This is a genomic window from Pseudomonas sp. UBA7500 (assembly GCF_002478435.1).
GTDB classification, from domain to species: Bacteria; Pseudomonadota; Gammaproteobacteria; order Pseudomonadales; family Pseudomonadaceae; genus Aquipseudomonas; species Aquipseudomonas palmensis.
In genome coordinates this window covers 320-57483 of record NZ_DLNW01000052.1, presented here as the reverse complement: position 1 = coordinate 57483, position 57164 = coordinate 320, and the positions used below count along the sequence as shown (strand labels likewise).

Below are 57164 nucleotides of genomic sequence, written 5' to 3'. Positions count from 1 at the left end.
TAGAAGCGAGCTCCATCGCCAGGTGCTGAGTCAGGGAATGCAGGCCGGCCTTAGCCATGGAGTAGGCAGAGGACGGAGTGGCGGCGATCGCTTGCTTGGCCCACATCGAGCCGATGTTCACGATGGCGCCTGGACGGTTTTGCTCAACCAGATTGGCAGCAATCTTTTGGGTGATGAAGAAGAACGCCTTGTTCAGCTTCATGTACTGATCGTAGTCCGCATCCTGGTGCTCCAGGAAAGGTTTAGGGAAGAACACACCGGCAGCGTTCACCAGCATGTCGATATCAGAGTGCTGCTCGCCAATGGTCTTGATCAGTTTGGCCAGGCCTTCGTCGCTGGTCAGATCTGCAGTAAGAGCAGCCACGTTGCCCAGAGCCAAGAGGTCTTTACGAGCCTCGTCGGTTTTTTCCGGACGGTTACCGACGATGACTACGCTGCCACCTTCGGAGAGAAACTGGCGTGCAGCTTCCAGACCCATCCCACTGGTGCCACCGACGACCAGCAGTTTCTTACCGTTGAATTGATTGCTCATTGGAAACCTCTTTGCACCTGCCCACGGCAGGAACCTTGCTAACGGGATGGGGCGAGCCACTTGTCGAAGACGCCGTCTCCGGCAGGCAGCTCGTGCCCTCTATGAGCCAGTGCAGCGTTGGGCATCTGGAAGCTGAGGATCAGGAAGAAAAACTTTCCATCTCAGCTAAACTCCAAAAACTTTCCGCTGAAGTTGGGTGGCTAAACCGCAGCACCCTTGGCCTTGGAGAGAATCTTCCTCGCTTCCAAATCCGCCAACAAACGAGATAAAGTATCTCGACACTAAAGAAATTCTTTATCGACATGAAGGCTCCAGTACATCTCAACGCGCTACGCGCATTCGAAGCCAGTGCCCGACATCACAGTTTTTCTGCAGCAGCAGCCGAGCTTAATGTCACGCCGGCAGCGGTTGGCCAGCTCGTGCGCACACTCGAGGATTGGCTCGGCACCCCTCTGTTTGTCCGCAGTACCAGCGGCAAAGCGCGGCTTATAGCAACGGAGGCAGCCGAACGTGCTTTGCCGGATATCCGAGCAGGCTTCGACAGACTGACCCTGGGAATGGAGCGGCTTCAGGAGGGATCGATCAGTGGGGTGCTTACCGTGGCTGTGAGCCCGGCTTTCGCTGCGAAGTGGCTGCTGCCACGCATCGACCGCTTCCAAGTGATCTGCCCTGATACGGATGTGCGGCTAGATACCAACCTCAAGCCGGTGGATTTCGTTGCTCAGCAAGTCGACATCGGCGTGCGCTATGGCACAGGCAAGTGGCCAGGGCTAGCCGCCGAGAAGATGATGGATGAAGAGATTTACCCTGTGTGCTCGCCGCAATTGCTGCGAGAGCACTGGCGTTTACAGAGGCCCAGCGACCTGATCCAAGAGATGTTGATCCACGATCTCTCAATGGATAACCACTCGGGCTTCCCGACCTGGGAGACCTGGATGCAAAAAGTTGGCGTGACGGATACGACCACCCTTCGCGGCATGAAAATCAACAACTCTGCCGCTGTATTGCAGGCTGCTGCCGAAGGGCACGGGGTCGCTCTTGCACGGAGTGTCATGGCGCGTGATGACTTGGCGAGCGGCCGCCTGGTTCGGCTGTTCCCAGAGATCAGTGTTACATCAGAGCTGGCTTACTACGTCGTCTACCGACCGGAGTGCGCCAGCTTGCCAAGGCTGACGACCTTCCGAGATTGGCTGCTGGCAGAGGCAGCGCAAAACTAGATCCTCACCGTCCGCTTATGGCCGATAGCTGCCACTCACAAACGACCGCTTTCGGCCAAAAGGAGCCAGCCGAAGGGCTCTAGGCTCTGTACAAAATCCCGAGAACCCAATAGACGCGCCTCATCTGCTGAGGTTTTGTAGAGCCCCCGCCACTCACGGAGACCCTGCCGCCTGCGCCTGCAACCACGCCACCGAAGCGGGCGATGCTTGGCTCAACGCAATCGAGCCCTGGTGCACCGAGCCGTCCCAGCCCTCCATCGTCACCCACAGCAGGGTATCCACCGGTGTTTTCGGGGATATCGGAATCGAGGTGCCCATGCTGTGCGGCGAACCAAAGAAGATCCCGCCCGCCGCGCGCAGGCTGCGGGGTTTTCCCACGCGCAGATAGGTCGCTTTCACTTCGCCGATGCAGGCCTCGCACAAGGCCGCGCTGAAACTCTTGATATACCCCGCCGGCCCTTCGTTGCGCGGCGGCTGGGCGCGAAACTCCGCCAGGCGCAGGCTCCACGGCCCGACCGTAACCTCACCGATCTCTCGCTCGCCGAGCCCCGCCTCACCCTTGAACAACGCCTGATCAGCGAAGTACCTGGGCAAAAATACCAGGGGCACCACCACCAGCACCACGTTCAGATGAAACCGCCATTTCAGCCAGTAGCGCCGCAGCGGCGAGCCACTCACCTCGATTGCCTTGCCTCGCTTGAGCGCAGCCGCAGTGGCCTGCAGCGTGCGCTTGCTCCAGATCAGCAGGCCGCTGAGCACCATCACGCTCAGTAGCAGGCCGAAGACAAACCACACCAGCTTCAGCCACAGCCCACCAAAGTCACCGGCATGCAGCGGGCGCATGGATTCGGTGACGAACTCCAGCGCGCGCCGATCCGACAGTGTGTAGGAGGTGATGACGCTGCCGTCGTACGGGTTCAGGTTCGCACTCTGCTGCATCAGCGGATAGGCGCCACGCCCGCGCACCTGCAGGGTGTCATAGGCATTGCCCGGCAGCTTGATGAAGCTCGCCTTGAAGCCGGGCACCTGCGCCGAGAAATTCGCGATGGCCTGTTCCACGCTGATGCGCGCGGGTTGCTCGCCAGGTGCGGCCAGGGGCACCGTCTCCCTCGCGACAAGGCCAATGGCAGGCCGGCTGGAAATGGAGATGTGGTTGTCGGCTAGCACCGCCTGGATCAGAAACCAGAGGCCCGTGACCGAAATGATCGCGATGAACCAGATCGACCACACACCGCTCAGGCGATGGAAGTCGCCCCAGAAAATCCGCGCACCCTGGTTCAAGCGCAGGGTCGGTTTGAAAAAGGCCTTCCAGAAACGCTTGTAGACCACCAGCCCGGTCACCAGCGAGGCCAGCATCGGCAAGGCGAGCAATGACACCAGGTACCAGCCCCAGGGGTAGCCATTACCGAAGGGCACCAGCCACCAGCCGTGCAGCGCACGGGTGAAGCCGCGCACGTCGAACGCCGGGCTCACCCCCTGGATCTTGCCGGTGTAGGGGTTCACATAGAGGTTGCGGGTGCTGTGGTCCGGTTGTACCACCTGGACCTGCAGGGCGAACGAGTCCTGGTCGGGACGCAGGACGTACTGCACGTCCAGGTCGGGGCGGTCGCGATGAATGGCCGCGAGGATCTGGTCGTAGTCGAGCCGGCGGGCGTCTTGCGTCGGCGGGTTGGCACGCATTTGCGGCTTTGCCAGCCATACCAGCTCCTGGCTGACGACTGCCAGGGTACCGGTGACGCAGACGAGCAGGGCAAAGCACCAGATCGGCAATGCCAGCCAGCTGTGGATCAGGAACCATAACTTGGAGCGCGATTTCTTGGACATGACTCAGCCGTCGTCAGGGGAGTGCAAGAAGGACGACGGGCCCCTGGCATGAACACCCATGCCAGGGGCCCGAAACCTGCTCAGAACTGCGGTGTGTACTTGACGGTGAACATGACGTTGCGCGGGTCGCCGTAGTAGTTGTTGGACGCCACTGCGGTATAGGACGGAATGTAGTAGACCTTGTCGAAGAGGTTGTTGAAGTTCACCGCCAGGCCGATCTCATCGCTGACCTTGTAGCCGATGCGTGCATTCCAGATCGTGAACCCTGGCGTCTCGAATTTGCGGTCGTAGGCGACGGCGCTGCTCTGGCTGTTCAAGCCACCGCCGACGCTGAAGCGGTTGAAGTCGCCTGGCAATGTGTAGTCGGACCAGATGCGCACCGTGTGCTTGGGGGTCCAGGTGGAGAAGATCTTGCCTTCGTAGGTGTTGTCCTCGATAAACCTGGTGGTGTTGTAGACATAGCTGGCAGACGCTTGCAGGCCAGGCAGCACTTCACCGTTGATTTCAGCCTCCAGCCCCTGGCTGCGCACCTTGCCGGATGCCTCGGAGCAGTTCGAGCCCCCGCACTGGGACTCGGTGTTGAGCATTGTGACGGCGCGGTTCTGGTGGTCGTAACGGAACAGGGCAAGCGAGGTGTTGAGCCGCCCGTCGTTGAGCTCGCCCTTGAGGCCGACTTCATAGTTGCTGCCGGTAATCGGCTCGATCGTGGAGCCGCCCACCCCGATGGCGCTCTGCGGAATGAACACGTCCGCATAGCTGGCGTAGGCCGACCACTCGGGCGTCAGCGCATAGACCAGCCCGGCGTAGGGCGTGACCACGCCATTGTTGGCCTTGTCACTGTCGCTGGGGTAGCTGAAGGCATTGCGATCGTAGATCTGCGAGTCGTACTCGTAGGAGTACCAGCTGGTGCGCCCGCCCAGGATCAGTGTCAGGGGGTCGGTGAGCTTGACGCGCCAGGTGCCGTAAATGCCTTTTTGCACGATCTTGTACTGGCTGTCGGTGCGCGTGCCGCGCGCCGCCAGGCTGTCGTAGTTTTCGTACGGCAGGTGGTTGTCCAGGTCGAAGATGTTGGCGCCTACGCTGCGTACTACGGCCATGGTGTTGTCGCTGGTGTAGCGCGAGTAGTTGCCCCCGAGCACGACTTCCTGATCGAAACCCAGGCCATTGAAGTCGCCGTCCACGAACAGGTCCAGGCCGCGGCTGTGCGAATTGAAGTCTGTGGCATAGCGCCAGTTGGCGACGCCGCTGCCATCGTTCGCCACACCGGTGGGTGTCACGATGTAGGCATAGGTCATTTCGTTGCGTTCGTTGATCGCGACCGCTGCTGTCTTGAACTTCCAGTGGTCGTTGAATCGGTGCTCCAGGTCGACGTAAAGGGCCAACTGTTCGGTCAGCCCGCGGTTCCAGTCGGAGCCGGTGTACGTCGAGCGGGACAGGCCGATGTCACGTCCGTCGCTGTAGCGTGGCAGGCCGGCGACCATGGGCGTGAAGCGGGTCTTGCGATCACTGATGCCAACGCCCAGGGTGGTGTTTTCCGACAGGTCGAAGTCCAGGGCGCCGTAGACCTTCTGCTCCCATCCGCCAACGTGGTCGATGAACGAGTCGCGGGTGTCGTAGTCGACCACGGCGCGACCGCGCACGGTGCCCGCGTCATTCAACGGGCCGCCGACATCCGCCTGGGTAGCGTAGTGGTCCCAGCTTCCGGCCTGTGCGGTCAGGGTCACGGTGGGCTTGGCCTGGCCGCGCTTGCGCACCAGGTTCACCGCGCCGCCCGGGCTGTTGGCGCCTTGCAGCAAGGCCGCGCCGCCACGCAGCAGTTCCACTCGGTCGTAGAAGGCCGTGGATTCGGTGAGGTAGCTGCCCAGCGCATAGATGCCGCGGGTCATGGGCACGCCGTCGTACTGCAGCGATTCGATCTCGAACCCGCGCGAGGTGATGAAGCCACCGGTACCGGGGCTCTTGGCAAAGGTCATGCCCGGTGCGTTGGCGAACAGCTCAGGCAGGTTGGTGATGTTCTGGTCGTCCATGCGCTGGCGGGTCATGACCGTGACGCTTTGCGGGATGTCCTTGAGCTTGTGCTCACTCTTGCCGATGGTGACGGTGCCCGTGGTGTAGGAGCCGGTACCTTCGGTGGTGCTGCCCAGCGTCTGGCCGCTGACGTTGATCGCGCTCAGTTCGAGCGAGCCGTTGCCGGGGTTGGACGCGATCAGCAGGTACACGCCATTGGCCTGGCGTGCCACCTGCAGGCCGCTGCCCGCCAGCAGGGTGGCGAAGCCGCCTGCGACGCTGTAGTCGCCCTGGAGGGCGGGGGCGCGGCGGCCCTGGGTGCTCGCGGCATCGAACGACAACACCACCCCGGCGGCGCTGGCAAAGCGGCCCAGGCTTTCGGTCAGCGTGCCGGGCGCGATGTCATAGGCACGGGTTTGCTCGCTGGACGCATGCGCGGCCAGGCCGGCGAGCGGCCAGGCGGCAACGCTGCCCAGGGCGAGGTGGGCCGCCAGGGCCAGTGCGGTGTGTGATCGTTGCATGACGCTCATGTTTCCTTCCCCAGAACACTCAGTTGAACTTGTGGGAGGGAAGGCCGGATGAGCGTCGATGAAAGTGCAAGTAAGTGAAAATTATTTTCATTCGTGGTGCCGGCTGGCTCAGGTGCGCGCCACAACCGTCACCCAGTAGCGCGTGCGGCGCTGTACGGTCAGCGGGAATGCGCTTTGCAGCGCCGTCAGGGCCAGTTCGGTATCGGTGATGGGGAACGCGCCGGAAATCTTCATCTGCGCCACCGCCGGGTCACAGTTCAGTACGCCGGGGCGATAGCGCGCGAGTTGCGCCAGCAGGGTCTGCAGCGGGGTATCGACCGCGATCACGCTGCCTTGCTCCCACGCCGCCACAGCGGCGTCGTTGCTGCGCAGGCTGCCGATCCCGGCCGGGCCGAACGCCACCCGCTGACCGGCATGCAGGCGCAGGCGCTCGATCGGCTGCACCGACACCTCCACGGCCTTTTCCAGCACCGCGACTTCGCTGCCATGGTCGTCGACGCTGACGGTGAAGCGGGTGCCCAGGGCCAGGACGCTGCCGTGGCGGGTATCGACCCTGAAAGGCCGGGCGGCATCGTCGCGGGCGGTGGTGATCAGCACCTGGCCGCGGTGCAGTAGCACACGCCGCTGCTGCATATCGAAATCCACGTCCACGGCGCTGTCGGTGTCCAGCAGCATCTGGCTGCCATCCGCCAGGCGCACGGCACGGCGTTCGCCGACGCCACTGCGGTAGTCGGCGTACCATTGGCGACGGGTGTCGCTGCGCCAGCCCAGCGTCCCGAGGACCCCACCGCCCAGCAGCATGGCCAGGCCGTACAGCACCTGGCGGCGGCTGTTGCCGCTGCCCAGCAAGGTGGAGGCGGCGATACGCCCCGGCAGCCCGGCAAAGCTGTGGCTGACCGCCTGCATGCGTTGCCAGGCCTGGCGGTGCAGCGGGTCGCTGTCGTGCCAGCGTTGCCACGAGGCCTGATCCTCGGCACTGACGGTGCCGGATGACAGTTGTGCGTACCAGCGCGCGGCCTCACGCACCGCCTCGCGTTGGGCGGCGGAGGGGGAGCGGTTCATTCGACGCTTTCCCACTGCATCAGGCAGACATGTTCCATGGCCTTGGCCATGTGGTTGTTGACCGAGCGCAGGGAAATATCCAGGCGCGTGGCGATCTGCGCGTAGGGCAGGCCCTCGAGCTGGGACAGGATGAACACCTCACGCACCTTGGCGCCCAGGCCGGCGAGCATGCGGTCCAGCTCCACCAGCGTTTCGAACATGATTGCCTGCGCTTCGGCGCTGGGGATGTCGGCAAGCGCAATGCTGGCCAGGGTTTCCATGTAGGCCTGTTCGAGCGAGCGACGGCGGAACAGGTCGATCATCAGGCCTTTGGCCACCGTCGACAGGTACTGGCGGGGTGCACGGATTTCCAGTGATGTGCGGGTCTTGAGGAGCTTGACGAACGTGTCCTGCACCAGGTCCGCCGCATCGCAGTGGCTGCCCATGCGCTTGCGCAGCCAGCCGTGCAGCCATGAGCTGTGCTGCGCATACAGCGCGCCGACAGCAGCAGGTAGGGCAGGTGACTCGACCGGCATGATGGCATCTCAAATGGGAATTGGTTGCATTATTATTCGGATCACGAGGAGGTGGCAATATCGGCAGGTGCCAGTGCGACGTGGCAGCGGGAGCGCTGACTCGCCACGAAAGGGTGCTTGCCAGGCGTTCGCCGAGTCATCCGGGATGGCAGCTGAAGGATTTCGCAGGGCGCGAGCAGGGGCGGGGGTGTACGCAACGGTGTGTCGATCGAAAGGCAGGGCGTGCGTGGCGCACTGCGTACAGACAACAACACGGCGCATCCCTGCGCCACTTCACATCAGAAACTGTACTTGGCCGTGAGCATCATGTTGCGCGGTGTGCCGTAGGTGTCGCTGCCATAGCTGGTCGAGTTGGAGATGGACGAGTAGTACTTGCGGTCGAACACGTTGTTGGCGTTGAGCTGCAGGTCCAGGTTGCGGGTCAGCCGGTAGCCGGCCATCAGGTCGGTGACGGCGTAGCCACCCTGTTCCAGGCGATAGCTGCCACCGTTGGCCAGCGCCACGTCGTTGTACAGGCGGCTCTGCCACGACACGTTGCCGCCCACGCGCAGTTTCTCCAGCGGGCCCTGGAAGCGGTAGGTGGTGGTCAGCTTGAACAGGTGCTCGGGCGTGTCGGTGTCAAAGCGCTGGTTGACGTTCTGCGGGTTGGCGGCGTCCTTTAGGGTGTGCACGCGGGCATAGGTGTAGCCACCGCCCACCTGCCAGTTCTCGGTCAGCGCACCCTGCAGCTCGAAGTCGATGCCCTGGCTGCGGATCTCGCCCGAGGCCTCGTAGCATTCGGTCTGCGGGCAGTTCGGCACGAACACCTGCACCGCGCGGTTTTCCTGGTCGATGCGAAACAGCGCCAGGCTGGCGTTGAGCGCACCCTCGAAGTACTCGCCCTTGATGCCCACCTCGTAGTTCTTGCCCACGATCGGCTTGACCGGGGTGCCGGAGGTGCCCTTGCTGCTCTGCGGGGTGAAGATGTCGCTGTAGCTGACGTAGACCGAGTGATGCTCGTCCAGGTCGTAGATCAGCCCGGCATAGCGGGTGACGTTGCGGGTGACCTTGTAGTCGCCGTCGCCATCGCGGTTGTCGTAGTCATACCAGTCCAGGCGCCCGCCCAGGATCAGCTTGAGCGGGTCGGCCAGGCTCAGGCGGGTGGTCAGGTACACGCCATCCTGGGTGGTCACTTCGCGGCTGTTGCCGGTGTGGGTGAAGTTCGGCTTGCCGGCATTGATCGGCCAGTTGGGGTCGTAGGGGGCATAGTTGTGGGTGGTCATGTCGTAGATGCGCTTGCTGGCACCCACCACCAGTTCATGGGTGCGCCCCAGCGCCTCGAAGGGCCCGCTGACAAAGGCATCCACGCCGGCCTGGTTTTCATCGTGGGCCGACTGGTACACGGTGCGTGCCAGCGTGTTGTTGACCCAGCGCGACTGGTACGAGCCGGAGAACAGCGCGTTCTGCTCGGAATAGTTGGCGTTGACCTGCAGCTTCCAGTCGTTGGCCAGGCGCTGGCGTACCTCGGCAAAGACGGTGTTGATCTCCTGGTCCTTGTTCTCCCAGGGGGTACCCGGGTTGTACGAGCGCGGCAGGTTCAGGTGATGGCCGTCCAGGCCGATCATCGAGGCGCCCCAGAAGTAGTTGGTCTTGTCCTTCTGGTTGGAGAAGCCGAGGGTCAGGGTGGTGTCGTCGCTCAGGTCCGCCTCGGTGATGGCGTAGAACAGGCCGTGGGTCTCGTCCACGCCATCGACGAAGCTGTTGCTGTCGCGGTAGGACGTCACCACCCGACCGCGCAGCGTGCCGCTGTCATTCAGGGGGCTGGAGGCATCGACCTCGCCGCGGTAGTCGTCCCAGCTGCCGGCCGCACCGGTGAGGGTGACCTTCTGTTCGGCCAGCGGGCGCTTGCGCACCAGGTTGATGGCAGCCGAAGGGTTGCCCGCACCGGTCACCAGCCCGGTGGCGCCGCGCACCACCTCCACCCGGTCGAACATCGCCAGGTTCGGCTGGGCGCCCACGGTCCAGCCCTGGTAGCCACTGGGGATGCCGTCGTACATAAGGTTGTCGATATCGAAACCGCGCGCCGAATACGTCTGCCGACCAGGGCCGCTGGAGAAGTCGAGGAACAGCCCCGGGGTGGCCTTTACCACGTCGTTGATGCTGGTCATGGCCTGGTCGTCCATGCGCTGGCGGGTAATCACGGTAACGGCCTGGGGCGTTTCGCGCAGGGTCAGCGGCAGCTTGGTCGCCGTCGACATGGCGCCGGTGGTGTATGACTGGGTGCCTTCGGTGGTGCTGCCCAGTTGAGTGTTGACGATTTCGGTGGCGCCCAGCTCCAGGGTCGCAGCCTTGGCAGGCTGCGGTGTCGCAGAGCTGTCATCGGCCAGGGCGGGGGTCAGGGTGGCCATGCAGATGGCCATGGCCAACAGATTGCGGGGCAGGCCGGAGCAATGCGGCGGGGTAGGGCGCGACATGAAGGGTTCCAGTGGTAGTGATAAATATAATACATATGAGAATCGTTACCAAATGATGTGTCAAGGTGTGTCGCAATAAATAGCGGCGTTCTGGCCGATGCCGCGTCCTCTGCTAGGTTTCTAACCACCACCTTTTGTCACCCCACCCCCAGGCATACAGGCAAGGAAGCACCCGATGAACAAGACACCCCTGTTTTTCAGTGGATTGCTCGCTACCGCGGTACTGTTCGGTAGCGCAGCGGCCCAGGCACATACCCAGCCGGTAGTGCAGGTTTCCGGGCCCGAAGCGGATGTGAAGGTCACGGAAACCTACGTGCGGATGATGGCCAGGGAGGCGTACTTCTGGGGTTGGCCCATGGCCAACATCTTCAACCGCCGGCAGAAGTTCAAGGACCTGCCCGAGGCGGGGTTGATGGGCGGCATCGTGCCTGTGGCGCCGATCAACCACCTGTCGATGCTCACCGACTACATCTCGCCCGGGGAACGGCTCGTGGCCTGCCCCAACCAGGATGTGGTGTATGGCGCAGGCAGCATCGCCCTGGACATCGAACCCGTGGTGATCCAGGTACCGGACTTCGGCGACCGTTTCTGGGTGTACCAGATGGTGGACCTGCGCTCCGACAGCTTTGCCGAGCTGGGCAAGATGTACGGCACCAAGCCCGGCTTCTACCTGCTGGTGGGCCCGGACTGGAACGGCAAGGTGCCGCAGGGCATCACCCAGGTGTTCCGCGCCAGCACCAACACCGGGTTCGTGATTCCACGGGTGTTCCAGGACGATACCGACGAGGATCGCAAGGCCATCCAGCACTATCTGTCGGGCATCGACATGTACCCCTTGTCCAAGTACGACGGCAAGCCCAAGCAGCGTGACTGGAGCCAGTCGCCGAAATTCCCGGCCGAGGCGGCGGGTGACGAGGAAACCCGCTGGGTGTTCCCGGAAACCTTCTTCGACGAGCTGCCGGCGATTCTCAAGGATGCCAGGCCGCTGCCCGGCGAAGAGGCGCGCTATGCGCAACTGACGGTGCTGGCGCAGATAGCCCAGCGCGATCCCGAGCTGAAGAAAGCCATGATCGACGAGGCGCAGAAGGCTGACAGCGAGGTGGTCAAGCCGTTGCTGCAATTTCGCAACTACGGCCAGCAGTTGCCCCACCACTGGAGCACCATCAGCAACGGCGCGGCGTTCGGCACCGATTATTTCCTGCGCACCGCGGTGGCCCGTTCGAACATCTTCGTCAACAAGCAGATCGAGACCAAGTACTTCTACCAGGACCTGGATGCCTCCGGCACCCGGCTCAACGGTGGCCAGCGCTACAGCGTGACCTTCCCCAAGGGCGCGCTGCCGCCGGTCAAGGGGTTCTGGTCGTTGACGCTGTACAACCAGCAGCACTTCTTCGCCGAAAACCCCTTGGGGCGCTACTCCCTGGGTACCAAGAACACGTCGCTCAAGACCAACCCCGATGGCTCGCTGACGCTCTACGTACAAAGCGATTCGCCCGGCGCGGACAAGGAGAGCAACTGGCTGCCCGCGCCCAAGGGGGCCGACTTCTCGCTCTACGTGCGGGCCTACTGGCCACAGGCGGCGGCGATGAACGGCCAGTGGACGCCGCCGGCAGTGGTCAAGGTCAACTGAACGGATTACCCCATCGCGCCACGAGGACACCTCATGAACCGCTTGAGCAGCACCGTGACGGCCCTGGCCGTAGCCATTTCCCTGAGCAGCGTGGCCAATGCCGCCACCCGGTACGAAGAACTGGCCAACCAGCCCTTCGAAAAGGGCTTCCCGACCGAAGCAACCGCACGCAGCCTCATCGACGAGCTGGTGTTCCAGCGCGCCGTGCAGTCGTACCTGTGGGCGTTGCCGGCGATCAACATCTGGTCGATGAAGGAGGCCTCCGAGAAGCACTTCGGCGCCGGCTACAACATCCTGCCCACCTGGAAGAAACGCATCAACGCCAAGACACTGGTGACCACGCCCAACTCCGACCTGGTCTACGCCATGAGCTACCTGGACCTGGCCAAGTACGGCCCGCTGGTGGTCGAAGCCCCGCCTGGGGTGCAGGGCATGTTCGACGACTTCTTCCAGCGCCCCATCGTCGGCCCGACCATCGACGGCAAGACCTGGCGCGGCGACGTGGGCCTGGCCGGCCCTGACAAGGGCAAGGGTGGCACCTACGTGCTGTTGCCGCCGGGCTACAATGGCCCGGAGCCGACCGAGGGTTACGTCTATCGCTCGCGCACCAACAACGTGTTCCTGTTCTGGCGCACCTTCTTCAAGGACCCCAACGACCTCAGCGTGCCGGTGGCCGAGGTCGAGCGCACCAGGATCTATCCGCTGGGCAAGAAGGACTCGGCACTGGCGATGCAGTTTCCCGATGCCACCGGCGCACCGATCAACATGCTGTTCCCCGAGGACGGTCGCTACTTCGACATGCTGTCGCGCTTCATCGACGCCGAAGCGGTGGACCCGGCCGACATGGACATGCGCGGGTTCCTGCACACCCTGGGCATCGAGAAGGGCAAGCCCTTCGCCCCGGATGCCGAACGGCGCAAGTTGCTCGATGAAGCGGCGCGCACCGCGTTCAAGATGAGCAAGGTGGTCACCAGCCACCTGCTGCCCAAAGAGCCTGGCGGCCTGTACTACAAGGATCGCCAGTTCGTGAACACCTTTGCCGGGGAGAACACCGAGTTCCAGGCCAGTGGCACCTTCACCAACCTGGAGCAGCGCGTGGCGTTCTTCACCTCGGCCTATTCGGACAGCCCGGGCATGGTGATGAACCTGGTCGGCGCCGGTGCCAAATACCCGGCCACCACCCGCGATGCCGAGGGCAAGTTCCTCGACGGTGCCCACACCTACAAGCTCAACCTGCCGGCGAACGTGCCGGCGGCCTTGTTCTGGTCGGTTACCGCCTACGACAACCTCACGGCATCGGGCCTGGACAACGGCCAGCCGTTCCCGTCGCTCAACCAGATGGACAAGCCGACGCCCAACAGCGACGGCTCCACCGACATCTACTTCGGCCCCACCTCGCCGGGCGAGGGCAAGAACTGGATCAAGACCCTGCCGGACAAGGGCTTTCTGGTGATCGTGCGGTTGTATGGGCCCAAACAGGCGTTCTTCGACCAGAGCTGGAAGCCGAGCGACCTGGTCAAGCAGTGAGGGTAGTCCAGGCGGCCTGGAACAACTAGTACCCAGGGCTCTTCTTCTGAAGAGCCCTAGGTCGATTTCAAATACCGATACAACGTCTGGCGACTGATATCGAAATCACGCGCCAGCCGGGATTTACTTTCTCCCGCGCGGGCGCGCTCAATTAAACTTACAACCTGATTGTCGGACAGTTTCTTCTTTCGACCTCGGTAGGAACCCCGATTTCTTGCAGTTGCAATACCGGCGGCCTGTTTTTCGCGCAGTGCCGCGCGCTCGAACTCTGCAAGCAACTCCATGGCCGCGACGATGGGGCCCGCAACTTCACGGCCGTCATCTCGGAATGTCAGGTTTTCATCCACAAACTTGAGCGTGACCTGTTTTTCGATCAAGCGGCGAATGAAGTTGCACAACTGCTCGGTATTGGCCGAAAGCGAGGCCATGCTGTCCACGATCACGGTATCCCCGCATTGCAGGTAACGCAGCAGCTTTTCAAAGCCTGCGCGGTGGGTGGCCGTGTCTGCAGGGGCATCGTAAAACACCGCGTCGAAGGCATCGGGGCTGGCTGGGCTGGGTACGCTGGCATCGGGTTTCGGTGAGGCGAGCCGGCAATATCTGATGCGATGCAATCTCATGGTGCCTCCTTGGCAATACTTGTACAGCGTCGTTTTATATTTGTACAACCTGTAACTAAATTAAATATCCTTACACGTAACTGTCACGCTGAACCCACCCAAAATACACAGTTGCAAAGACTTTTACTTGCCTTATCATTTTGAAGCTTGAAATGATTTTAACAAGCTTCACGCAAACAGTCGATTTGCGTTTATATAATGCGCGCATGCATTCACCTACCCGTTGTATAGCCCGAACAATTGACGCGGCCGGTTTAACCTGGCGGGGGATTGTCCGACACAAACAGAGGATGAGGTATGAAAGTCTTGGAGGCAGCAATGGAACTTGAACGCCCCACTACCGATCAGCAAAAGATTGATCATGTTACCCGGCGTATTACCGAACATGGTAATTACCTGCGCCAGCGCTATCCGATCCTGCAACATCAGAATGCGCTGGGCGCAGGTGTCATGGCGGTGTCGCTGATCGGCATGGTGGTGAGTGGGGGGCTCTACCTGCAGGGGGCCATTCCTGCCTGGGGCTGCATTCTGATCAACGCGCTGCTGACCTCGTTCATTCATGAAATAGAACACGATCTGATTCATCGTCTTTATTTCAGAAAACAGCCGCTGGCGCACAATGCCATGATGTTTTTATGCTGGTTGGCTCGGCCGGGAATGCCCAGCCCCTGGTTAAGGCGAAGTTTGCACTTTCATCACCATAAAGAGTCAGGCACCGAGACGGATGTGGAAGCCTGGATCACCACCAGTGGCAGCCCCTGGGGTGTACTGCGGTTGTTGAAACTGGTGGACGGGTTCATCTTCGGTTTTCTCAATGCGGTATTTGCCCCAGGCTGGCGGGAGAAAGTCCGCTTGCTGGTCAAGATCGTCCGGCTCAATACACCCTTCGGGCTGTTGTACTGGGGTTGCTGGTATGTGTTTCTCGGCTACCACCTGTATGCCTGGCTTGGCGCGGTCAGCGGGCACGAGGTGCACAGTTCCGCGACCACCCTGGCGGTAATGGATGTGGTCAACAGTGTGGTCGTGATTCTGGTCGCGCCCAACCTGATCCGGCAGTTCTGCCTGTTTTTCATCAGTTCGAACATGCACTATTACGGTGATGTGGCACCGCGCAATGCGCTGCAGCAAACTCAGGTCATGAACGCCTGGTGGCTATGGCCGTTCCAATTGTTCTGCTTCAACTTCGGCAGCACCCACAGTATTCACCACTTCGTTGTCAGGGACCCGTTCTACCTGCGCCAGATGACCGCGCCTTATGCGCATCAAGTCATGGCCGAGGCCGGTGTTCGGTTCAATGACTTCGGCACCTATAAACGCGCGAATCGTTATTCCCTGGCACACACGCACACGCGCTCGCGTGGATGAACGTTCCATCAACCTGTGTGTTTGAGGGGGCGCCCCAGGGGGCGCAGTCGATAGTCAGGTTCACGAGCCAACAGTAATGCGTTCGGGTCTGTCAGGCGCCGAGACAATCATTGTCGCCTGGCAGGTCTGCTACGCAGCAACGTCGCTCGGTTACAGGGCAACATTTCAACGACGAGGAAGACGAGGCATGAAAGCGCAAGGGATATGTGCCCAGCCCTTCGAGGCGGTCCGGCAGGCCTTCGAAGCGATGTTCGATGATCCGCAGGAGCGGGGTGCCGGGCTCTGTGTGCAGGTGGACGGGGAGCGGGTCGTCGACCTGTGGGCCGGTGTGGCGGACCAGGAGGGCGGCAGGCCCTGGACGCACGACACGCTGGCCAACACCTTCTGTGTTGTAAAACCCTATGTGGCAGTGGCCATCCTGATGCTGGTCGAGGCGGGCCGGCTGGAACTGGATGCGCCGGTGGCCCGCTACTGGCCCGAGTTCGCCCGCAACGGCAAGGCCAGGGTCAGTGTGCGTCAGGTGATGAACCACACCGCCGGCCTGCCGGCGCTGCGGGGCCCCGACCATAACCCGATGATGTATGACTGGGAGCACATGGTGCGGGTGCTGGAAGACGAGCCGCTGTGGTGGGAACCGGGCACCGACCTGGGCTACGGCACCACCACCTTTGGCTGGATTCTGGGCGAGCTGATTCGTCGGGTGGACGGGCGCGACCCCTGCGCCTTCATCCATGAACAGATGCTGGACCCTCACGGCCTGGACGTGCACCTTGGGGTGGACGAGACGCAGTTTCACCGTATCGCTCGCTTCGACAGTGCCACCGGGCGCGTTGGCGACCCCTACTCGCAAGCGCTGCGCACGGTGGTGAAGACCGAGCCCTCGCATATCGCCACATTCGCCTTCACCAACCCCGGCATGGTGCCCCGGCGCACCAGTGACCCGCGCTGGTGGGCCTATCGGCAACCGGGGGTGTGTGGCCATGCCACCGCTCACGGCCTGGCCGGTTTCTACAGTGCGCTGCTGGCGGGCCACTTCATCGGCCCTGAACTGCTCGACGAATTCACCCGAGAGCACAGTCATGGCATGGATCGGGTATGGATGCGGCCAATGCGCTACGGGCTGGGCTGCATGCTGGAGCAGCAAATCGACCCGGCGGCTACCCACGCCATGGGCCCGGACACCTTCGGCCATATCGGGCTTGGCGGCCCGATCAGCTTTGCCGACCCCGAGCGGCGCGTGAGTTTCGGTTTCGTCACCACGACCTCGGGCGGCCACAGCATGATCGATCCGCGCCCCGGCCGGCTGTCAGCCCTTGTCTATGCGGCGCTTTGAGCGCGGCGCCAGCGTGCAGCGGCAGTTGCGCGCGGGTGGCGTCGCTCACCTCGAGCCAGCCGGGATGTCCCGCGCCTGATCCACATCCCTGAGGACGCCCGCATCCTCCACCGGCACCTGGACGCAGGCGTCGTGCGCGCCGCGCACGATGTCCTTGCCGCCCTGATCGCCCTGCAGGCATGCCAGGGCCGGCCAGAACTGTCGACCGAAGATCACCGGATGCCCACGCACCCCGTGATGCAGCGGCAGCACGATCTGCCGGGCGTTGCACAGGGCCTTCAACTGCTTGAGCGTCTGCCCCTGCACCCAGGGCATATCGCCCAGCAACACCGCCACGGCCGGGGCCGGTGACTGTTCCAGCGCACGCACCCCGGCTGCCAGGCTGCTGCCCATGCCCTGGTCGGCCTGCTCGGCCCACAGAACCCGTACCCGCCCGTCAATTGCCAGGTTCGCGGGATCGTCCCCGGGCCTGAGCACCACCCGGACGTCGTCGAACGCCTCCAGTGCCCGTGCCAGCGTGGCTGCCAGCAGCGTTTGCCCCGACGCCAGCCGTGCCAGGCGTTTGTCGCTGCCAAAGCGCCTGGCACGGCCTGCAGCCAGCACCAGGGCGATGCAGTCACCCTGGGTGCGCACAACACGATGCCTGAGTCAGTGGCGGGTGCTCCACCCGGGGCTGGGTCGGCCCCGCGCCGACAGCGCCGGGCAGGGGCACGCCGTTCTTCACCGCCAGCACCTCGGCCATCACGCTCACCGCAATCTCCCCTGGGGTCTTGCTGGCGATGTAGAGCCCGATGGGCCCATGCAGGCGCCGCAGCGATTCCGGCGTCTGGCCAAAATGCCCGATCAAGCGCTGGCGGCGGCTCTCGCTGTTGCGCCGCGAGCCAATCGCCCCGATGTACATCGCCGGCCCGCGCAGCGCTTCGATCAGCGCCAGGTCATCCAGCCTGGGGTCATGGCTCAGGGCAATCACGCAGGTGCGAGCATCCACCGCAAACGCGCGCACCACGTCGTCCGGCATGCCCATCAGCTTCTCTACCCCGGCGACCGTCCACACGTCCATGTGCTCGGGCCGCGGATCACACACCGACACCTTGAACCCGTTGAACAGCGCCATCACCGCCACGTACTCGGCCAGCACACCGGCGCCGATCAGCAGCATCCGGTAAGCCGGCCCCAGCGGGTTGCTCATGCGCTGCCCATCGAAGCTGAACGGTGCATGGGGCTGGTCGGCCTGCACCGTCACCTCACCCGAGGCCAGGTCAAGCTCGCGGCGCATCAGTACTCCCTCATCAAGCAGCGCCAGCAATCGGCCCAGCGCCTGCGCGCAGGGTGCGAACTCCAGCACCAGTTCCAGGGTGCCGCCACATGGCAGGCCGAACCGGTGCGCCTCGTCTGCACTCACGCCGTAGCGCACCACCTGTGGCGCGCCGCCGGGCATCCCCGGCCCGCCATGGAGGCTGCTGTACCGGTCAATCAGGTCGTCCTCGATGCACCCGCCCGACACACTGCCCACCGCGCGCCCGTCCTGCCTGAGCACCATCATCGAGCCCACCGGTCGCGGCGACGAGCCCCAGGTGCGCACCACGGTGGCCAGCAGGCAGCGCTCGCCGCCGGCAAGCCACTCCCGGGCAGTTCGCAGCACCAGCAGGTCAATGCTTTCCATGGGGTGTCCTCGACAGGCGTTGCAATGGCATGGGGGCTTCCTGGTGGTGATGCTCAACGCATCTGCAAGATGATCGGGTTGCTGCTGGCCGGCCCGGTGTGCTCGCGCAGCTTGCCCACCGCCTTGGCCTCTACCGCGCCACCGTGATTGCCCCAGGTGCTGCGCACAAAACTCAGCACCTCGGCAATTTCCCGGTCCGACAGCTGTTCGCGAAATGCCGGCATGCGGTAGGCGTCCGGCACGCCCGCGGCGACGATGCGCTGCGAGCCGTTCAGGGTGATGTTGATGGCCGATGCGTCCTCCCTGGCCAGCGCCGAGGTGGCGCCGGCCAGGGGTGGCATCCACTCGGCCTGGCCGCGCCCGTCCAGGCCATGGCAGGTCGCGCAGCGGCTCACGTAGGTATGCGCGCCGGGTGCCGAGGATGCGGCCGACAGCTCGCTCGCCTGGTACTGCCATGCCGGCCCGTCGCGGCTGGGGTCGCCGGGCAGCGACTTGAGGTAGTGCGCGATCGCGCCCAGGTCTTCGTCGCTCATGAACTGCGTGGAGTTGTTGAACGCCTCGGTCATCGAGCCGTACACCACCGCGTGCCGGTTGCGCCCGTGCTTGAGGAAGCTGACGATATCCGCCTCGTTCCAGCGCCCGAGCCCGGTGTTGGGGTCGTTGCGCAGGCTCGGCGCATACCAGCCATCCAGCAGCCCGCCGGCCAGGTACGTCTTGCTGGCCTCGCTCAGGCCCTTCTCGTTGAAGGCCAGGCCGCGCGGCGTATGGCAACTGCCGCAGTGGCCCGGCCCCTGCACGATGTAGGCGCCGCGGTTCCACTGCGCGTCCTGGTCCGGCTTGGCCGGGTAGGGCGCGGGGTCGGTGAACAGGCCGTTCCACAGCGCAATCGGCCAGCGCAGGTTCAGTGGCCAGGGGATTTCGCTGGGCTTGTTGGCCTGCGCCGCCGGGCTCACCCCGTGCATGAAGAAGGCATACAGCGCGCGGATATCGTCGTCACTGAGCTTGGCGTACGAGGGGTAGGGCATGGCCGGGTACAGCCGGCGACCGTCCGGGGTCACCCCATGGCGCACGGCGCGGTCGAAGTCGGCCAGGCTGTAGGCGCCGATGCCGGTGGCGCGGTCGGCGGTGATGTTGGTGGCGTAGATCGCGCCCAGCGGGGTGGCCATCTTCAGCCCGCCGGTAAACGGCGCCGCCTCTGGCAGGCTGTGGCAGGCCACGCAGTCGCCTAGCCGCGCCACGTACTCGCCGCGTTGCACCAGGGCCGGGTCTGGCGGTGCGGCACTGGCCTGGGCAGCGAAGGGCGACGCCGGCGTGCGGGTCACGTACCAGGCCAGCACGGCTGCGATGACGAGGCAAAGCAGCGCGAAACAGCCCAGCGTTGTTGCGAGTCGACTCTTGGTCATGTGCGCGGTGTCCCTGATCGAGGCCTAGCTGAAGGTGTAGCGCGACAGCGGCATGCTGCGGATGCGCTGGCCGGTCAGGTGCGCCACCGCATTGGCCACCGCCGGGGCCACCGCCGGCAATGGCGGCTCGCCGATACCGCCCATCTTCGCGCCGCTCTCGACGATGCGTACATGCACCCGCGCCATGCGCTGCGCCGACAGGATCGGGTACAGGTCATAGTTGCGCGCGCGCGGCTGGCCGTTCACGTACACCGCTTCCTCCACCAGTGCCTGCGACAGCCCCAGCGACACCGCGCCATTGACCTGCGCCTCGATGATCGCCGGGTTGACGATGCTGCCGGGGTCGATGGCCTCCCAGATATCGTGCACCTTCACCTGGCCCTGCTCGATGGACACCTCGGCGATCACCGCCGCCTCCGAGCCGAACGGCGAGGCCATGGCCACACCCCGAGCGCGCCGCGAGCCGTCCTCGGCAGTGAACGGGCCACGCTTCCAGCCACCGGACAGATCGCCCACCGCCTGCAGCAGGTTGGTCAGGCGCTGGTTATCGCGCAGCAGGTGCAGGCGCAGTTCGAACGGGTCCTGCTTGCCCTTGTCGGCCAGTTCATCGAGGAACGCCTCATAGAAGAAGTCATTCAGCGAGTTGCCCACCGAACGCCAGTAACCGAGCATCGCCGGGCCTTTCACATAGACCTGGGCGATACGTTTGCTGGGGATGGCGTAGGCCTTGCCCGACAGCCCTTCGAGCGCCGTGGGGTCGATTTTCTCGCCCTGCTTGCCGGCGATGGCTTCGGTGGGGCCTTCGGTGGCGCTGACTGCCTCGATGGCCACCGGCAGGCCCTGGGCGTCGAGTGCTGCGCGGAACTTGACCACGGCCATGGGGCGCAGCGCGTCACGCAGAAACTCCTCTTCGCGGCTCCAGATCAGCTTGACCGGGCGCCCGACCGCCTTGGCCAGCAGGATCGCCTGCGGGTAGGGGTTGGCGCTGTCGTACAGGAAGTGGCGGCCGAAAAAGCCGCCCAGCAGCGGCGAGTGCAGGGTGATCTGTGACGGGTCCAGGCCGGTGCGCTTGGCCATGTCGGCGCGGAACATGTCGGGCGCCTGGTTGGGCAGCCACACCTCCAGCGTGCCGTCGGGGTTGAAGCGCGCCAGGGCCGAAGGCGGCTCCAGCTGTGCATGGTTGAGGAACTGGTTGTGGTAGGTGGCCTCCACCTGGGTGGCGGCGTCGGCAAAGGCTTTGCCGAAGTCGCCTTCATTCTCTTCGTCGCGGGCCGGGCCGGTGGCCGCGGCCAACTGGTCGCGAAAGGCGTCACTGGAAAAGTCCGCAGGCATCTGGCGCACCTTCGCGTCGGCCGATGCCTCCAGCCACTGCACCTGCACGGCCTCCACCGCGCGCTTGGCGTGCCACCAGCGCTCGGCCACCACGGCCACCGCACCGGGCAGCCGATGCACCGAATGCACGCCCTTCATGGCTTTCACCTGCGCCTCGTTGCGCAGCTCGCCCACGCGCATGCCCAGGCGCGGTGCATGCTGCACCGCGGCATGCAGCATGCCGTCGACCTTCACGTCGATGCTGTACACGGCCTTGCCGGTGGACTTGTCATAGGCGTCCACCCGTTGCACCGGCTTGCCGATCCAGCGGAACTGGCTGGGGTCGCGCAGCGTCACGCTGGCAGGGTCTGGCACGGGCAGGTCCATGGCCTGGGCTGCCAGTTCGCCATAGCCCAGCGTGCGCCCCGACGCGGCGTGTATCACCCGGCCGGGCTCGGTGCTCAGGTCGCCCACCGGCACGCCCAGGCGCTCGGCAGCGGCCTGCAGCAGCATGGCGCGGGCCAGGGCGCCGAGGCGGCGCATGGTCGGGTAGCTGGTGCGTACCGACATGCTGCCGCCAGTGATACGCATGCCGTTGTCCATCACCACGTACTGCTCGCCGGGCGGTGCGCTGTCGATCAAAAAGGTGGCGGGGTCGGCATCGAGCTCTTCGCCCACGATCTGCGCCATGGCCGTGAAGATGCCCTGGCCGCCCTCCATGAACGGGCTGAGCAGGCGGATGCGGCCGTCCGGGCGGATCTCCAGAAAGGCCGGCACCTGGGTGCCGGGCGCCGCTGCGTCGCCCGTGGCGGCCTGCACACGGCTCAGGCCCAGGGGCAGGCCGAAGCCCAGCACCAGTGCGCCCACTGCCGTGCCGGCGCTTGCCAGCAGAAAGCTGCGGCGCGAGATATTGACCGGCTCGCCCACAGGGAAGGGCTGGGCCACGCCGGTAACGCGCAGGCTGTCGTTCATCAGGCGTTCTCCTGCGCGGCGGCCACGTCGTGCACGGCGGCATGGATGGCGTTGTAGGTGCCGCAACGGCACAGGTTGACCATTGCGGCAGCAATCTGGGCATCGCTCGGGTGCGGGGTGTGCTTGAGCAGGGCGGTGGCCGCCATCACCTGGCCCGACTGGCAGTAACCGCACTGGGCCACCTGGTGCTTGACCCAGGCGCTGACCACGCGCTTGCCCACGGCGTCGGCCTCCACGGCTTCGATGGTGGTGATTTCGCGCCCCACCACGCCGGCCACCGGGGTCACGCAGGCACGCACCACGGCGCCGTCCACCAGCACCGAGCAGGCGCCGCACTGGGCCAGGCCGCAGCCGTACTTGGTACCGGTCAGGCCCAGGTCATCGCGGATCACCCACAGCAGGGGCGTGTCCGCGTCAGCATCGACCTCGTAGGTCGTCTGGTTGATTCGCAGTTGCATGGCTCACCCGTCATCAGTCGGTCAGGTCTTGATTTCTTATGGGCGTGGCCGTGCGCAAGGCGCAGGCCACCCATAGACGCTAGCACACGGGGCGGCGGGGGCCGTTGAAGGGGCGGGTCAGGTGACGATCAGCAGGGGCTGGCCAGGTCCAGCTTGGCCACGATGGCGCCGGTGAAGAAGTCCACCACCTCGCCACGATGGCTCAGCACGTGGTCGCCAAACCAGTCAGCGGCCAGTCGCGCCTTGGGCATGATGGTGGTCTCGGTATGGCCGGTGGCGGTTGCGATGATGAGATTGCCGGCGAGCGTGGAGCTGTCGGTGGGCGAGGTCGGCAGGCACAGGTGGCTGCCGGATTCGTTGAACAGGATGCGGCCCGAGCCGACATGGCCATACGCACTGACGTCCTTGGTCCATACCGTTGCGCCCTCGCGGTCGCAGCACAGCAGCCGGTTGTTTTCCCCGGTCACGAACAGGTACTGCCCGTCGCGGGAAAAGCGCAGGCTGCGCACCTTTGCCTCCAGCGGCACGCTGACCCTGCCGACTTCGCCGCTGGCGCAATCGACCGTCAATACGCCATTGCGGGCACGCTCGTCGGGGGCCCAGAGCCTGCCCTGCAACGGGTCGATGCTGCCGAACCTGGCGTCCACGTCACGCTCCACAGGGTCGCTGTGTTCACCGCTGTCCAGGTCGATGATCACCGGGCGTTTCTTGCCATTGGCCACGCTGACCAGCGCGTAGCGGGCGCTGGGGTCGAAGCGTGCCCAGTACGACAGCAGGTTCTGGGTTGCATGCAGCGGCGCGCCGTCGTGCACAAGGTTCAGCCGCGAGCGGCTGGCCCCGCGCACCACCAGCCACTTGACCCCGCTCAGCGCGATGCGGCGTTGGTCGCGCGCGATGTCCCACACGCTGTCGTCGGGCTGGGCGAAAGCCGGCCGGCTCAGGGTGCCGGTGTCGGGATGGTACTGCACGAGGCAGGGTGGGCGAACGGTGTCGTCCTTGTCGAAGAACACCAGGCGGCGCGGTACATCGATGTACATTGGAACTCCCAGGGCCAGCGTGCGAAACGATGCAGGATAAAGCCTGATTGCGCTGGGCAAAAGCACTTGTCGGCCGGCCAGCCTCCGTAACGCGCTGGCGCACGTACGGATTGCTGGCTATGGCATCAAGACACGGGATGGGAGGTCGTGATCAGCGGGCGGGTCAGTTTTATGACAGTTCTGCCAGGCAGCGCTCCAGGATATCCAGCCCGCGCTCCAGCACGTCTGCCTCGGCGGTCAAAGGCGCCAGCAACCTGATGATGTGCCGCGCCTTGCCCGCCGGCATCAGCAGCAGCCCGGCCGCGCGTGCCTTCTCCAGCACCTCGGCCAGTTGTGCGGTGGCCGGCTTGCCTTGTGGCGTGACCAGCTCGATGCCGCGCATGGCGCCCACACCGGTCAGTCGCCCGAGGTACGGCGTCAACCCGCGGGCCTTCCACGCTTCATACCGCCCGACGATGGCGCGCTCCTGCAACTCGCCCCAGGTCGCCAGGTTGGCATCGCTCATCAGTTCCAGGGTCGCCAACCCTGCCGCACAGGCCAGCGGGTTGCCCGAATAGGTGCCGCCCAGGCCACCCTTGGGCAGGCTGGCCATCAGCTCGCGCCGGCCTACCACCGCCCCCAGCGGCACGCCGCCGGCAATGCTCTTGCCCAACAGCAGCAGATCCGGCTCGATGCCCAGCCGCGGGAAGCCGAAGCGCTGGCCGGTGCGGCCAAAGCCCGACTGGATCTCGTCGATGATGATCAGGATGCCGTGTGCATCGCAGAACGTGCGCAGGGCCTGGGCAAAGGTGGGGTCCATTGCCAGGAAGCCGGCTTCGCCCTGCACCGGCTCGAAGATGAAGCAGGCCACTTCATTGACGTCGATCTCGACGCTGAACAGGCGCTCCAGCGCCTGCATCGCCTGCTCGCCGGTCACGCCGTTGTCGGCGCTGGGGTAGGGCAGGTGGAACACCGGGCCGGGCAGCACGCCGACCTTCTGCTTGTAGGGTGCCACCTTGCCATTGAGGTTGAGCGTGGCCAGGGTACGTCCGTGGAAGCCGCCATCGAAGGCCACCACCGCCGTACGCCCGGTGGCGGCGCGGGCCACTTTCAAGGCGTTCTCCGCCGCCTCGGCGCCACTGTTGGTGAGCATGCCTGCCATCGGGTAGCTCAGTGGCACGAACGCCTCCAGGCGTTGCATGAACTGCACATAGGGCCCGTGCGGGACGGCGTTGAACGCCGCATGGGTCAGTTGCGTGGCCTGGTGCTGGATGGCGCTGACGATCGCCGGGTTGCAATGCCCCAGGTTGAGTACGCCGATACCGCCCACGAAGTCGATGTAGTGCTTGCCATCGGTATCCCACACCTGGGCATTGCGCCCGTGTGAAAGTGTAATGGGATGCACAATGGAAAGAGATCGGCTGATTGTTTCGTGCGTCATGGGCAAGTACCTGGGTGACGGAAGTTTTTATATATCTAAGCCAACATCCGGCAAACGCCACAAGCGAAATAAAGTCGAGCAATCATTCCGTCAAATCGTGATCCTGCCCTGTATCCACTCGACGAACGCCTTCACCTTCGGCACCTGCGCCGCATGCTCGGCATGGGCGATGAAGTGCGCGCCCTCGCTGGGCATGGTGTGCGCCCAGGCCACCACCAGCTTGCCCTCGGCCAGTTCTTCGGCCACCAGGTAGCGTGGCACCAGGGCGATGCCGCAGCCGGCCTGGGCCGCGCGGATGCACAGGTAGAAGGTGTCGAAACGCGGCCCGTGGTAGCTGTGCTGGGACTGCAGGTCCTGCTGCAGGAACCACTCGTGCCAGGCCTCCGGGCGCGAGGTGCATTGCAGCAACGGGTGGTGGGCGAGGTCTTCGGCGCTGCGTGGCAGCGCTGCCGCGATCAGCTCGGGGTGACACACCGGCACCACCTCTTCATGGAACAGCTCGATGCAGGTGGCCCCCGGCCAGGTGCCCTGGCCGAAGAAAAACGCGATGTCGGCCTTGTTGTTGAGCAGGTCGAAGGGTTCCAGCTCGCTCTTGATGTCCAGATGGATGTTCGGGTGCTGCCGGCTGAAACCGTGCAGGTTGGGCACCAGCCAGCGTGCGCCGAAGGTGGGCTGGGTGGCCACGGTCAGCACCTGGGTCTCGCCGCCGTAGGTCAGGATGTAGCGGCTGGAGATGTCCAGCTGGGTGAGGATCTTGTTCACCTCGGCCAGGTACAGCGAGCCTGCAGGGGTCAGGTGCAGGCGCCGGCGCACGCGCTGGAACAGGTTGTGGCAGAGCATTTCCTCGAGTTGCGCCACCTGCTTGCTCACCGCGCTCTGGGTCAGGTGCAGCTCCTGCGCGGCGCGGGTGAAGCTCAGGTGGCGGGCCGCCGCCTCGAAGCATTGCAGGGTGGTGGTGGAGGGCATCAAACGCTTGGACATCGAGGGCACCGGGCAGATGAAAAGGACTGAGTTCATTCCATGGAGGAATCATGTGGTGATAAAAGGTCGTTTGTAAGCAGCCTGTTCGCAGATTAATACTGACCTGCGTCAATCATTTCAACTGCTAGTTTCGATGCCCCGAGGGACCGGGAAAAGTGCGTCCGAAACTTATCGAAAAGAGGCCGATCAGTACCCGTTACATTACGTTTGATGCCCAAAAAACAATAACGGCTCCTTACATTTCTGCTGCCGCACACTTTCCATGAAGACCTTGGCCTGACCTGCGCGGTCATCGCGCAACCAGGTGCAGCAGGCATTGGCCAGAGAGGCAACCATGTCGTCCCTACAAGAAAAACCGCAACGCTCGCTCAAGCACGGCCTGACCTCGCGTCAGGTCTCGATGATCTCCATCGCCGGCATCATCGGCGCCGGTTTGTTCATCGGTTCGTCCAACGCCATCGCCAAGGCCGGTCCGGCCATCCTCATCTCCTACATGATTACCGGCCTGCTGGTGCTGCTGGTGATGCGCATGCTCGGCGAAATGGCCATCGCCGACCCCAACAGCGGCTCGTTCTCCACCTACGCCGGGCGGGCCATCGGGCCATGGGCTGGCTTCACCATCGGCTGGCTGTACTGGTGGTTCTGGGTACTGATCATTCCGGTCGAGGCAATCGCCGGTGCCGACATCCTGCACGCCTGGTACCCCGACGTGCCGTCCTGGGCCTTTGCCTTCCTGATCATGATCGTACTGTCGTGCAGCAACCTGATCAGCGTGAAGAACTTCGGCAAGTTCGAGTACTGGTTCGCCCTGGTCAAGGTGGTGGCGATCATCGGCTTTTTGGTGGTGTGCCTGATGGGGGTGAGCGGTGTATGGCCGCTGGCGCAGACCTCGGGCGTCGAGAACCTGTGGTCCAATGGCGGCTTCATGCCCAACGGCTTCGGCGCCGTGCTGGCCGGCGTGCTGGTAACCATCTTCTCGTTCTTCGGTGCCGAGATCGTCACCATTGCCGCCGACGAAACCGCCAACCCGAAAGACAAGATCCGCCGCGCCACCAACCTGGTGGTGTACCGCATCGCGATCTTCTACGTGTTCTCGATCTTCTTCATCGTCGCGCTGGTGCCGTGGAATGACCCGCGCCTGCTGCAGGTGGGTTCGTTCCAGCGCGCGCTGGAAATCCTCAACGTGCCGGGCGCCAAGTTCCTGATCGATGTGGTGGTGCTGGTGGCGGTCACCAGCTGCATGAACTCGGGGCTGTATACCGCTTCGCGCATGCTCTATTCGCTGGGCGCGCGCGGTGAGGCGCACCCGCTGACCAAGCGTATTTCCGGTAGTGGCGTGCCCACCGTGGCGGTGCTGCTGTCGACCCTGGCCGGGTTTGTCGGTTGCTTCGTGAACTTCGCCTTCCCGGGCAAGGTGTTCGGCTTCCTGCTGTCGACCACCGGGGCCATCGCGCTGCTGGTGTACCTGGTGATCGCCGTGTCGCAACTGCGCATGCGTGCCATCGTCGAGCGCGAGGGCACCGAGCTGGCGTTCAAGATGTGGCTGTTCCCGTGGCTGACCTGGCTGGTGATCGTGGTGATTTCGCTGGTGCTGGGCTACATGCTGTTCAGCCCCGACTACCGCTACGAGACCTTGATGACGGCGGCGGTGACGGCGTTGATCCTGGGCATCGCGTTCTACCGCAAGCGGGCGCGTATCGAGCATCAGCCGCAGGCGATGACCGAGCAGGGTTAGCGAGCGCTGCGCACTCGATCGCCGGCAAGGCCGGCTCCTGCAGGATCATCGTGACTCCTGCAGGAGCCGGCGAAGACGTCGCTACAGGCCTCAGCCGAAAATGTCGCGCACGCTGCTGCGATAGAACTCGAACGCCGCCAGCGCCCCATCCACCGCCTGGCGCTCCTGTTCCTCACTCAGCACCAGTGCATCGATCAACCCCACGAACTGGCGCCACTGCAGCGCACGCCCGTCCGGGTGCGGCGCCAGATGCCGGGCGCCACGCTGCGCGTCCAGCCCCAGTTGCTGGGTCTGCCTGAACAGAAACGCCGCCCCCAGGTTCGAGCCCTCGCTGCAGTACAGCCAGCCCAGTGCTTCAGCTGGCGCAGACAGCTGCACAGGGGCCGGTACACCGGGCACCGGCAGGCCAAGGTCGCGCAGGTCGGCCTGCACTGCCTCGAACCGCGACAGCGCCGCCAGCCCGGGCAATGTGCGGTTCAACTGCGCATCGCCATACAAGGCTTGAAGGCTGCCATGAAAGCGGTGCTGCACTTGCAGAAACAATGCATAGCGCTCGCGGCTCTCGAACGGTCGAACGCCCATCACCAGCGTATCGACACTGTCGTGCTCGCGGCGGCTGGCGGCCTTGAGGCGTTGGCAGCGGCCGGGTTCGGGCGCAGGGGAGGCGGGGGCATTCATGGTCGGGGTCTCATGTCGGCAGTGAGCTGGCATTGGTAATGCCAATGCCTAGACTCTCTCGCGCCATCGTCGTTCCGTGCAGCACCCGGCCTGCCAGGCGAGCGTCTTCAATGCGTGGATCTGCAATGGAATCTTCATCCCGGGGCATTCGTCTCTGAACTGCATTCGTGGGCGTTATGGCCGGCGGATGCTTGCATGCGCTCCAGGTACGGTCAAGCGCCGCGCAGGGCGGGTAGATGCGGGGTTGAGCAGGGATGTCGAGCAGGCCCCTGCACCCGCAGCGCGGGCGCAGGGGCTGGCAGGTTCATGCTGGTGCGGCGGCTGTCTTGACTGCCCGAGGCTTGCGCAGCTGTTCCAGGCGTGAGCCGCTGTAGGTGGTCTCGCGGAAGAACTTCCAGCGCCCGAACAGGCAGTACACGTGCGCCACGCGCCCCTGTTCGTGATAACCCATGCGCAGGTGCAGCTTCATGGCCGGTACGTTGTGCGTCTCGACCACGTCCACCACCTTGTTGCAGCCCTGGGCCTGCATGGCCGCCCACAGGTTGACCTGGGCATCCACCGACAGCCTGGTGCCGAAGTACGACGGGGTCATCTCGCCGCCGAACTCGAAGAACTCGCCCTCCTTGACCGGGAAGGTGCAGCCGTAATAGTGACGGTCCAGGTAGTCGCGCTTGCTGCCCCAGATGAACGCCACCGCATTGTCGGCATCGTCCAGGTACATGTGCCCGGTGTGGCCTTCGCGGGCAAGCTCGGCCATGGTTTGCACACGGTCGCCGAAGTGGCGGGCAAAGGCGACGGCGTTGTCCTCGGTGATGGTCACCAGGCGCACCGGCTTGTGCGGTCGCAGGTTGTGCGGCGGTACCGCACTGACCAGATCGCGCTCCATCCACAGCAGTTCCCAGTGATAGAACACATGGCGTTCCCAGAGGGTTCTGGCGACGCGGCGCAGGCCTTTTCTTCTGATCTTGTCGCGCACGTTCTGCAAAGCACCCATGGTGCCTCCTTGCCGGATAGGGCAGATGAAACGGTGGGTTTGGTGAAATCTTTTTCATGGTATAGCCCAGCGTTTTGACGGCGTGTCAAAAAGCCATCGCGGCGGTTGTTTCAAAATATGTGTAAAAAGGGTGAGCCGCTCTACACCGGAGGTTACCGGCATAGAGCAGTTGATCGGAAAGGTCTGACGCTTTTTTGACGATTTAATGGCGCCTGAATCAAGGCGCGGTTCTGCTCAGGCGATGAAGGTGTCAGGGGCCCGTGGCCGGGCCCGCGGCGCCAGGTGAGCGAGGCGCTTGCCGCTGTAGTGGGTGGTGCGCGAGAACCGCCAGCAACCGAACACTCTGTAGGCGTGGGTGATGCGACCCTGTTCCTGATAATCCAGCTGCAGGTGCATCTTCACCGCCTGCACGTTGTCCAGCGCCACCACATTGACGATGCGCGTACACCCCTTGGCCAGCATGGTGGACCACAGGTCGAGCTGGGCCTGGGTCGACAGGCCTGTACCGAAGTAGGCGCGGTCGACTTCCCCGGCAAACTGGAAGTATTCGCCCGGCTGCACCGGGAAGGTGCAGCCGTAGTAATGGCGGTCGTGGTAATCGCGGGTGCTGGCCCACACCATCGCCACCGCGTTGCCGTGGCTGTCCACGTACATGTGGCCGGTGTGGCCCTGTTCGGCGAGGTCGGTCATGGCCTGCACCTGGCCAGGGAAGTAACGGCTGAAGGCCTCGGTATTGTGGGGTGTTATCGCTACCAGGTGCACTGGCGGGCAGGTGCGCCTGCGTTGCGCGGCGACGGGCGCAAGGGGGCTGCGCTGCAACCACACCAGTTGCCAGTGCGAGAAGATGTAGCGGCGCCACAGCGGGCGAAGCGCACGCAGCAAGCCTTTTTGTCTGATGCGCTGGTGGGCGATTTCGATCAATTGCATGAGAACTCCGACAGGTTTTATTCCAGGAGCTCCGATTAGGCGTCCACCGGCAGTTGCATGCCATCGGCCTTCTCTACAGCCCCGGTAAGCTGAAGGTCATGCGCGCTGCATGACCTTGCAACCCGGGGCGTAGGCGCTCAGGCGTCGGTGTCGTGCAGCTGCGGCGCCGGCTCGCTGTCGGCCTTGCGTCTGGCCCGCGGGGCCAGGTGGGCCAGGCGCGAGCCGCTGTAGTGGGTCACGCGGGAGAAGTACCAGCGCCCGAAGAACCTGTACGCGTGGGTGATGCGACCCTGTTCGTGGTAGTCCAGGTGCAGGTGCATCTTGACTGCCTGTGCGTTGTCCAGCGCCACCACCACCACGATGCGCGTGCAGCCTTTGGCGAGCATGGCCTCCCACAGCTCGGTCTGCACCCGCGTGGACAGGCCGGTGCCGAAGTAGGCGCGCTCGACTTCGCCGGCGAACTGGAAGTATTCGCCGGGCTGTACCGGGAAGGTGCAGCCGTAGTAGTGCCGGTCGTGATAGTCACGGGTGCTGGCCCACACCATCGCCACCGCGTCACCGGCTTCGTCCAGGTACATGTGGCCGGTGTGGCCTTCGCGTGCAAGGTCGTTCATGGCCTGCAACTGGCCGGGGAAATGGCGCGCGAACGCGTCGGTGTTGCTCGGGGTGATCTGGACGAGCCGCACGGGAGGGCAGGGGCGGGTGCGTTGTCGAGGCACCCTGGCCAACGGGTCGCGGTCCAGCCACACCAGTTGCCAGTGCTGGAACACGTGGCGTTGCCATAGCGGGCGCAAGGCGCGACGCAGGCCTTTTTGTCTGAGACGTTGGAGCAGTTGCGAAACTAGGCGCATACGGCCTCCTGGCAGATCCGGTACTCAAGGGACCCCGATTAGGCGTGTGTCGGTAAACCCTGACCATCGGACAATGCTGCAGCCCTTGTCAGGCTTTGCACTACTACGGGCTCATGACAAAGACACTGCATGTCCGTGGCAAGTTTCATCGGTGGGGCCGGCGCGGCGCGGCGAGCGTTATTGTCGCCCCCCCGACGCATGACGTACCATCGGGCCTGCGACCCGCACCTACCTATAACAACCTTCTGCAGCGCAACACCCAGGCCGCCGGCCCAGGGGTGGCTTTTGCCTGCGCGCCTTTTGCCGCGCAGGTTTCATTGAACCCAGGGTCGCGTCTGACGCGCCCGCCCCGGAGCCTTGCCCCGTCCGATGAACAACCCCGCAGATACCCGTAATGGCAGCTGGCTCAGCGTTTTCGCGCTGGCCCTGGCTGCATTCATCTTCAACACCACCGAGTTCGTGCCGGTGGCCCTGCTCAGCGACATCGGCCGCAGCTTCGACATGCCCACCGCCCAGGTCGGGCTGATGCTGACCATCTATGCCTGGGTGGTGTCGCTGGCCTCGCTGCCGATGATGCTGATGACCCGCAACATCGAGCGGCGCAAGCTGCTGGCGTTCCTGTTCGTGCTGTTCATTGCCAGCCATGTGCTGTCGAGCATGGCCACCAGCTTCGGCATGCTGCTGTTCAGCCGCATCGGTATCGCACTGGCCCACGCGGTGTTCTGGGCCATCACCGCGTCGCTGGCGGTGCGGGTGGCGCCGCCGGGCAAGCAGGCCAAGGCCCTCGGGGTGCTGGCCACCGGCACCACCCTGGCCATGGTGCTGGGCATTCCGCTGGGGCGAGTGGTGGGCGAGGCGCTGGGCTGGCGCACCACCTTCATGGGCATCGCCGGGGTCTCGGTACTGACGTTGCTGTGGCTGATGCGCTCGCTGCCGCGCCTGCCCAGCCAGAACTCCGGTTCGCTGCGCAGCCTGCCGATGCTGCTCAAGCGGCCGGCGCTGCTCTCGGTGTATGCGTTGGTGGTGCTGGGCATCACCGCGCAGTTCACCGCCTACAGCTACATCGAGCCGTTCAGCCAGCAGGTCGCGGCGATGAGCGGCGAGATGACCACCATCCTGCTGTTGCTGTATGGCGGGGCGGGCATCTTCGGCTCGATTCTGTTCAGTCGCTACAGCGAGCGTTTCCCGCGGGGGTTCGCGATTGGCGCCATCGGCGCCATCGCCCTGAGCCTGTTGCTGCTGGCCCCGCTGGCAGTCAACCCGACCCTGCTCTGCGCGCTGAGCATGGTGTGGGGCATGGCGATCATGTGTTTCAGCCTGGCCCTGCAATCGAAGGTGCTGGTGCTGGCTTCCGATGCCACCGACGTGGCCATGGCCATGTTCTCGGGGCTGTACAACGTGGGCATCGGTGGCGGGGCGTTGCTGGGCAGCCTGGTCAGCACCCACATGGGCCTTGGCGACATCGGCCTGGTGGGCGGCGCGGTCGCGGTCAGCGGCCTGGTGCTGTGTTGCGTGACCACCTACCGCTATGCCGGGGTGCTGGGCGCCGACAAACCGGCGTAAGCACCTCACCAGGGGCGCAGGCCCCGCTCGCTGAAGTAGCGCTCCACGGCGGCGGTGGAGGCCGAGGGTTCGGCCAGCGCCACGTAGCTGTCGGGGCGCAGCAGGTACAGCGCGTTGCGTGCCAGGCCGGCGGCCGTGCAGGCGGCCGACCAGGGGTAAACCTGCAGTGGCAGCTGGCGTGCGGCGCACCAGGCGCTCAGTTCCTTGCTGGCCAGGCCGTACACGTGCACCTGCCAGCCCAGGTGCGACAGCGCGCTGAAATTGTCGTGTTCCTGCGTCACCACCCAGGGCAGGCGGTCGCCGCCCTGCACATGGCCGGCGCTGCCGAAGCTCAGCGGCATCAGGCGGTAGTTCAGGCCCAGTTGCGAGACCGTGCGAAACAGCAGGCTGCGCGCCTTGGCGAATGCCGCCATGCGCGGTATCAGCACCGGTGCCAGGCGCGTACGCAACAGGTTGGCGATGCTGCCATCGGCGGTAGCGAAGGTGAACACCTGGTCGGTGGTGGCCACCAGGCGACGGGCGAAGGCCATGCGCTCGACCGGGTAGCTGTCGAGCAGGTCGTCGTGGGCCTTGCCCTTGAGTACGCTGCACAGCTTCCAGGCCAGGTTGATTGCATCGCCGATGCCGGTGTTCATGCCCTGGCCGCCGGCCGGGCTGTGCACGTGCGCGGCGTCGCCGAGCAGGAAGGCGCGCTGCTGGCGGAAATGCCCGGCCACGCGATGGTGTACGCGGTAGGTGGAAAACCAGTTGACCTTGAGCACCTGCAAGTGCAGGTGCTCGATGGCACGTTGGCTGACATCCTCGAAACGCAGTTGCTCGGGGTGTTCGGCGCGTGCGTCGCGCACCGTGCCGATCAACCGCGCGCGGCCTGCGCCGGCCAGCGGGAACACCGCCAGAAAGTCCGCCTCGTCCAGGTCCACGTGCAGCTCGCCGTTCATGGGCGGGCCGCTGGCATCCACGTCGGCCACATAGAACAGCTGCTGGTAGGTGCCGCCGGGGAAGTCGACATGCAGGCCGTTGCGCACGCTCGAATGGGCGCCGTCGCAGCCGGCCAGGTAATGCGCCTCGCAGTCTTGCTCGCTGCCGTCGGGCAGGCGCAGGCGTGCGCTGACGGTGGTGTCGTGCTGGGTGAAACCGAGCAGTTCGGTGCTGCGTTCGACCTCCACGCCAAGGCCGCGCAGGCGCTCGATCAGCAGGTTCTCGTGCTGGTCCTGCGGGTAGATTTCGAGAAAGGGGTAGGGCGTGAGGTTGGCGCCGATGCTGTCCAAAGGCAGGCGTGCGGCGGGCTCGCCCTTGACCCAGAGGTTGGCGGCGGGCACCTGGTGGCCGGCGCCAACGACCGCGTCGGCCAGGTCCAGCTGGCGGTACAGCTCCAGGGTGCGGGCTTGCACGGCGAGCGCGCGGGAGGTGGTGCCGGCGGCGCTGGTCCTGTCGAGGATGCGTACCGAGATGCCCAGCTTGCTCAGCCACAGGGCCAGGACCAGGCCGGTGGGCCCGGCGCCGATGATCAGGACGTCAGAGTGGGGCATGGCGCGGTCCTCCGGGAAGGTGCGGTGGCACTGACAAGTGTAGATGCAGGTGGCCACACCCCTCATCCAATTCGGTGTACCTTTGCATCCCCCCAACGCCCAGAGCACACCCATGATCGACTGGCTCAGCAACCACCCACACCACAGCGATACCCTGGCCCGCTGGCTGCACGAGCAGTTCGCCTACGAATACGCCGATGTACCGCTGGCCCAATGGCAACAGGAGTTCGCCGATGGCCAGACTGACGGCAGCCTGTACAGCCTGCTGGCGCTGGATGACGGCAACCTGCTGGGCAGCGCTTCACTGGCGCGCGACGACCTGCCCCTGCGGCCCGACCTGAGCCCGTGGCTGGCCTGCGTGTTCGTCAGCCCGCAAGCCCGCGGCCAAGGCCTGGCCGAAACGCTGATCGAGGGCATCTGCACCAAGGCCAGGGCCCTGGGGCACACGCACCTCTACCTGCACACCCACGACCGCGCCGAGTACTACCACAAGCGGGGGTGGCAGTACCTCGAGCAGTTCCAGGCCTGGGGCAAATCACACTGGCTGATGCAGTACCCGCTCTAGCCCGGGAACAGAAACGGGTTCACACCGCTGCGATCGAACCCCTGGCGCTCCACCTCGGCATCCAGCGCGATCGAGGCCAGGTCATCGGCCACCAGCTCAAGGTCGCGCTCGTGCTCGGGGTAGAACACCTTCAGGTAGCTGTGGCAGTCGTCGCAGCTCTCGGCCTTGATCGCGGTTTCATGGGTATCCAGCGACCAGTAGTCCAGGCTGCCGGTCTCTTCGCAGTTGCTGCACTTGAGCCGCACCATGTGCCAGCGGCTCTCGCACAACCCGCAGTGCAGGTAGCGCAGCCCGGCCTGGGCACCGGTCATGATCACGCTGGCCACCGGCGCCCCGGTGCACACCGGGCAATGCTGGCGCTGCTCGCCCACGCCGGCATTGCCGATGGCGGGCAGGTGCGCCGCCAGCTGGGTGAAGTACAGCGACAGGGCTGCCCACAGGAACAGCGCCTGACCGCTGTCGATCTCGCTGAAGCGGCCTGCCAGCAACGCATCGGCCGCCACGTCCAGGGCGGCCTCGCCCTGCGCGCACAGGCCCTGCAGGGTGGCGTGCTCGATGTGCTCGCCAAGCCCGCGCAACAGTTGCTGCCAGTAGGCATCGCGCGGCAGGCTGGCCCAGGCCAGCGGCGCCTTGCCGGCGGCTACCCGCCCGGCCAGGCTGCTCACCAGCGTTGCCGGTAGCGGCAGGCGTTCGAGCAATTGCTGCTGGGCATCGGCCACCTGTGCCACGAACTGCAGGTAGTCGGCCATCGGGTGCCCCTCGGCCAGCTGACGCAGGCGGGTGGCGCGCTGGCGGTAGCGCTCGCCCAGGGTCGGCAGCAGCACGGCAGGTATTTCGCCAACGCCGGCGCTACGCTGCTCGGCAGGGGTCATCTGGATGCTGTTCATTGCTGCTTGCCACTCCCGCTCTGCTTGTTGCTGATCTGCCGGTACCAGCGGTCATGGTGGGTCTTGGCCCAGCTGCGGCTCACATACCCGGTGACCATGCCGCGAATCGAACCCTTGACCCAGAATGCCAGGTACGCATGGCCGATGATCAGCAGGATCAGGCAGATGCCGGCAATGGCGTGTACCAGCAGGCCGATGCGAATCGACGGTATGCTGAACCACGGCGCGAAGTAAGGCCGCCAGATCACCACGCCACTGACCAGCAGCACGCTGATCAGGCCCATGATTCCCCAGAACAGGATCTTCTGCCCGGCGTTGTACTTGCCGATCTGCAGCGCCGGCTCGTGCTCGCCGGCCAGCACCTGGCGCACGTTCCTGAACCACGCGAGGTCTTCACGCTCGGGCAGGTTGTACTTGACGAAGCGCACGAACAGGAACGCCAGCAGCAGGAACACCACCACCCCGAAGAACGGGTGCAGGATGCGCGCCAGCTGCGGGGTGCCGAACACGGCGTTGAGCCCGTTGAGCGACGGGAAGAACCACGACAGCCCCGACAGGGCCACGGCAAGGAAGCACAGCACCATTACCCAGTGGCTGGCACGCTCGATGAAGCGGGTGCGCAGGATCAGTTTGTCCTTGTTCATGCGTGGGTGTCCTCCTCGTGTTTCTCGTCGGCTTCCTCGACCTCGTTCGGCCCCACGCCCACGTAGTGGAACAGGGTGCCGGCCAGGGTAGCGAAGAAGGCCACGGCCGCCACCGGCTTGAGCCAGCCCTTCCAGCCATGGATGGCGCTGCTGATGCGCGGGTCGGTGGGCAGCTTGTGGTACAGGTACGGCTTGTCGGCGTGCTGCAGCACGTACACCACGTGGGTGCCGCCCACGCCCTGCGGGTCGTAGATGCCGGCGCCGGCAAAGCCGCGGCCCTGCAGCTCGGTCACGCGCTCGCTGGCCTGGTGCAGCATGTCCTGCTTGCTGCCGAAGTTGATCGCACCGGTGGGGCAGGTCTTGACGCAGGCCGGCTCCTGGCCCACCGACACGCGGTCCACGCACAGGGTGCACTTGTAGGCCTTGTTGTCCTTCTTGCTGATGCGCGGCACATCGAACGGGCAGCCGGCGATGCAGTAGCCGCAGCCGATGCAGTGGTCGGACTGGAAGTCGACGATGCCGTTGGCGTACTGGATGATCGCCCCCGGTTGCGGGCAGGCCTTCAGGCAGCCCGGGTCGGCGCAGTGCATGCAGCCGTCCTTGCGGATCAGCCATTCGAGCTTGCCGCTTTCATCTTCGACTTCATCGAAGCGCATCAGCGTCCAGGTTTCGGCCGACAGGTCGGCCGGGTTGTCGTACACGCCGACGTTGTGGCCGACCTCGTCGCGCAGGTCGTTCCACTCGTTGCAGGCCACCTGGCAGGCCTTGCAGCCGATGCAGATGCTCACGTCGATCAGCTTGGCCACTTCGGCCTGGTGGTCGCGCGCACGCGGCGCCGGGGTCAGCACGTTGGTGGCCGAGCGCTTGATGATGTCTTGGGATTGCATGGACATGAAGTTCGCTCCCTCAGGCCTTTTCGATGTTCACGAGAAACGCCTTGTATTCCGGCGTGTGGGTATTGGAATCGCCCACCCCCGGGGTCAGGGTATTGGCCAGAAAGCCCTTGCGCGTGGTGCCTTCATAGCCCCAGTGGCAGGGGATGCCGATGGTGTCGACGTCCTGCCCGTCGATGGCCAGGCGGCGGATGCGCTTGGTCACCACGGCCTTGGCCTTGATGTAGCCACGCTGGGTGCTGACGCGCACCAGGTCGCCCTGCACGATGCCCTTGTCGGCGGCCAGCTTCTCGCCGATCTCGATGAACTGCTCGGGCTGCACGATGGCGTTGAGCCGCGCATGCTTGGTCCAGTGGCGGAACAGCTCGGTGATCGAGTAGGTGGTGGCCACATACGGGAACTGCTCGCGGCTGCCCATGCGCTTGCGATCGCTTTCGTACACCCGCGCGGTGGGGCTGTAGGTCACGTTCGGGTGCAGCGGGTTGTTCGCCAGCGGGCTTTCGGTGGGCTCGTAGTGTTCGGGGAACGGCCCGTCGTTCATCGCGCCCACCGAGAACAGCCGGCCCAGGCCTTCAGGCAGCATGATGAACGGGTTGGTGTTGCTGCCCGGTGCAGCGGTGACGGCGAAGTCCGGCACGTCCACGCCGCTCCAGCGCGCCCCGTCCCAGCCGATCAGCTTGCGCTTGGGGTCCCACGGCTTGCCCTGCGGGTCGGCCGAGGCGCGGTTGTAGAGAATGCGCCGGTTCTGCGGCCACGCCCAGGCCCAGCCCGGGGTGCAGCCCAGGCCGCTGTCGGCGTTGTCGCGCCGTGCCATCTGGTTGCCCTTTTCGGTCCAGGAGCCGGCGAAGATCCAGTTGAAGCTGGCAGTGGTGCCGTCGTCGCGCAGTTGCGAGAAGTCGTCGAGCAACTGGCCCTTGCGCAGAATCAGGTTGCCCTGTTCGTCGTGCAGGTCGGCCAGGGCGCGGCCGTTGGATTCCTTGGCCACTTCCTCGGGCTTGGGGTCGAACGGGTCGGCGTAGTCCCAGGCCATGTTGAGGATCGGCGCGGGGTTGGCACCGCCTTCCTTCTCGTACAGCTCGCGGATCTTCAGGAACAGGTGGCCGAGGATCTTGCCGTCGTGCCAGGCCTCGCCCGGCGGCGCAGCGCCGGCCCAGTGCCATTGCAGCCAGCGCCCGGAGTTGACGATCGAGCCGTCTTCCTCGGCAAAGCAGGAGGAGGGCAGGCGGAACACTTCGGTCTGGATCGCCGCGGTGTCCACGTCGTGCTCCTCGCCGTGGTTCTGCCAGAAGCTCGAGGTCTCGGTGGCCAGCGGGTCGATGATCACCAGGAACTTGAGTTTCTCCAGCGCGGCCTGGGCCTTGTTCTTGTCCGGGAACGCCGCCACCGGGTTGAAGCCCTGGGCGATGTAGCCGTTGACCTTGCCCTCGTACATGCGGTTGCTGTAGTTGAGCACGTCGTAGCTGTCGTCCCACTTGGGCAGCCAGTCGAAGCCCCAGTCGTTGTCCTTGGTGGCCTTGTCGCCCCACAGGCTCTTCATCAGGCTGACGAAGAACTTGGGGGTGTGCTTGTAGTAGTTGACCTGGTCGGGCAGCACCGCGCTGGGCGTGGTCTGCTTGAGGTAGGTGGCCAGGTCGGTCTGCGCATCCGATGGCAGGTTCATGTAGCCGGGCAGGCGCAGCGAGAGCAGGCCCAGGTCGGTGTAGCCCTGGATGTTGGAGTGGCCGCGCAGGGCGTTGACCCCGCCACCGGCCATGCCGATGTTGCCCAGCAGCAGCTGAATCATGCCCGAGCCTCGGATCATCTGCGCGCCGTTGGTGTGGTGGGTCCAGCCCAGGGCGTAGAGGAAGGTGGCGGTCTTGTCCGGGGCACTGGTGGTGCCGAGGATCTCGCAGATCTGCAGGAAGTCGGCCTTGGGCGTGCCGCAGATGTTGGTGACCATGTCCGGGGTGTAGCGGCTGACGTGGGCCTTGAGCAGGTTCCACACGCAGCGCGGGTGGCTCAGGGTCATGTCGCGCCTGGCGAAGCCGTCGGCGTCCAGCTCGTAGGTCCAGGAGCTGCGATCGTAACTGCGCTTGGCCGGGTCGTAGCCGCTGAACAGGCCGTCGTCGAAGCTGTAGTCCTCGCGCACGATCAGGCTGGCGTTGGTGTAGGCGCGCACGTAGTCGTGCTGGATCTTGTCGTGGGTGATCAGGTAGTTGACCACGCCCATCAGGAAGGTCACGTCGGAGCCGGCGCGAATCGGCGAGTAGATGTCGGCCACGGCGGCGCTGCGGTTGAAGCGCGGGTCCACCACGATGACCTTGGCGCCATTGCGGATCTTGGCCTCGATCACCCACTTGAAGCCCACCGGGTGCGCCTCGGCGGGATTGCCACCCATGATCAGCACCACGTTGGCGTTCTTGATGTCGACCCAGTTGTTGGTCATGGCGCCGCGCCCGAAGGTCGGCGCCAGGGCCGAGACGGTAGGGGCGTGGCACACACGGGCCTGGCTGTCGGTGCCCAGGATGCCCAGGGCGCGGGTGAAGCGCTGGTCCAGCGAGCCGGTTTCGCTGCTGGCGGCCGAGCTGCACAGCATGCCGGTGCTCAGCCAGCGGTTGACCGTGGTGCCCTTGTCGTTCTTCTCGATGAAGTTGGCGTCACGGTCGTCCTTCATCAGGCGTGCGATGCGCTCGATGGCGTGATCCCAGCTGATGCGCTGCCATTTGTCCGAGCCAGGGGCGCGGTATTCGGGGTAGAGCAGGCGTTGTTCGCTGTGGATGTAGTCCACCAGGCCCGCGCCCTTGGGGCACAGCGAGCCGCGGCTGACTGGGTGATCGGGGTCGCCTTCGATGTGGAAGATACGCGCCTTGGCGTTCTTGGCGCCGTCGCCCAGGCTGTACATCAGCACGCCGCAACCCACCGAGCAGTAGGTGCAGTTGTTGCGGGTTTCCTTGGCGCGCAGCAGCTTGTACTGGCGTGATTGGGTGGCCTGGGCCATGCCCGGGGCGAAGCCCAGGCTGGCCGCAGTGGCGGTGGCAGCGCCGACGGTGCACAGCTTGAAGAACTGTCTTCTGCCCAGTCCCATGGTTATCTCCTTGTACAAACGAGCTCCAGAATCGGCCGCGCACGCGCAGGCCCGCCGAGATCAGCGTCAGGATCGGTAAGTGGTATGCAGGCTAGTCACAGAGGGTGCGCGCCAAGACCCTTTCTATCGTGGGTGAATTGCGCGCATTCGGGGGCAGTTTATGCCCTTACTTAATTTGTGACTAATCGACCTTGTCGATGAACCTATAGAGGGATTCGATTGTTTGGCACTCAGCGCGAGAGGTCGGCGGGGATCATCGCGGTATCGATCACGAAATCCACGGGCGCGGTGACGATAAACGCCAGCGGGCACACGATCAGCGGCCAGCAGAACTGCGCCGAGGTGGCACTGAACAGGAACGAGAAGTTGTTGCGCACGCCCCGGTACATGCCTGGGGATGCACATTCGGCGCAGTACCCACCGCGCATCATGGTGCCGCAGCTGGTGAGGGCGAGGGTGGAGACGATGAGGGCGAGCGAGAGGATTCGGATGGTGCTGTTCCTTGGCACAGGGGGGAGGGTCCGTTTTTCTGCGCGGCATTCTCTCACCGGGGGCCGGGGCAATGCTACAGTCGCTCCTTTTTCAATCAGCAGGCCAGGCCTCTTCGCTGGCAAGGCCAGCTTCTGCAGGGCCAGCGAAGAGCCCGGTACTGCCGACACACAACCAACGGGAGAGACAACCATGCGCGCAGCAATGCTATTGGGTACGGCACTGGTGCTGGCCGGATGCGCCTCGTCGACGATGAACCAGGCTCGCCTGGGCGCACCGCACAAGACCTTCACCTCGGCCAAGGCCGAGCCGCTGGTGGCCGAGTGCATCCAGTTCGGTTGGCAGGACGAAGCCGTCTTCGGCGTGGATGCCAGCGGCTACCTCGACGCCGGCCCCAACGGCGGGGCCACGGTGTCGACACGCGATGCCGAATACTTCGCCGATGTGCGCGCCGGAGCCGGCGGCACGGTGGTCAAGTTCTACACCCTCAAGGACGATGCATTGGCCCAGCGGCGCATGGCGGCATTGGCCACCTGCCTCTAGCCACGCCCCTCGAAACGCCCGGTGATGCGCTCGCGCCAGCTCAGCGGGCGCGCAACGTGTTCATGCGCGCCGATCTCAACCAGGGTGAAGGCGCAGCGCACGATATCGCTCACTTCCTGATCGGCCAACCGTGCGCAGGCTTCGCGGTGCGCCTGTGCCTGATCGCGACCTGCCAGGCTGTGCACCTCGAAGCCAAGGTTGCGTTTGGTGATATGCCAGTGGTGAAACACAGCGACAAAGCGGCTCATGTGCGCCCCGCAGTCAGATCAAGGATGGGGTCATGCATGCAGCTTGCCTGTGATGCGCTCCAGCCAGCTCAGGCGCCGGGGCGCCTGGGCAGTGCTGGCAATCTCGATCACGGTGAAGTCGCAGGTCTGATCGTCCTGGTAGCCCTGTTCATTGCGTATGTCGCCCGCTTCAAGGTGCGCATCGGCATGATTGTCGCTGTGTAGCGCGTGCACCTTGAAGCCCCTGTCCACGGCATGCCGGCTTCGCAGGTGAAACACCCCCACGAAGCGGCTCATGCCTGCGAAGCCCCGCGCTGTGCTTCAAGCGCCTCGATACGTGCCTGCAGGCGTTCGCGTTCCAGGCGTTCGGCGCCGATGTCCTCGAACACGCTGATCAGATGCTGCGGCTGGCCGTCCTGGCGGCGCTGCAGGGCGGTACGTGCACGTACCCAGATGTAGTGGCCCTGCTTGTGGCGCACGCGCTTTTCCACTTCGTAGCGCTCGATCTCGCCGGCCAGCAGGCGCTGCAGCAACTGCAGGTTGGCGGCCAGGTCGTCGGGGTGGGTCAGTTGCTGGAAGGTCATGCCGTACAGCGTTTCGGCGCTGTAGCCCAGCAGCTCGCAGAAGCTGCCGTTGACCCGCTGCCAGGTGCCGTCCGGGTCGATGTAGGCCAGCGCGCCCCAGGCCAGTTCGAAGATGGCGCGAAAACGTTCCTCGCTGTTGCGCAGTTGCTCTTCGGCGACCTTGCGCTCGGTGTTGTCCATGCTGATGCCGACCATCTTCACCGCGCGCCCGGCGCTGTCGCGCACCACCGTGGCGCGGGAGGCGATCCAGCGCATCTCGCCGTCGGGGCGATAGATGCGAAAGTCGCACTCGCAGCCTTCGCCTTCGAGCAGGGTCTTGCTGTACAGCGCCTGCAGCATCTCGACGTCTTCGGGGGGCAGGTGCACCCAGAAGTCTTCGTTGCGGATCACCTGCCAGCCGTACACGGCCTCGACGTTGGGCGAGTAGGTGAGTTCGTCGCTGATCAGGTTCCATTCCCAGGTCACGATGCGGGCACCTTCCTGGGCCAGCTTCATGCGGGTTTCGCTCTCCATGATCTCGGCGGTGTAGCGCCGGCGCAGGTCGGTCATCGGCAGCTCCACCACCTGGGTCTGCTGCACGTCCTGCAGGGCTTCTTCGCCGTAGCGCAGCCAGATCCAGTTGACCTTGAGAAAGTCGGCCAGCTTGCGCAGGTTGGCGTAGTCGATCTCGCCGCCGCGGGTCCATTTGTGCACGGCGGTGCGCGAGATCCCCAGGGCCGTGCCTACCGCCTGCAGCGTCAGCTTGTGGTGTTCGAGCAGTTCCTTGAGGCGAAAGGCGAAGCTGTTTTCGGTCATGCGCTGGGGTGTCCTTGGCGAGGGCATGGCCGGCCAGTATACATAAGCTGTCAACCTCAGGTTGACGGGGGTATGCGTGTCGCATCGCGGGCCTGACCCGCGATGCATTCAGCGCCGCTCACCAGCGCACACGCACCCCCAGGTTGCCGATCAACCCGTTCAAGTCGTTGTCGTCCACGTCGCTGCTGTAATCGGCACTGACAAACAGCGCCACCTTGGGCGTCACCCGTGCCACCAGGCCCAGGCCCACCTCCACGGTGGTGGCGTTGCGTCCGCTGCTGATCTTGTCGACCTTGTCCAGGCTCACCGTGTCGGCGTTCGAGAAGTCGTACCACACGTTGGTGCGCACATAGGGTTCGATGGGCATGCCGCGCACCTCGTAGCGGGCCGACAGCTTCGCGCCCACCCGGCCGGTCCAGCTCGGCTGGCTGTCATAGGCCTGCAGGGTCTGGGCCTGGGCGTCGTTGCCGGGGTAGTACTGCTGGTTGATCAACTGCGCCTGGGGCTCGATCACCCAGTGCTTGCCCAGGCCGATGGGGAAGCCGCCCTCCACCGAGAAGGTCAGCGCGTGCCCGTTGCCATCGAGCCGTTCGCCGTCGCTGCCGCGCCCGCTGGCGTCGAAACGGGTGCCCATGGCCACCGCATCCACATGCCAGCCCTGGTCATGCTGCAGGCTCCAGTACATGCCCAGGCTTTGCCCTTCCAGGCGCACGGCGTTCTGCTTGTCGCCCAGCTGTGGCCGGCGATTGTCCAGGCCGCCCTGCAGGTTGCTGTGGCCCATGAAGATCCCGGCGCGGTGGGTGTTGCCGCCGGCGGTTTCCCGCACGAACAGGTCGGGGGCGATCTGCAGGTTCTGGTTGGGGGCATCCAGGCGTTGCGGGGCGGTCCTGACCGGGGTGGGAAAGAACTGCGCCCACTGGCTGGCAATGCCTTCGTCGCCGAACACCGCCGTGCGCTCTGCCAGGCGTTCGGAAAACGCCCCCAGCGTGCCCAGGCTCAGCCCCGACACGCTGGCCGGGACCAGCGACGGCAGCGCCAGGCCGTGTGCCGGGTTGAACATCGGGTCGTCGTCTTCCAGCCCCGCCGCCAGGCTTTCCAGCGGGGTTGCCAGCAGCAGCGACGTCGACAGTGCGTAGAAAACATACTCGAGCCCCGAAGGGCAGGGTGCGCTTTTCATGGCCGATCTCCTCTGTGTGTTACAGCCAAAGGTCTGGCCTGATGTCACGGGCTGTAAGGCAGGAACAGAGAGCGACCCAAACCAGCAAACCTGCCCCATGGCGCGCGCAAAGCCGCGTGCCAGAGGCCCGGAATGAAGTTGAACACGGTGGTTCTAGGTGTAGCTAAGGAGAGTCGCAGGCAGGCGTCAAGATAGTGTGATTATTTTGTGATGGCCGTGTTGGAGGGGGTAAGCGGTTGAAAAATAGAGGTTCCTGATTGGGCATAGCCGCGTTGCGAATGACAACGCGGCTGGCTATTTCGAATGATTGCTAAAGCGTCAGGCGTCCTCGTCCCGTTGCAGTTCCAACAGCAGCAACGAGCGTCCGGTGACGTTGAACACGCTGCCGAATTCCAGGCGCTGGGCCTTGCGCAGCTGCGGCCGGTCGGTGTCGATCAGGCAGTTCCAGTACTCGCCCTCGGGTACGTCGGGCAGGGTGAAGTCCACGCCGTCGTGGTGCGCGTTGACGATCAGCAGCAAGGTGGCGTCTGCCCCCGGGCGCAGGATGCCGCTGACCTGCGCGCGCCCGTCCATGAGCATGCCCAGGCAACGCCCTTGCGGGTCTTCCCACTGTTCCACGCTCATCTCGCTGGCGTCCGGCGCGAGCCAGGTCACGTCCTTGACCCCGATCGCCTCGTTGTAGTCGCCCACCAGGAAGCGGCTGCGGCGCAGGATCGGGTAGGCCAGGCGCAGCTTGGTCAGGCGCTTGACGAACTTGAGCAGGGCGCTGCCTTGCTCGTCCAGGTCCCAGTTGATCCAGCCGATCTCGCTGTCCTGGCAGTAGGCGTTGTTGTTGCCGTGCTGGGTGCGGCTGAACTCGTCGCCGGCCACGATCATCGGCGTGCCCTGGGCCAGCAGCAGGGTGGCGAAGAAGTTGCGCATCTGGCGCTGGCGCAGGCTGTTGATCTCGGGGTCGTCGGTGGGCCCCTCGACCCCGTGGTTCCAGGAGATGTTGTTGTTGCTGCCGTCCTGGTTGTTCTCGTCGTTGTCCTCGTTGTGCTTGTCGTTGTACGACACCAGGTCGCGCAGGGTGAAGCCGTCGTGGGCGGTGATGAAGTTGACCGAGGCATAGGGGCGCCGGCCGCGGCGGTTGAACAGCTCGCCGGAGGCGGTCATGCGCGCGGCAAAGTCGGCCAGCTGGCCTTCGTCGCCTTTCCAGAAGGCGCGCACGGTGTCGCGAAAGCGGTCGTTCCATTCGGCCCAGCCCGGCGCGAAGTTGCCCACCTGGTAGCCACCGGGGCCGCAGTCCCAGGGTTCGGCAATCAGCTTGACCTGGCTCAGCAGCGGGTCCTGGCGGCAAGCCACCAGAAAGCTGTGCCGCTCGTCGAAGCCTTCGTGGTAGCGGCCCAGGATGGTCGCCAGGTCGAAGCGAAAGCCATCAACGTGCATCTCGCCTGCCCAGTAGCGCAGCGAGTCGGTGACCAGTTGCAGTACGCAGGGGTGGCTCAGGTCCAGGGTGTTGCCGGTGCCCGAGTCGTTGATGTAGTAGCGCTTGTCGTCGGGCATCAGGCGGTAGTACGAGGCGTTGTCGATACCGCGCATCGACAGCGTGGGGCCCTGCTCGTTGCCTTCGGCGGTGTGGTTGTAGACCACGTCCAGAATCACCTCCAGGCCGGCGTCGTGCAGGTGCGCGACCATCTCCTTGAACTCGGCGATCTTGCCGTTGGCCAGGTAGCGCGGGTGGGGCGCGAAGAAGGCGATGCTGTTGTAGCCCCAGTAGTTGTTCAGGCCCTTTTGCAGCAGGTGCTGGTCGTTGACGAAGGCGTGGATCGGCAGCAGCTCGATGGAGCTGACGCCCAGGCCCTTGATGTGCCCCAGCAGTTCGTCGTTCATCAGCCCGGCGAAGGTACCGCGCGCCGCTTCCGGCACCGCCGGGTGACGCATGCTGATGCCGCGCACGTGCGCTTCGTAGAACACGGTACGATCCCACGGCACGCCCACGCGCTGGTCGCGGCCCCAGGTGTAGGCCGGGTCGATGACCTTGCACTTGGGCACGAACGGCGCACTGTCGCGCTCGTCGAAACTGAGGTCGCCATCGGGGTGGCCGATGGTGTAACCGAACAACGCCTCGGACCAGCGCAGCTCGCCGACCAGCTGCTTGGCATACGGGTCGATCAGCAGCTTGTTGGGGTTGAAACGGTGCCCGTTCTGCGGCTCGTAGGGGCCGTACACGCGGTAGCCGTAGATCTGCCCCGGGTGCGCGTCGGGCAGGTAGCCGTGGTAGATCTCGTCGGTGTACTCGGGCAGTTCGATGCGCTCGAGCTCATGTTCGCCGCTGGCGTCGAACAGGCACAGTTCGACCTTGGTGGCGTTGGCCGAGAACAGTGCGAAGTTCACACCCAGGCCGTCCCAGGTGGCGCCCAGGGGGAAGGGCAGGCCCTCGCGGATGCGCGAAGGTTCAACGGCGTCGGGCTGGGTGTTGTGTTTGGACTTGGGCTGGGTCATGGCAATCCTTGTAGCGATCCTTGGGGGGCGAAAGGCGACGCACTGGGCGCCGGGGCAGCGTTGCGCTGCCCCGGGGCGGTAGTGACGCAAGGTACGGCGGCGTCAGGGCGTGGCGGGCTTCTTCGCGGTACGCGGCTTCTTTGCCGGGTCGGGCTTGGCCGCAGGGGCCGGCGGCTTGGCCTTGGACGCGGCGGCGCCGGGCTTTGGCTTGGCGCCAGGGGCTACCGGCGGTGCGCCTGGCGGGGTGGTACGGGGCTTGCGCGGGGCGGCCTTGGGCGCAATGGCCTCGGCTTCGGCCAACTTGCGCGCCATCTCCCAGTGGCGCTCCTCCTGGCCTTCGGGTTTACCTTCCGACTCCCAGATCTGGTAGGCGAATTCGCGGATACGTTTTTCCTCAGCACTCATCTCGACGCTCCTGATGACTCAGTCTGTTCTATGAAGAGATTGACGGGGAAGGCTTTGAGCGCAGTGCTCAGCCACAGCTCGTTAGAGGGTGTGACTGCGCCCTGGGCGAAAAGTCCCGTGCAATTGGCAGCGCACAAGGCGAACGGTAAAAGCACACGGGTATCGTCCCAGTTCTGTGCCGGGATCAAGGGTTGCGTGGCGTTGCCCAGCAGGCCCGAGGCCAGCCGCGGCACCACCACCACCGCACGTTGCGCCTCGCCGATACGGGCAAAGGCGAGCACCCGCTCGGCGTGTTTGCCGCGTACCTCCAGGGGTTGGTAGCGGCCGTGGCGAAACAGCTCGGGGTAGGCCCGGCGCTGCTCCAGCACCTGGGCGATCAGGGCCTGCTTGACCCGCCCGTCCTGCCAGTGCCCGAGCAGTTCGGCGGGGGGCAGGCTGTCGTCCAGGGCCTGGCGACGCGCGGCGTAGTCCACCGCGCGGCGGTTGTCCGGGTCGACCAGGCTCAGGTCCCAGCATTCGTTGCCCTGGTACAGGTCGGGCACCCCCGGCACGGTCATGCGCAGCAGGCTCTGCACCAGGCTGTTGAGCGCGCCCGGGCAGGCCAGGGCCTGCGCCGCCTCGGCCACCGACTGGCGCAGCTGCTGGCATTGCGGCTCCAGCAGCAGGGCGTCGATGAAGCGTGCGCAGGCCTGCTCGTAGGCCTCGTTGGGGGCGCTCCAGCTGCTGCGCAGCTTGGCCTCGCGCAGGGCTTTGCGCTGCCATTGGCGCAGGCGTTCGGCGTAGCCGCGCAAGGCGTGGGTGTCATCGCAGCGCAGCGTCATCGGCCAACTGCCGAGCAGGGTCTGGTACAGCAGCAGTTCATCACCGGCACTCGGTGCCACGCCATCGGCCAGTTGTGTGCGCAGGGGCGAGGCCAGTTCACGCCACAGCTCCACGCGCTGGCAGAACCAGTGGCTGCGTTCGCTGATCACCGCCAGGCGTGCGCGGCAGTCTTCGCCACGCTTGTGGTCATGGGTGGCGGTGGCCAGCAGGTTGTCGGGGAAGTGCGCCAGGCGTTGCTGGCAACTGGCATGGAAGGCCTCGGCCGGCGCGCTGAAGCGCTCGGCGTCGAAGCCCACGTCGTTGCGCGACAACAGCACCGCCGAGCGATAGAAGGCGGTGTCTTCGACGGCCTTGGCGGCGGTGGGCGAGGTCAGCTGCTGGAAGCGCACGCAGGCGTGGCGCAACTGCTTGCGCGCCCGCCCCGGGCCCAGCTCGCGCCAGGGCTGGCCGCCCAGCCAGCGCTGCAGGTAGTCCAGCAGCGGCCAGTCGGCTTCGCCCAGGCTCGAACGCGCATCGGCCAGGGCCTGCTGGAAGAAACCCTCGTCCATCGCCGGACGCCCGCAGGCATTGATGTAGGTGCGGTACACCGGGTAGTGCTCCACCAGCGCCTGCAACGCGCGGCGGATGGCGCCCAGGGTCAGGTCGCGGCTCATGATGTCGTTGCGCGCCACCTGCAGCAGGGCCTGGGCCACCGATTCGAAGTCGCCGGCCAGGCTGGCATTGAGCACCAGCTGGCGGGCCAGGCGCAGTTCCTCGACGAACGCCGGGCGCTCGCTCAGGTCGTACCACAGCGCGGTCAGTTCGGCTTCGCCCTGCGGGTCATGCTGCAGCAGCGAGACCTGGTTCATGAATTCGTAGCCGGTGCTGCCGTCCACCCGCCAGTCGTCGTGCAGGCGCTCGCCGGGGCCGAGGATCTTCTCCACGTAGATCGGAAAGTGCTCGAGCGCAGCGCTCAGCGGCCGGCGTGAGAGCAGGCCGTCGACGCGTCGGCGCAGCTTGCGGCAGTAACCGCGCGGGTCGGCCAGGCCGTCGATGTGGTCGATGCGCAGGCCGTCGACCAGGCCGCGCTCGATCAGCTCGAACACCTTGGCATGGGTGGCCTCGAACACCGCCGGGCGCTCCACGCGCAGGCCGCCCAGCTCGTTGACGTCGAAAAAGCGCCGCCAGTTGATGTCGTCACCGGCGGTGCGCCAGCTGGCCAGGCGGTAGTGCTGCTGTTCGAGCAGTTGATGCAGGTGCTCGAAACCGCTGGGGGTGCGCCCGTCGAAGGCGGCCAGTACCTGGTCGATGGCCTGGCCGATGCGCGGCTCGCGGGCCAGTTCGGCCAGGGCCTGGTGCACCGCCTCGACGTTGGCCGGGGCGTGGCGCTGGCCCTCGAAGGCGGCAAAGCGTGCCCCCAGCTCGCTCAGCTCGGGGTGGCCGCTGACGCACAGGATGCGCGCATAGTCCGGCGGGCTGATCGGGAAGCGGTGTTCGTGGTGCTCGATGTGAAAGCGCCCGTGGCGGGCGTCGAAACGCAGCGGGATTTCCCCGGCCTGCAACACCGCGCCATAGTCGCTGGCCAGGAACGGCAACAGCAACTGGCCTTTGAGCAACGGGTCGGGCGAATGCCACTGGATGTCGAAGAACTCGGCGTAGGGGCTGCGCCGGCCCCAGGCCAGCAGGTCCTGCCACCAGGGGTTGTGTGCGCCGCCCACGGCCATGTGGTTGGACACGATGTCCAGGATCAGGCCCATGCCGTGCTGGCGCAGCGCGGCCACCAGGCGTTCCAGCGCCGCCTCGCCACCCAGTTCGGGGCTCACCCGGGTCGGGTCGACCACGTCGTAGCCGTGGCGCGAACCGGGCCGCGCCTGCAACAGGGGCGAGGCGTACAGGTGGCTGATGCCCAGCCGGGCGAAGTAGGGCACCAGCGGCACCGCATCGTCGAGGCTGAAGTCGGCATGAAATTGCAGGCGCAGTGTGGCGGTGAGGCTGTTCATCGGTCACGCTCGAAGGCTTGTTCACGGGCCTGGGCCAGCAGCTCGAGGCGTCGCGCCGCATCGCTGTCGTCCAGCAGCTGTGCGGCGGGCAACGCGAAGCGGCGGCGCCAGTTGGGGTGGGTGTCGACGGTGCCGGGCAGGTTGGGTTGTTCGTCCACGCCCAGCAGGTCTTCCAGCGGTACCAGCACCAGCGGCGCGCGGGTATGCCCGAGCAGGCGCAAGCTGGCGTCGATCAGGGTGTCGGCTTCGCTGCTGGTGTCGCCGTAGCTGCTGTGCAGCAGGCGACGCAGGCCCTGGATTTCATGCTGGCGGCTGTCGCGCCAGTCGCGCTCGGTGATCGCGTCGATCGCCCCCAGGCGCTGGCCCCAGTCGATGTCGCGGGCCTGCAGCCAGCCTGCCAGCGGGGGCAGGTCGTGGGTGCTGGTGGTGGCCAGGGCGTTGTCGGGCCAGTCGAGGATGGGGGTGAACTGCCCGGGCGGGTCCTGCTCGAACAGCAGCACACGCATGCCCAGGATCGCGCGGGCCGCGAGCTTTTCGCGCAGGCCTTCGGGCACCGTGCCCAGGTCTTCGCCGAGCACGATGGCCTTGTGGCGCACCGACTCCAGGGCCAGCAGGCGCAGCAGGTCGTCCAGTGGGTAGTGCAGGTAGGCGCCTTCGCTGGGGGCGGCGCCCTGGGGGATCAGCCACAGGCGCTGCAGGCCCATCACATGGTCGATGCGCAGGCCCCCGGCGTGGGCGAAGTTGGCCCGCAGCATCTCGATGAAGGCGCGGTAGCCGTTGCGGCGCAGGCCCTCGGGGGAGAACGCGCAGATGCCCCAGCTTTGCCCCGATCGGTTGAGGATGTCGGGCGGGGCGCCGACGTGCAGCTCGGCCAGCAGCTCGTCCTGGCGGCTCCAGGCCTGGCTGCCGGTACCGTCGGCCCCCACTGCCAGGTCGGCGATCAGGCCCACCGCCATGCCGCTGCCGCGCGCCGCTTCCTGGGCACGCTCCAGGCTGCGCGCGATTAGCCACTGGCAGAAGGCATAGAAGCCGATCTGCTCGACGTGGTCGGCGGCAAACGCGGCAATCTCGGCGCTGCGCGGGTCGAGCCAGGCGGCCGGCCACTGGCGCCAGTCCTGGCTTTCGCCGCGTTCGGCGGCGGCATCGAGCAGCGCTTCGAAGCGGCAGTGGTCTTCCAGCGCCTGGCCGCCGGCGTGGCGAAAGCTGTCGAAGTCGGCGCGCTGCGGTTGCTCGCCCTTGATAAAGCCCTGGTACAGCGCCTGCAATATCTGCTGGCGTGCCCCGGCCGCCCGTGGCCAGTCGATCAACGGCAGGCCTTCGAGCTGTTCGAGCTGGGCCTCAAGGCCCAGGGCCTGGACCGTGATGCGCACCGTGCGCTCGTCGATCACCGCCTGGGGGCTGGCATACAGGCTGTTCAGAAACAGCCGGCTGGACGGCGAATACGGGCTGTAGCTGGGGTGGTTGCGGGTGAACATGGCGTGCACCGGGCTGATGGCCAGGGCCGTGGCGCCACGCTCGGCGGCGCTGCGTGCCAGGCCCTCCAGTGCCAGGCAGTCGCCCAGCCCGCCGTCGCCCGGGCGGCGCAGGCTGTACAGCTGGGCACTCAGGCCCCAGCACCGTGGGTGCGGGGTGCCCAGCGCATCGGCCAGGCTGTAGCACTGCGCCGGGGCCACGGCCAGGGTGAAGGTGGTGGCGTCGATATGCAGCTGGTGATACCCCAGTGGCAGCCCGGGCGGCAGAAGGGCCTGGGCATCCAGCTGCAGCTGCTGGCGGGTGCCGTCCTCGTGCTGCACCTCGCAGCGGCTGTTGGCCGCGAAGTAGCGCGACAGGTCCAGCGGCTGGTGCTGGTCGACCGTCAGCAGTGGCGGCAGGTGACGGGAATCGTGGGCTTTTTCCAGGGCCTTGAGGCTGTTGGCGATGGCGATGTCGTCGGCGGCCGGGTGGCCAAGGGCGGCCAGGATACGCCGCAGGACCGGTTCGCTGACACGCTGGGCGCGCCCGTTGGCGTCGATCCAGTCCACCGCCAGGCCAGCGCGTTCGGCCAGTTGCAGCAAGGGTAGGTCAGGCATGCACAGGCTCCGTGGGGCAGGAAGGGGTCAGGCTCACCACGCAGCTCAACGGCGGCAGGCAGGGTGGGCCCGGGGGCAGTTCGCAACTTTCGAACAGGTGCCGCTCGCGGGCCGGCAGGTCCAGGGCCAGTGGCTGCTGGCCGAGATTGAGGTCGATGCGCAGCTCGCTGCCATCGCCCAGTTGCCAGCGGGCGCTCACGCCCTGGCTGTCGACCACCTGGGCGCCCAGGGCGCGGGTGCCCGGCAGGCGCGGGATGATGTGCTGGTGGCGCAGGTACAGCAGGCGACGGTACAGCGCCACCCATTGCTCGCTGTCCTCGCCCCATTGCGGTTGCGAGTCGAGGAAGGTCTGGGCGGCGTTCGGGTCGGGGATGCGCGCCCGTTGCTCGGGGTCGGCGAAGGCCTTGAACCCCTTGAACTCGGCGCGTCGGCCTTCGCGCACGGCGGTGGCAAGGTCGTCGTGGTGATCGGTGAAGAACAGGAAGGGCTGGCGGCACCCCCAGTCATCGCCCATGAACAGCAGCGGGATCATCGGTGCCAGCAACAGTAGTCCGGTGGCGGCGCGCAGGGCCTGGGGCGGGCACAGGCGCTCGAGCCGCTCGCCCAGCGCGCGGTTGCCGATCTGGTCATGGTTCTGCAGAAACAGCACGAAGGCACTGGGCGGCAGGTGGCCGCTGGCTTCGCCACGCGGCTCGCCGTTGCGGTCCGGCTGGCCCTGGAACACGAACCCCTGGCTCAGGCAACGGGCCAGCTTGTTCAGCGGCGCCTCGCGGTAATCGACGTAGTAGCCTTCCTGCTCGCCGGTCAGCAGCACGTGCAGGGCGTTGTGGCCATCGTCGTTCCACTGGGCGTCGTAGCCCTCCTGAAGCAGGTGCGCCTGGTTGCGCTCGTTCTCGAGGGTGAGCCACACCTGCCGGCCCGGTGCGGTGCTGGCGCGCACGCGGCGGGCCAGCTCATGCAGAAAATCAGGGTCGTCGATGGCGTGCACCGCATCCAGGCGCAGGCCGTCGAAGCGGTAGTCGTGCAGCCACATCAGGGCGTTCTCGATGAAGAAGTCGCGCACCTGGCGGCGACGAAAATCGATGGCCGCGCCCCAGGGCGTATGCCGGTCTTCGCGAAAGAAGCCCTGGGCATAACGGTGCAGGTAATTGCCGTCGGGGCCGAAGTGGTTGTACACCACATCCAGCAGCACCATCAGCCCCAGCGCGTGGGCCTGGTCGATCAGCGCCTTGAGTTGCTGCGCGGTGCCATAGCTCGCTTGCGGGGCGAACGGCAGCACGCCGTCATAGCCCCAGTTGCGCTGGCCGGGAAACTGCCCGATGGGCATCAGCTCGATGGCGGTCACGCCCAGTGCGGCCAGGCGCGGCAGGTGCCTGGCCACGCCGGCGTAACCGCCCAGCAGGCCCACGTGCACTTCATAGATGACTGCCTCGTGCCACGGGCGGCCCTGCCAGTCGGGGTGTTGCCAGGCATATTCGGTGCTCAGCACCTGGCTGGGGCCGTGCACGCCGTCGGGCTGGGCACGGCTGGCCGGGTCGGCGACCGACAGGTCGCCGTCGATACGGTAGCGATAGCGCGTACCGGCCGGGCAGGGCAGGCGCAGCACGAACCAGCCGTCGTCACTGCGCTGCATGGGTTGCGGGGCGGCGTTTTCACATTCCACCTCCACCTGCCGGGCATCGGGCGCCCAGAGGGCGAAGCGGGTGGTGTGGCTGTCCAGCATCACGGCCCCGTGGGTCGCGTGTTCCTGTGACCTGAAGGGCATACGGCAGTTCTCCTCAGCCTGCGTTGAGCGTGGCGCGCGTCACCAGTTCCTCGTACAGGTGGGCATAGGGTTCCACGGCCTGACACCAGTTGAATGGCTGGGTCATGGCCAGGCAGCGCATGGCATTGAGCAGGTGTTTCTTGCCGTATACGTAGAAGGCCCGCGAGAGTGCTTCGCGGTAGCTCTCCACGCTCGATTCGTCGAACAGAAAGCCGGTGACGCCATTCTCGATGGTGTCGGCCAGGCCGCCGGTGTTGCGCGCCACCGGCAGCGAGCCGAAGCGCTGCGCGTACATCTGGCTCAGGCCGCAGGGCTCGTAGCGCGAGGGCATCAGCAGAAAGTCGCTGCCGGCGAACATGCGCCGTGCGTCGGTCTCGTTGAAGCCGATGCGCACCCCCACGCGGCCCGGGAAGCGGCTGGCCAGCTCGCGCATGGCTTGTTCTTCCTCCGGTTCGCCGCGGCCGATGATGGCGATCTGGCCGCCCTGTTCGACGATGTACTCGGCCACCCCCAGGGTCAGGTCCAGGCCCTTCTGGTACACCAGGCGCGAGACCACGGCGAACAGCGGGCCGGTGGAGGGCTCCAGCTCGAACAGCTCGCGCACCTGGCTGCTGTTGGCCGCCTTGCCTTCCCAGTCGTTGATGCTGAAGCGGTGGGTCAGGTGGGTGTCGGTGGCCGAATCCCAGCTTTCGTCGATGCCGTTGGGGATGCCGCTGAGCAGGCCCTGCTGCGCCTTGCTGCCAAGAAAACCGTCGAGCCCGCAGCCGAAGGCCGGGGTGGTGATTTCCCGGGCATAGGTGGCGCTGACCGTGGTGATGTGGCTGGAGTAGGCCAGGCCGGCCTTGAGAAACGACAGCTTGCCGTAGAACTCCATGCCTTCCTGTTGCAGGGCGTGTTCGGGAATCGCCAGTTCCGGGCAGCAGCCGCGGCTGACCACCCCCTGGTAGGCCAGGTTGTGGATGGTGAACAGGGTGGGGGTGTTCAGGCCGCGCCAGTGCATGTAGGCCGGGGCCAGGCCGGCAGGCCAGTCGTGGGCGTGCACCAGATCGGGCTTCCAGTGCACCATGCCCTCGCCCGCGGCGATTTCGGCGGCGGCCAGGCCCAGGCGGGCGAAGCGGATATGGTTGTCGGGCCAGTCACGGCCATTGTTGGCGCCGTAGGGGGTGCCTTCGCGCTGGTACAGCTCGGGGCAGATCAGTACATAGATGACCAGGCCGTCGGCCAGGTCCATGCGCCCGATCTTGCACGGGGGCAGTGCGGCATGGCCGCCCAGCTCGCCCACCAGGTGGATCGGGTTGTCGCTTTCGAGTACCTGCGGGTAGCCGGGGATCAGCACGCGTACATCGTGCAGGTGGCGCATGGCGCGGGGCAGGGCGGCGGAGACGTCGCCCAGGCCGCCGGTCTTGACCAGGTCGGCGATTTCCGAGGTCACGAACAGCACCTTGCGCTTGTTCGGGTTGCGCCGGGTATCGAGGGCAGGGGCCTTGGCTGTCGTGACGATCTGGGCAGCACGCACCTGCGCGCTGGTATCCGGGTTGAAATGCTCTGCATGAGGTTCGACAGCGGCGCTGATCATACTTGTCTCCGTCCCTTGTTCTGCGGGCGTATCCCACCCGCTGCATGTCTGTACTGTTGTTCTCGCTATGTCATGTGATGCGGTGAAACGCCCCGGACACACGTGCAAGCGCTACGCCAGCCGGCGCTCCTGCCGATGGCGTGCTGACGAGTGGGGGGTGGGCTGCGCCTGGGTAACCAGAGTCGTTGGCCTACTTAGTTGCTGACCTACCGGGTTTGCAGAAGTTTCGACTATTTTCGATCGAGTTTTCCGGACGGTATCAGGTCGATTGAACAGTGTAGGAGAGGGGCGGGATAAATGTGACCCGTTGGTCATGTTTTGTGAATTGGCCGGCTCAGGGGTGCACCGACAGCGAGCGTGCACCGCTCGAAGGTGACCCCCGATGGTGCGCGTGCCAGCCTGGCTGGCGAAACCGGCGCGGTGGGTGGCTTCAGCCGCTCATCTGCGCAATCAGTTGCCACAGGCGCTCATCGTCGAAGTTCCTCACCACCAGCTGCGCACCGGCCTCCAGCAGCACCTGCGGCGCCTGGCTGGTCGACAGGCCCACGGTAAGGATCCCCGCGCGGCTCGCTGCCGTCACGCCCGGCACCGAATCCTCGAACGCCAGCGCATGGTCTGCCCTGGCCCCCAGGCGCTCCAGGCCGGTGAGGTAGGGCAGGGGATCGGGCTTGGCCCGTGCCAGTTCCTCGGCCACCAGCACATGCTCGAAGCGCTCGGCCAGGCCCATGGCTGCCAGCATGTGCTGCGCATTGGCCCGGGGCGCATTGGTGACCACGGCCATGCCGATGCCGCGGCGCTCGGCATGCGCCAGCAGGCGTTCGAGGCCGGCAGTGGGCTGCAAGGTCGGCGACAGCGCACGAAAGCGCGCCTCCTTGCGGTCGGCGAATGCCTCATGCTCGGCCACCGGGCGCCCGGGGAACAGGTAGCGGCACATGTCGGCGTTGGCCCGGCCACTGACGTGGGCGTCGAACTCGGCCTCGCTCAGTTCGCGGCCCTGCTCACGCAGCAACTGCTGCAGTGCCTGCAAATGCAGGGTATCGGTGTCGGTCAGGGTGCCATCGAGGTCGAACAGCAGGGCTTCAAGCATGGGGCGCGGTTTCCATTGCACGGCGGGCCATCATAACCATTTTGCCGTGGCGATCAGCGGGGCTGGTCAGATAAACCCGAAAAGAGTACAAATGTGCTCCATGAACAGACTATCGCCCAAACGTGCCGCCATCCTGACCTTCATCCGCGACCGCATCGCGCAGCAAGGGCAGCCCCCGAGCCTGGCCGACATCGCCCAGGCCTTCGGTTTTGCCTCGCGCAGCGTGGCGCGCAAGCACATCCAGGCGCTGTGCGAGGCCGGCTTCATCGAGGTCACCCCCAACCAGGCGCGCAGCATCCGCCTGGCCGGTGCGCTGCGCCGCCCCGAGGTGCTGGAGATCCCGGTACTGGGCCAGGTGGCCGCCGGCCGCCCGATCGGGCCCGACGTGGACATCCACGAACAGCTGATGCTCGATGCGCACCTGTTCAGCCGTACCCCCACCTACCTGCTGAAGGTGCGCGGCGACTCGATGATCGACGACGGTATCTTCGACAGCGACCTGGTGGGCATTCACCAGCAGCCCGATGCCCGCGACGGGCAGATCGTGGTGGCCCGGCTCGATGGCGAGGTCACCATCAAGCGCTTTCAGCGCGCAGGCACGCACTACCGCCTGCTGCCGCGCAACCCGGCCTATGCACCGATAGACGTGGGGCCAGAACGCGACTTCGTGATCGAAGGGGTGTTCTGCGGCCTGTTGAGGCGCGACTGATGGGCGCGGTGGTCAGCCTCGACGGGCTGCTCGACGAGCGTCGGGTCTGGAAGGGGCGCCCGCTGGCCCAGCCCCGGGGCCTGCAACCCACCGGGCATGCCGCGCTGGACGCGGTGCTGCCGGGCGGCGGCTGGCCACCGGGTGCGCTCAGCGAACTGCTGCTGGCTGCCGAGGGCGCCGGCGAGCTGCACCTGCTCTGGCCGAGCCTGGCGCGCCTGACTGCCAGCGGCGAACGGGTGGTGCTGGTGGCGCCGCCGTTCATT

Annotated in this window: 45 protein-coding genes and 2 pseudogenes (1 of these 47 cut by a window edge); 11 read left to right on the top strand and 36 right to left on the bottom strand. The window is 65.5% G+C overall.

Features of this window, described 5'->3' with window-relative positions; translation table 11 throughout:
• Window positions 1-532: the 5' portion of an SDR family NAD(P)-dependent oxidoreductase gene (locus B4I46_RS22835; protein ID WP_054915415.1), read on the bottom strand. It extends 242 nt beyond the left edge of the window; only the first 532 of its 774 coding nucleotides appear in the window; the start codon lies at window positions 530-532; its stop codon lies off the left edge, out of view.
• A 302-nt stretch (window positions 533-834) separates the two neighbouring features.
• Here B4I46_RS22835 and gcvA (B4I46_RS22830) point away from each other — a divergent pair, with 302 nt between their 5' ends.
• Window positions 835-1749, top strand: coding sequence for a transcriptional regulator GcvA (gene gcvA / locus B4I46_RS22830; RefSeq protein WP_054915414.1), 915 nt, complete (start codon window positions 835-837; stop codon window positions 1747-1749).
• Between the two features lie 693 nt (window positions 1750-2442).
• Here the strand turns inward: gcvA (B4I46_RS22830) and B4I46_RS22825 are convergent.
• From B4I46_RS22825 to B4I46_RS22805, 5 genes and pseudogenes are all read right to left on the bottom strand, one after another.
• Window positions 2443-3573: pseudogene (locus B4I46_RS22825) on the bottom strand (PepSY-associated TM helix domain-containing protein); the annotation flags it as partial.
• A gap of 80 nt (window positions 3574-3653) precedes the next feature.
• Window positions 3654-6101 carry a TonB-dependent siderophore receptor gene (locus tag B4I46_RS22820; protein ID WP_253086974.1) on the bottom strand — a complete coding sequence of 816 codons (2448 nt, stop codon included), beginning with the start codon at window positions 6099-6101 and terminating at the stop codon, window positions 3654-3656.
• 117 nt (window positions 6102-6218) lie between these two features.
• Complete coding sequence (locus B4I46_RS22815; protein WP_210014622.1) at window positions 6219-7172, bottom strand: FecR domain-containing protein; 954 nt, start codon at window positions 7170-7172, stop codon at window positions 6219-6221.
• Window positions 7169-7687: a sigma-70 family RNA polymerase sigma factor gene (locus B4I46_RS22810; protein WP_054915411.1), complete on the bottom strand. Its 519-nt coding sequence runs from the start codon at window positions 7685-7687 to the stop codon at window positions 7169-7171. The genes B4I46_RS22815 and B4I46_RS22810 overlap by 4 nt, the downstream gene beginning before the upstream one ends.
• A 278-nt stretch (window positions 7688-7965) precedes the next feature.
• Entirely contained in the window at window positions 7966-10140 is a 2175-nt protein-coding gene (locus tag B4I46_RS22805) for a TonB-dependent siderophore receptor (RefSeq protein WP_236176876.1), read from the bottom strand.
• A gap of 175 nt (window positions 10141-10315) precedes the next feature.
• Here B4I46_RS22805 and B4I46_RS22800 point away from each other — a divergent pair, with 175 nt between their 5' ends.
• Both B4I46_RS22800 and B4I46_RS22795 read left to right on the top strand, forming a co-directional pair.
• Window positions 10316-11770 (top strand): DUF1254 domain-containing protein, encoded by a 1455-nt coding sequence (locus tag B4I46_RS22800; protein WP_286902008.1) that lies wholly within the window; start codon window positions 10316-10318, stop codon window positions 11768-11770.
• A 33-nt stretch (window positions 11771-11803) separates the two neighbouring features.
• Window positions 11804-13297: a DUF1254 domain-containing protein gene (locus tag B4I46_RS22795; protein WP_043862979.1), complete on the top strand. Its 1494-nt coding sequence runs from the start codon at window positions 11804-11806 to the stop codon at window positions 13295-13297.
• Window positions 13298-13353: 56 nt separating this feature from the next.
• On the opposite strand, the gene B4I46_RS22790 is transcribed toward B4I46_RS22795, so the two are convergent.
• On the bottom strand, window positions 13354-13917 hold the full coding sequence (locus B4I46_RS22790) for a recombinase family protein (RefSeq protein ID WP_043862978.1): 564 nt from the start codon (window positions 13915-13917) through the stop codon (window positions 13354-13356).
• 297 nt (window positions 13918-14214) lie between these two features.
• On the opposite strand from B4I46_RS22790, the gene B4I46_RS22785 reads away from it, so the two are divergent.
• Complete coding sequence (locus B4I46_RS22785) at window positions 14215-15282, top strand: fatty acid desaturase (protein WP_104573066.1); 1068 nt, start codon at window positions 14215-14217, stop codon at window positions 15280-15282.
• Between the two features lie 187 nt (window positions 15283-15469).
• Entirely contained in the window at window positions 15470-16615 is a 1146-nt protein-coding gene (locus tag B4I46_RS22780; RefSeq protein WP_104573067.1) for a serine hydrolase domain-containing protein, read from the top strand.
• A gap of 45 nt (window positions 16616-16660) precedes the next feature.
• On the opposite strand, the gene B4I46_RS22775 is transcribed toward B4I46_RS22780, so the two are convergent.
• The 8 genes from B4I46_RS22775 to gcvA (B4I46_RS22740) form a co-directional block, all read right to left on the bottom strand.
• The gene (locus B4I46_RS22775; RefSeq protein ID WP_286902007.1) at window positions 16661-17248 is read right to left on the bottom strand and encodes a nucleotidyltransferase family protein; all 588 of its coding nucleotides are present in this window, start codon (window positions 17246-17248) and stop codon (window positions 16661-16663) included.
• On the bottom strand, window positions 17232-18278 hold the full coding sequence (locus tag B4I46_RS22770) for an XdhC family protein (RefSeq protein WP_286902006.1): 1047 nt from the start codon (window positions 18276-18278) through the stop codon (window positions 17232-17234). Before B4I46_RS22770 ends, B4I46_RS22775 begins: the two co-directional genes overlap by 17 nt.
• A gap of 53 nt (window positions 18279-18331) precedes the next feature.
• Window positions 18332-19681 carry a c-type cytochrome gene (locus tag B4I46_RS22765; protein ID WP_210014619.1) on the bottom strand — a complete coding sequence of 450 codons (1350 nt, stop codon included), beginning with the start codon at window positions 19679-19681 and terminating at the stop codon, window positions 18332-18334.
• A gap of 24 nt (window positions 19682-19705) precedes the next feature.
• Window positions 19706-21964, bottom strand: a complete 2259-nt coding sequence (locus B4I46_RS22760; RefSeq protein ID WP_286902004.1) for a xanthine dehydrogenase family protein molybdopterin-binding subunit — start codon at window positions 21962-21964, stop codon at window positions 19706-19708.
• The gene (locus B4I46_RS22755; RefSeq protein WP_043862972.1) at window positions 21964-22422 is read right to left on the bottom strand and encodes a (2Fe-2S)-binding protein; all 459 of its coding nucleotides are present in this window, start codon (window positions 22420-22422) and stop codon (window positions 21964-21966) included. Before B4I46_RS22755 ends, B4I46_RS22760 begins: the two co-directional genes overlap by 1 nt.
• 128 nt (window positions 22423-22550) lie before the next feature.
• Window positions 22551-23459, bottom strand: a complete 909-nt coding sequence (locus B4I46_RS22750) for a YncE family protein (RefSeq protein WP_229589267.1) — start codon at window positions 23457-23459, stop codon at window positions 22551-22553.
• Window positions 23460-23628: 169 nt separating this feature from the next.
• Window positions 23629-24879: a 2-aminoadipate transaminase gene (locus tag B4I46_RS22745; RefSeq protein WP_054915403.1), complete on the bottom strand. Its 1251-nt coding sequence runs from the start codon at window positions 24877-24879 to the stop codon at window positions 23629-23631.
• Between the two features lie 90 nt (window positions 24880-24969).
• Window positions 24970-25860 (bottom strand): transcriptional regulator GcvA, encoded by an 891-nt coding sequence (gcvA, locus tag B4I46_RS22740; protein ID WP_088515400.1) that lies wholly within the window; start codon window positions 25858-25860, stop codon window positions 24970-24972.
• Between the two features lie 334 nt (window positions 25861-26194).
• On the opposite strand from gcvA (B4I46_RS22740), the gene B4I46_RS22735 reads away from it, so the two are divergent.
• A complete protein-coding gene (locus tag B4I46_RS22735) occupies window positions 26195-27595 on the top strand; it encodes an amino acid permease (RefSeq protein ID WP_054915402.1) in 1401 nt (466 codons plus the stop codon).
• Window positions 27596-27685: 90 nt separating this feature from the next.
• Here the strand turns inward: B4I46_RS22735 and B4I46_RS22730 are convergent, their stop codons facing one another.
• The 4 genes from B4I46_RS22730 to B4I46_RS22715 form a co-directional block, all read right to left on the bottom strand.
• The gene (locus B4I46_RS22730; RefSeq protein ID WP_286902001.1) at window positions 27686-28273 is read right to left on the bottom strand and encodes a biliverdin-producing heme oxygenase; all 588 of its coding nucleotides are present in this window, start codon (window positions 28271-28273) and stop codon (window positions 27686-27688) included.
• Between the two features lie 304 nt (window positions 28274-28577).
• The gene (locus tag B4I46_RS22725) at window positions 28578-29267 is read right to left on the bottom strand and encodes a hypothetical protein (protein WP_043862966.1); all 690 of its coding nucleotides are present in this window, start codon (window positions 29265-29267) and stop codon (window positions 28578-28580) included.
• Window positions 29268-29501: 234 nt separating this feature from the next.
• Entirely contained in the window at window positions 29502-30194 is a 693-nt protein-coding gene (locus B4I46_RS22720) for an N-acetyltransferase (RefSeq protein ID WP_116054480.1), read from the bottom strand.
• Between the two features lie 137 nt (window positions 30195-30331).
• Window positions 30332-31045 carry a GNAT family N-acetyltransferase gene (locus tag B4I46_RS22715; RefSeq protein ID WP_229589264.1) on the bottom strand — a complete coding sequence of 238 codons (714 nt, stop codon included), beginning with the start codon at window positions 31043-31045 and terminating at the stop codon, window positions 30332-30334.
• A 369-nt stretch (window positions 31046-31414) separates the two neighbouring features.
• On the opposite strand from B4I46_RS22715, the gene B4I46_RS22710 reads away from it, so the two are divergent.
• Window positions 31415-32608: a sugar transporter gene (locus B4I46_RS22710; protein WP_043862964.1), complete on the top strand. Its 1194-nt coding sequence runs from the start codon at window positions 31415-31417 to the stop codon at window positions 32606-32608.
• A gap of 5 nt (window positions 32609-32613) precedes the next feature.
• Here B4I46_RS22710 and B4I46_RS22705 read toward each other — a convergent pair whose 3' ends face one another.
• Window positions 32614-34137 carry an FAD-dependent oxidoreductase gene (locus tag B4I46_RS22705; protein ID WP_286901998.1) on the bottom strand — a complete coding sequence of 508 codons (1524 nt, stop codon included), beginning with the start codon at window positions 34135-34137 and terminating at the stop codon, window positions 32614-32616.
• A gap of 112 nt (window positions 34138-34249) precedes the next feature.
• Here B4I46_RS22705 and B4I46_RS22700 point away from each other — a divergent pair, with 112 nt between their 5' ends.
• The gene (locus B4I46_RS22700; protein ID WP_043862962.1) at window positions 34250-34702 is read left to right on the top strand and encodes a GNAT family N-acetyltransferase; all 453 of its coding nucleotides are present in this window, start codon (window positions 34250-34252) and stop codon (window positions 34700-34702) included.
• Here the strand turns inward: B4I46_RS22700 and fdhE are convergent.
• The 5 genes from fdhE to B4I46_RS22675 all read right to left on the bottom strand — a co-directional run bounded on the left by fdhE (window position 34699) and on the right by B4I46_RS22675 (window position 40699).
• Window positions 34699-35589 carry a formate dehydrogenase accessory protein FdhE gene (gene fdhE, locus B4I46_RS22695; protein WP_236176885.1) on the bottom strand — a complete coding sequence of 297 codons (891 nt, stop codon included), beginning with the start codon at window positions 35587-35589 and terminating at the stop codon, window positions 34699-34701. The two genes, B4I46_RS22700 and fdhE, sit on opposite strands and share 4 nt — an antisense overlap.
• Window positions 35586-36233, bottom strand: a complete 648-nt coding sequence (locus B4I46_RS22690; RefSeq protein WP_043862960.1) for a formate dehydrogenase subunit gamma — start codon at window positions 36231-36233, stop codon at window positions 35586-35588. The genes fdhE and B4I46_RS22690 overlap by 4 nt, the downstream gene beginning before the upstream one ends.
• A complete protein-coding gene (fdxH, locus tag B4I46_RS22685; protein ID WP_286902030.1) occupies window positions 36230-37120 on the bottom strand; it encodes a formate dehydrogenase subunit beta in 891 nt (296 codons plus the stop codon). Before fdxH ends, B4I46_RS22690 begins: the two co-directional genes overlap by 4 nt.
• A gap of 19 nt (window positions 37121-37139) precedes the next feature.
• A complete protein-coding gene (gene fdnG / locus B4I46_RS22680) occupies window positions 37140-40190 on the bottom strand; it encodes a formate dehydrogenase-N subunit alpha (RefSeq protein ID WP_078480172.1) in 3051 nt (1016 codons plus the stop codon).
• A 230-nt stretch (window positions 40191-40420) separates the two neighbouring features.
• Window positions 40421-40699: a YceK/YidQ family lipoprotein gene (locus tag B4I46_RS22675; RefSeq protein WP_286901996.1), complete on the bottom strand. Its 279-nt coding sequence runs from the start codon at window positions 40697-40699 to the stop codon at window positions 40421-40423.
• A 172-nt stretch (window positions 40700-40871) separates the two neighbouring features.
• Between B4I46_RS22675 and B4I46_RS22670 the strand changes: the two genes are divergently transcribed.
• Window positions 40872-41222, top strand: a complete 351-nt coding sequence (locus B4I46_RS22670; RefSeq protein ID WP_286901995.1) for a hypothetical protein — start codon at window positions 40872-40874, stop codon at window positions 41220-41222.
• On the opposite strand, the gene B4I46_RS22665 is transcribed toward B4I46_RS22670, so the two are convergent.
• From B4I46_RS22665 to B4I46_RS22615, 11 genes are all read right to left on the bottom strand, one after another.
• Complete coding sequence (locus B4I46_RS22665) at window positions 41219-41470, bottom strand: hypothetical protein (protein ID WP_043862957.1); 252 nt, start codon at window positions 41468-41470, stop codon at window positions 41219-41221. The genes B4I46_RS22670 and B4I46_RS22665 overlap by 4 nt on opposite strands.
• Before the next feature lie 30 nt (window positions 41471-41500).
• Entirely contained in the window at window positions 41501-41746 is a 246-nt protein-coding gene (locus tag B4I46_RS22660) for a hypothetical protein (protein ID WP_043862956.1), read from the bottom strand.
• A complete protein-coding gene (locus B4I46_RS22655) occupies window positions 41743-42828 on the bottom strand; it encodes a helix-turn-helix domain-containing protein (protein WP_054915396.1) in 1086 nt (361 codons plus the stop codon). Before B4I46_RS22655 ends, B4I46_RS22660 begins: the two co-directional genes overlap by 4 nt.
• A gap of 118 nt (window positions 42829-42946) precedes the next feature.
• Window positions 42947-44005 (bottom strand): autotransporter outer membrane beta-barrel domain-containing protein, encoded by a 1059-nt coding sequence (locus B4I46_RS22650; RefSeq protein ID WP_043862954.1) that lies wholly within the window; start codon window positions 44003-44005, stop codon window positions 42947-42949.
• A gap of 318 nt (window positions 44006-44323) precedes the next feature.
• Window positions 44324-46489, bottom strand: a complete 2166-nt coding sequence (gene glgX, locus B4I46_RS22645; protein WP_054915395.1) for a glycogen debranching protein GlgX — start codon at window positions 46487-46489, stop codon at window positions 44324-44326.
• A gap of 102 nt (window positions 46490-46591) precedes the next feature.
• Window positions 46592-46894 carry a DUF2934 domain-containing protein gene (locus tag B4I46_RS22640; RefSeq protein ID WP_043862952.1) on the bottom strand — a complete coding sequence of 101 codons (303 nt, stop codon included), beginning with the start codon at window positions 46892-46894 and terminating at the stop codon, window positions 46592-46594.
• On the bottom strand, window positions 46891-49695 hold the full coding sequence (locus tag B4I46_RS22635) for a malto-oligosyltrehalose synthase (RefSeq protein ID WP_286901993.1): 2805 nt from the start codon (window positions 49693-49695) through the stop codon (window positions 46891-46893). The genes B4I46_RS22640 and B4I46_RS22635 overlap by 4 nt, the downstream gene beginning before the upstream one ends.
• Window positions 49692-51764: a 4-alpha-glucanotransferase gene (gene malQ / locus B4I46_RS22630; protein ID WP_054915393.1), complete on the bottom strand. Its 2073-nt coding sequence runs from the start codon at window positions 51762-51764 to the stop codon at window positions 49692-49694. The genes B4I46_RS22635 and malQ overlap by 4 nt, the downstream gene beginning before the upstream one ends.
• Window positions 51757-53529 (bottom strand): malto-oligosyltrehalose trehalohydrolase, encoded by a 1773-nt coding sequence (gene treZ / locus B4I46_RS22625; RefSeq protein WP_286901990.1) that lies wholly within the window; start codon window positions 53527-53529, stop codon window positions 51757-51759. The genes malQ and treZ overlap by 8 nt, the downstream gene beginning before the upstream one ends.
• 13 nt (window positions 53530-53542) lie before the next feature.
• Window positions 53543-55105 carry a glycogen synthase GlgA gene (gene glgA / locus B4I46_RS22620; protein WP_058541106.1) on the bottom strand — a complete coding sequence of 521 codons (1563 nt, stop codon included), beginning with the start codon at window positions 55103-55105 and terminating at the stop codon, window positions 53543-53545.
• A 430-nt stretch (window positions 55106-55535) separates the two neighbouring features.
• On the bottom strand, window positions 55536-56192 hold the full coding sequence (locus B4I46_RS22615; protein WP_286901988.1) for an HAD family hydrolase: 657 nt from the start codon (window positions 56190-56192) through the stop codon (window positions 55536-55538).
• Window positions 56193-56283: 91 nt separating this feature from the next.
• Here B4I46_RS22615 and lexA point away from each other — a divergent pair, with 91 nt between their 5' ends.
• Window positions 56284-56901: a transcriptional repressor LexA gene (gene lexA, locus B4I46_RS22610; protein WP_286901987.1), complete on the top strand. Its 618-nt coding sequence runs from the start codon at window positions 56284-56286 to the stop codon at window positions 56899-56901.
• Window positions 56901-57164 (top strand): annotated as a pseudogene (locus tag B4I46_RS22605) (DNA lesion error-prone repair protein ImuA); the annotation flags it as partial. The gene lexA and the pseudogene B4I46_RS22605, both read left to right, overlap by 1 nt.

Excerpts from the sequence above, each read along its gene's own strand:
- gcvA (WP_054915414.1), top strand. The coding sequence starts at position 835 with ATGAAGGCTCCAGTACATCTCAACGCGCTACGCGCATTCGAAGCCAGT.
- B4I46_RS22820 (WP_253086974.1), bottom strand. The coding sequence starts at position 6,101 with ATGCAACGATCACACACCGCACTGGCCCTGGCGGCCCACCTCGCCCTG.
- B4I46_RS22815 (WP_210014622.1), bottom strand. The coding sequence starts at position 7,172 with ATGAACCGCTCCCCCTCCGCCGCCCAACGCGAGGCGGTGCGTGAGGCC.
- B4I46_RS22810 (WP_054915411.1), bottom strand. The coding sequence starts at position 7,687 with ATGCCGGTCGAGTCACCTGCCCTACCTGCTGCTGTCGGCGCGCTGTAT.
- B4I46_RS22805 (WP_236176876.1), bottom strand. The coding sequence starts at position 10,140 with ATGTCGCGCCCTACCCCGCCGCATTGCTCCGGCCTGCCCCGCAATCTG.
- B4I46_RS22800 (WP_286902008.1), top strand. The coding sequence starts at position 10,316 with ATGAACAAGACACCCCTGTTTTTCAGTGGATTGCTCGCTACCGCGGTA.
- B4I46_RS22795 (WP_043862979.1), top strand. The coding sequence starts at position 11,804 with ATGAACCGCTTGAGCAGCACCGTGACGGCCCTGGCCGTAGCCATTTCC.
- B4I46_RS22790 (WP_043862978.1), bottom strand. The coding sequence starts at position 13,917 with ATGAGATTGCATCGCATCAGATATTGCCGGCTCGCCTCACCGAAACCC.
- B4I46_RS22785 (WP_104573066.1), top strand. The coding sequence starts at position 14,215 with ATGAAAGTCTTGGAGGCAGCAATGGAACTTGAACGCCCCACTACCGAT.
- B4I46_RS22780 (WP_104573067.1), top strand. The coding sequence starts at position 15,470 with ATGAAAGCGCAAGGGATATGTGCCCAGCCCTTCGAGGCGGTCCGGCAG.
- B4I46_RS22770 (WP_286902006.1), bottom strand. The coding sequence starts at position 18,278 with ATGGAAAGCATTGACCTGCTGGTGCTGCGAACTGCCCGGGAGTGGCTT.
- B4I46_RS22765 (WP_210014619.1), bottom strand. The coding sequence starts at position 19,681 with ATGACCAAGAGTCGACTCGCAACAACGCTGGGCTGTTTCGCGCTGCTT.
- B4I46_RS22760 (WP_286902004.1), bottom strand. The coding sequence starts at position 21,964 with ATGAACGACAGCCTGCGCGTTACCGGCGTGGCCCAGCCCTTCCCTGTG.
- B4I46_RS22755 (WP_043862972.1), bottom strand. The coding sequence starts at position 22,422 with ATGCAACTGCGAATCAACCAGACGACCTACGAGGTCGATGCTGACGCG.
- B4I46_RS22750 (WP_229589267.1), bottom strand. The coding sequence starts at position 23,459 with ATGTACATCGATGTACCGCGCCGCCTGGTGTTCTTCGACAAGGACGAC.
- B4I46_RS22745 (WP_054915403.1), bottom strand. The coding sequence starts at position 24,879 with ATGACGCACGAAACAATCAGCCGATCTCTTTCCATTGTGCATCCCATT.
- gcvA (WP_088515400.1), bottom strand. The coding sequence starts at position 25,860 with ATGTCCAAGCGTTTGATGCCCTCCACCACCACCCTGCAATGCTTCGAG.
- B4I46_RS22735 (WP_054915402.1), top strand. The coding sequence starts at position 26,195 with ATGTCGTCCCTACAAGAAAAACCGCAACGCTCGCTCAAGCACGGCCTG.
- B4I46_RS22730 (WP_286902001.1), bottom strand. The coding sequence starts at position 28,273 with ATGAATGCCCCCGCCTCCCCTGCGCCCGAACCCGGCCGCTGCCAACGC.
- B4I46_RS22725 (WP_043862966.1), bottom strand. The coding sequence starts at position 29,267 with ATGGGTGCTTTGCAGAACGTGCGCGACAAGATCAGAAGAAAAGGCCTG.
- B4I46_RS22720 (WP_116054480.1), bottom strand. The coding sequence starts at position 30,194 with ATGCAATTGATCGAAATCGCCCACCAGCGCATCAGACAAAAAGGCTTG.
- B4I46_RS22715 (WP_229589264.1), bottom strand. The coding sequence starts at position 31,045 with ATGCGCCTAGTTTCGCAACTGCTCCAACGTCTCAGACAAAAAGGCCTG.
- B4I46_RS22710 (WP_043862964.1), top strand. The coding sequence starts at position 31,415 with ATGAACAACCCCGCAGATACCCGTAATGGCAGCTGGCTCAGCGTTTTC.
- B4I46_RS22705 (WP_286901998.1), bottom strand. The coding sequence starts at position 34,137 with ATGCCCCACTCTGACGTCCTGATCATCGGCGCCGGGCCCACCGGCCTG.
- B4I46_RS22700 (WP_043862962.1), top strand. The coding sequence starts at position 34,250 with ATGATCGACTGGCTCAGCAACCACCCACACCACAGCGATACCCTGGCC.
- fdhE (WP_236176885.1), bottom strand. The coding sequence starts at position 35,589 with ATGAACAGCATCCAGATGACCCCTGCCGAGCAGCGTAGCGCCGGCGTT.
- B4I46_RS22690 (WP_043862960.1), bottom strand. The coding sequence starts at position 36,233 with ATGAACAAGGACAAACTGATCCTGCGCACCCGCTTCATCGAGCGTGCC.
- fdxH (WP_286902030.1), bottom strand. The coding sequence starts at position 37,120 with ATGCAATCCCAAGACATCATCAAGCGCTCGGCCACCAACGTGCTGACC.
- fdnG (WP_078480172.1), bottom strand. The coding sequence starts at position 40,190 with ATGGGACTGGGCAGAAGACAGTTCTTCAAGCTGTGCACCGTCGGCGCT.
- B4I46_RS22670 (WP_286901995.1), top strand. The coding sequence starts at position 40,872 with ATGCGCGCAGCAATGCTATTGGGTACGGCACTGGTGCTGGCCGGATGC.
- B4I46_RS22665 (WP_043862957.1), bottom strand. The coding sequence starts at position 41,470 with ATGAGCCGCTTTGTCGCTGTGTTTCACCACTGGCATATCACCAAACGC.
- B4I46_RS22660 (WP_043862956.1), bottom strand. The coding sequence starts at position 41,746 with ATGAGCCGCTTCGTGGGGGTGTTTCACCTGCGAAGCCGGCATGCCGTG.
- B4I46_RS22655 (WP_054915396.1), bottom strand. The coding sequence starts at position 42,828 with ATGACCGAAAACAGCTTCGCCTTTCGCCTCAAGGAACTGCTCGAACAC.
- B4I46_RS22650 (WP_043862954.1), bottom strand. The coding sequence starts at position 44,005 with ATGAAAAGCGCACCCTGCCCTTCGGGGCTCGAGTATGTTTTCTACGCA.
- glgX (WP_054915395.1), bottom strand. The coding sequence starts at position 46,489 with ATGACCCAGCCCAAGTCCAAACACAACACCCAGCCCGACGCCGTTGAA.
- B4I46_RS22640 (WP_043862952.1), bottom strand. The coding sequence starts at position 46,894 with ATGAGTGCTGAGGAAAAACGTATCCGCGAATTCGCCTACCAGATCTGG.
- B4I46_RS22635 (WP_286901993.1), bottom strand. The coding sequence starts at position 49,695 with ATGAACAGCCTCACCGCCACACTGCGCCTGCAATTTCATGCCGACTTC.
- malQ (WP_054915393.1), bottom strand. The coding sequence starts at position 51,764 with ATGCCTGACCTACCCTTGCTGCAACTGGCCGAACGCGCTGGCCTGGCG.
- treZ (WP_286901990.1), bottom strand. The coding sequence starts at position 53,529 with ATGCCCTTCAGGTCACAGGAACACGCGACCCACGGGGCCGTGATGCTG.
- glgA (WP_058541106.1), bottom strand. The coding sequence starts at position 55,105 with ATGATCAGCGCCGCTGTCGAACCTCATGCAGAGCATTTCAACCCGGAT.
- B4I46_RS22615 (WP_286901988.1), bottom strand. The coding sequence starts at position 56,192 with ATGCTTGAAGCCCTGCTGTTCGACCTCGATGGCACCCTGACCGACACC.
- lexA (WP_286901987.1), top strand. The coding sequence starts at position 56,284 with ATGTGCTCCATGAACAGACTATCGCCCAAACGTGCCGCCATCCTGACC.